This is a genomic window from Phormidium tenue FACHB-1050 (assembly GCF_014696925.1).
Taxonomy (GTDB): Bacteria; Cyanobacteriota; Cyanobacteriia; order Pseudanabaenales; family Pseudanabaenaceae; genus Pseudanabaena.
The window spans coordinates 1-57671 of the sequence record NZ_JACJQY010000018.1 but is presented as its reverse complement, the minus strand read 5'-3'; the positions used below and the strand labels follow the sequence as shown (position 1 = coordinate 57671).

The 57671-nt window shown below is 41.9% G+C and carries 58 protein-coding genes (1 of these 58 running past the window's edge); 35 read left to right on the top strand and 23 right to left on the bottom strand.

What is annotated here, in order from left to right; all coding sequences use genetic code 11:
• From H6G05_RS25370 to H6G05_RS12620, 3 genes are all read left to right on the top strand, one after another.
• Nucleotides 1-38, top strand: the 3' portion of a protein-coding gene (locus H6G05_RS25370) for a hypothetical protein (RefSeq protein WP_242025468.1). It extends 1573 nt beyond the left edge of the window; the window shows 38 of its 1611 coding nt (coding positions 1574-1611); its start codon lies off the left edge, out of view; it ends in the stop codon at nucleotides 36-38.
• 157 nt (nucleotides 39-195) lie between these two features.
• Nucleotides 196-324: a hypothetical protein gene (locus H6G05_RS25635; RefSeq protein WP_277874762.1), complete on the top strand. Its 129-nt coding sequence runs from the start codon at nucleotides 196-198 to the stop codon at nucleotides 322-324.
• A gap of 9 nt (nucleotides 325-333) precedes the next feature.
• Nucleotides 334-1647, top strand: a complete 1314-nt coding sequence (locus H6G05_RS12620; protein WP_190578513.1) for a dihydrolipoamide acetyltransferase family protein — start codon at nucleotides 334-336, stop codon at nucleotides 1645-1647.
• Between the two features lie 159 nt (nucleotides 1648-1806).
• Here the strand turns inward: H6G05_RS12620 and H6G05_RS12615 are convergent, their stop codons facing one another.
• Nucleotides 1807-1968, bottom strand: coding sequence for a hypothetical protein (locus H6G05_RS12615; RefSeq protein ID WP_190578512.1), 162 nt, complete (start codon nucleotides 1966-1968; stop codon nucleotides 1807-1809).
• Nucleotides 1969-2000: 32 nt separating this feature from the next.
• Here H6G05_RS12615 and H6G05_RS12610 point away from each other — a divergent pair, with 32 nt between their 5' ends.
• The 5 genes from H6G05_RS12610 to H6G05_RS12590 all read left to right on the top strand — a co-directional run bounded on the left by H6G05_RS12610 (nucleotide 2001) and on the right by H6G05_RS12590 (nucleotide 6649).
• A complete protein-coding gene (locus tag H6G05_RS12610; RefSeq protein ID WP_190578511.1) occupies nucleotides 2001-2360 on the top strand; it encodes a Pepco domain-containing protein in 360 nt (119 codons plus the stop codon).
• A complete protein-coding gene (locus tag H6G05_RS12605; RefSeq protein ID WP_190578510.1) occupies nucleotides 2353-4185 on the top strand; it encodes an SUMF1/EgtB/PvdO family nonheme iron enzyme in 1833 nt (610 codons plus the stop codon). Before H6G05_RS12610 ends, H6G05_RS12605 begins: the two co-directional genes overlap by 8 nt.
• 321 nt (nucleotides 4186-4506) lie before the next feature.
• Nucleotides 4507-5082: a Uma2 family endonuclease gene (locus H6G05_RS12600; RefSeq protein WP_190578509.1), complete on the top strand. Its 576-nt coding sequence runs from the start codon at nucleotides 4507-4509 to the stop codon at nucleotides 5080-5082.
• A gap of 25 nt (nucleotides 5083-5107) precedes the next feature.
• Complete coding sequence (locus tag H6G05_RS12595) at nucleotides 5108-5788, top strand: Uma2 family endonuclease (RefSeq protein ID WP_190578508.1); 681 nt, start codon at nucleotides 5108-5110, stop codon at nucleotides 5786-5788.
• 75 nt (nucleotides 5789-5863) lie between these two features.
• Nucleotides 5864-6649, top strand: coding sequence for a DUF3120 domain-containing protein (locus tag H6G05_RS12590; RefSeq protein WP_190578507.1), 786 nt, complete (start codon nucleotides 5864-5866; stop codon nucleotides 6647-6649).
• A 229-nt stretch (nucleotides 6650-6878) separates the two neighbouring features.
• Here H6G05_RS12590 and H6G05_RS12585 read toward each other — a convergent pair whose 3' ends face one another.
• A complete protein-coding gene (locus H6G05_RS12585; RefSeq protein ID WP_190578506.1) occupies nucleotides 6879-8309 on the bottom strand; it encodes an AmpG family muropeptide MFS transporter in 1431 nt (476 codons plus the stop codon).
• A 585-nt stretch (nucleotides 8310-8894) separates the two neighbouring features.
• On the opposite strand from H6G05_RS12585, the gene trxA reads away from it, so the two are divergent.
• Together trxA and pyrR are read left to right on the top strand one after the other, a co-directional pair.
• Entirely contained in the window at nucleotides 8895-9224 is a 330-nt protein-coding gene (trxA, locus tag H6G05_RS12580) for a thioredoxin (protein ID WP_190578505.1), read from the top strand.
• A gap of 346 nt (nucleotides 9225-9570) precedes the next feature.
• On the top strand, nucleotides 9571-10164 hold the full coding sequence (gene pyrR, locus H6G05_RS12575; protein ID WP_322096359.1) for a bifunctional pyr operon transcriptional regulator/uracil phosphoribosyltransferase PyrR: 594 nt from the start codon (nucleotides 9571-9573) through the stop codon (nucleotides 10162-10164).
• 103 nt (nucleotides 10165-10267) lie between these two features.
• Here the strand turns inward: pyrR and cobM are convergent, their stop codons facing one another.
• From cobM to H6G05_RS12560, 3 genes are all read right to left on the bottom strand, one after another.
• Nucleotides 10268-11026, bottom strand: coding sequence for a precorrin-4 C(11)-methyltransferase (gene cobM, locus H6G05_RS12570; protein ID WP_190578504.1), 759 nt, complete (start codon nucleotides 11024-11026; stop codon nucleotides 10268-10270).
• Between the two features lie 58 nt (nucleotides 11027-11084).
• Nucleotides 11085-12119 (bottom strand): cobalt-precorrin-5B (C(1))-methyltransferase CbiD, encoded by a 1035-nt coding sequence (gene cbiD / locus H6G05_RS12565; RefSeq protein WP_190578503.1) that lies wholly within the window; start codon nucleotides 12117-12119, stop codon nucleotides 11085-11087.
• A gap of 357 nt (nucleotides 12120-12476) precedes the next feature.
• Nucleotides 12477-13049, bottom strand: coding sequence for a hypothetical protein (locus tag H6G05_RS12560; protein WP_190578502.1), 573 nt, complete (start codon nucleotides 13047-13049; stop codon nucleotides 12477-12479).
• Nucleotides 13050-13615: 566 nt separating this feature from the next.
• On the opposite strand from H6G05_RS12560, the gene H6G05_RS12555 reads away from it, so the two are divergent.
• The 3 genes from H6G05_RS12555 to thrC all read left to right on the top strand — a co-directional run bounded on the left by H6G05_RS12555 (nucleotide 13616) and on the right by thrC (nucleotide 16205).
• On the top strand, nucleotides 13616-14458 hold the full coding sequence (locus tag H6G05_RS12555; RefSeq protein WP_190578501.1) for an Npun_R2479 family HD domain-containing metalloprotein: 843 nt from the start codon (nucleotides 13616-13618) through the stop codon (nucleotides 14456-14458).
• Nucleotides 14433-14843, top strand: a complete 411-nt coding sequence (locus H6G05_RS12550; protein ID WP_190578500.1) for a (2Fe-2S) ferredoxin domain-containing protein — start codon at nucleotides 14433-14435, stop codon at nucleotides 14841-14843. The genes H6G05_RS12555 and H6G05_RS12550 overlap by 26 nt, the downstream gene beginning before the upstream one ends.
• Before the next feature lie 261 nt (nucleotides 14844-15104).
• Entirely contained in the window at nucleotides 15105-16205 is a 1101-nt protein-coding gene (gene thrC, locus H6G05_RS12545) for a threonine synthase (protein ID WP_190578499.1), read from the top strand.
• Between the two features lie 30 nt (nucleotides 16206-16235).
• Here thrC and H6G05_RS12540 read toward each other — a convergent pair whose 3' ends face one another.
• Together H6G05_RS12540 and hisD are read right to left on the bottom strand one after the other, a co-directional pair.
• Complete coding sequence (locus H6G05_RS12540) at nucleotides 16236-16853, bottom strand: Uma2 family endonuclease (RefSeq protein ID WP_190578498.1); 618 nt, start codon at nucleotides 16851-16853, stop codon at nucleotides 16236-16238.
• Between the two features lie 5 nt (nucleotides 16854-16858).
• Entirely contained in the window at nucleotides 16859-18157 is a 1299-nt protein-coding gene (hisD, locus tag H6G05_RS12535) for a histidinol dehydrogenase (protein WP_190578497.1), read from the bottom strand.
• Nucleotides 18158-18412: 255 nt separating this feature from the next.
• Here hisD and cobD point away from each other — a divergent pair, with 255 nt between their 5' ends.
• The 11 genes from cobD to H6G05_RS12480 all read left to right on the top strand — a co-directional run bounded on the left by cobD (nucleotide 18413) and on the right by H6G05_RS12480 (nucleotide 30198).
• Nucleotides 18413-19480: a threonine-phosphate decarboxylase CobD gene (cobD, locus tag H6G05_RS12530; protein WP_190578537.1), complete on the top strand. Its 1068-nt coding sequence runs from the start codon at nucleotides 18413-18415 to the stop codon at nucleotides 19478-19480.
• Nucleotides 19481-20379: 899 nt separating this feature from the next.
• Nucleotides 20380-21450 (top strand): glycosyltransferase family 4 protein, encoded by a 1071-nt coding sequence (locus H6G05_RS12525; protein ID WP_190578496.1) that lies wholly within the window; start codon nucleotides 20380-20382, stop codon nucleotides 21448-21450.
• A 266-nt stretch (nucleotides 21451-21716) separates the two neighbouring features.
• Nucleotides 21717-23012 carry a glycosyltransferase gene (locus H6G05_RS12520; protein ID WP_190578495.1) on the top strand — a complete coding sequence of 432 codons (1296 nt, stop codon included), beginning with the start codon at nucleotides 21717-21719 and terminating at the stop codon, nucleotides 23010-23012.
• A gap of 209 nt (nucleotides 23013-23221) precedes the next feature.
• A complete protein-coding gene (locus H6G05_RS12515; protein WP_190578494.1) occupies nucleotides 23222-23887 on the top strand; it encodes a GIN domain-containing protein in 666 nt (221 codons plus the stop codon).
• A gap of 449 nt (nucleotides 23888-24336) precedes the next feature.
• Nucleotides 24337-24945 (top strand): hypothetical protein, encoded by a 609-nt coding sequence (locus H6G05_RS12510; RefSeq protein WP_199310497.1) that lies wholly within the window; start codon nucleotides 24337-24339, stop codon nucleotides 24943-24945.
• Nucleotides 24942-25322: a hypothetical protein gene (locus tag H6G05_RS12505; RefSeq protein WP_190578493.1), complete on the top strand. Its 381-nt coding sequence runs from the start codon at nucleotides 24942-24944 to the stop codon at nucleotides 25320-25322. The genes H6G05_RS12510 and H6G05_RS12505 overlap by 4 nt, the downstream gene beginning before the upstream one ends.
• Nucleotides 25323-25579: 257 nt before the next feature.
• Nucleotides 25580-27208 (top strand): type I restriction-modification system subunit M, encoded by a 1629-nt coding sequence (locus H6G05_RS12500; protein WP_190578492.1) that lies wholly within the window; start codon nucleotides 25580-25582, stop codon nucleotides 27206-27208.
• 24 nt (nucleotides 27209-27232) lie between these two features.
• The gene (locus tag H6G05_RS12495) at nucleotides 27233-28189 is read left to right on the top strand and encodes a Fic family protein (RefSeq protein ID WP_242025466.1); all 957 of its coding nucleotides are present in this window, start codon (nucleotides 27233-27235) and stop codon (nucleotides 28187-28189) included.
• A complete protein-coding gene (locus H6G05_RS25040; protein ID WP_199310495.1) occupies nucleotides 28182-28667 on the top strand; it encodes a ribbon-helix-helix domain-containing protein in 486 nt (161 codons plus the stop codon). Before H6G05_RS12495 ends, H6G05_RS25040 begins: the two co-directional genes overlap by 8 nt.
• A 25-nt stretch (nucleotides 28668-28692) precedes the next feature.
• On the top strand, nucleotides 28693-28899 hold the full coding sequence (locus H6G05_RS12485) for a hypothetical protein (RefSeq protein ID WP_190578491.1): 207 nt from the start codon (nucleotides 28693-28695) through the stop codon (nucleotides 28897-28899).
• Nucleotides 28900-28941: 42 nt separating this feature from the next.
• Nucleotides 28942-30198 (top strand): restriction endonuclease subunit S, encoded by a 1257-nt coding sequence (locus H6G05_RS12480; RefSeq protein WP_190578490.1) that lies wholly within the window; start codon nucleotides 28942-28944, stop codon nucleotides 30196-30198.
• A gap of 25 nt (nucleotides 30199-30223) precedes the next feature.
• On the opposite strand, the gene H6G05_RS12475 is transcribed toward H6G05_RS12480, so the two are convergent.
• On the bottom strand, nucleotides 30224-30580 hold the full coding sequence (locus tag H6G05_RS12475; protein WP_190578489.1) for a type II toxin-antitoxin system PemK/MazF family toxin: 357 nt from the start codon (nucleotides 30578-30580) through the stop codon (nucleotides 30224-30226).
• Nucleotides 30577-30804 carry a hypothetical protein gene (locus H6G05_RS12470; protein ID WP_190578541.1) on the bottom strand — a complete coding sequence of 76 codons (228 nt, stop codon included), beginning with the start codon at nucleotides 30802-30804 and terminating at the stop codon, nucleotides 30577-30579. The genes H6G05_RS12475 and H6G05_RS12470 overlap by 4 nt, the downstream gene beginning before the upstream one ends.
• 109 nt (nucleotides 30805-30913) lie before the next feature.
• Between H6G05_RS12470 and H6G05_RS12465 the strand changes: the two genes are divergently transcribed.
• From H6G05_RS12465 to H6G05_RS12430, 8 genes are all read left to right on the top strand, one after another.
• On the top strand, nucleotides 30914-31504 hold the full coding sequence (locus H6G05_RS12465) for a Uma2 family endonuclease (RefSeq protein ID WP_190578488.1): 591 nt from the start codon (nucleotides 30914-30916) through the stop codon (nucleotides 31502-31504).
• 108 nt (nucleotides 31505-31612) lie between these two features.
• The gene (locus tag H6G05_RS12460) at nucleotides 31613-34507 is read left to right on the top strand and encodes a type I restriction endonuclease subunit R (RefSeq protein ID WP_190578487.1); all 2895 of its coding nucleotides are present in this window, start codon (nucleotides 31613-31615) and stop codon (nucleotides 34505-34507) included.
• Between the two features lie 223 nt (nucleotides 34508-34730).
• On the top strand, nucleotides 34731-35603 hold the full coding sequence (locus H6G05_RS12455; RefSeq protein WP_190578486.1) for a DUF6920 family protein: 873 nt from the start codon (nucleotides 34731-34733) through the stop codon (nucleotides 35601-35603).
• Between the two features lie 152 nt (nucleotides 35604-35755).
• Nucleotides 35756-36034 carry a hypothetical protein gene (locus tag H6G05_RS12450; RefSeq protein WP_190578485.1) on the top strand — a complete coding sequence of 93 codons (279 nt, stop codon included), beginning with the start codon at nucleotides 35756-35758 and terminating at the stop codon, nucleotides 36032-36034.
• A gap of 59 nt (nucleotides 36035-36093) precedes the next feature.
• Nucleotides 36094-37011 carry a GGDEF domain-containing protein gene (locus H6G05_RS12445; RefSeq protein WP_190578484.1) on the top strand — a complete coding sequence of 306 codons (918 nt, stop codon included), beginning with the start codon at nucleotides 36094-36096 and terminating at the stop codon, nucleotides 37009-37011.
• A 218-nt stretch (nucleotides 37012-37229) separates the two neighbouring features.
• On the top strand, nucleotides 37230-37718 hold the full coding sequence (locus H6G05_RS12440) for a hypothetical protein (protein ID WP_190578483.1): 489 nt from the start codon (nucleotides 37230-37232) through the stop codon (nucleotides 37716-37718).
• Nucleotides 37719-37743: 25 nt separating this feature from the next.
• The gene (locus tag H6G05_RS12435; RefSeq protein ID WP_190578482.1) at nucleotides 37744-38328 is read left to right on the top strand and encodes a hypothetical protein; all 585 of its coding nucleotides are present in this window, start codon (nucleotides 37744-37746) and stop codon (nucleotides 38326-38328) included.
• Between the two features lie 69 nt (nucleotides 38329-38397).
• Complete coding sequence (locus H6G05_RS12430) at nucleotides 38398-40671, top strand: amylo-alpha-1,6-glucosidase (protein WP_190578481.1); 2274 nt, start codon at nucleotides 38398-38400, stop codon at nucleotides 40669-40671.
• 192 nt (nucleotides 40672-40863) lie between these two features.
• On the opposite strand, the gene H6G05_RS12425 is transcribed toward H6G05_RS12430, so the two are convergent.
• From H6G05_RS12425 to H6G05_RS12405, 5 genes are all read right to left on the bottom strand, one after another.
• Nucleotides 40864-41016 (bottom strand): lmo0937 family membrane protein, encoded by a 153-nt coding sequence (locus H6G05_RS12425; protein WP_190578480.1) that lies wholly within the window; start codon nucleotides 41014-41016, stop codon nucleotides 40864-40866.
• Nucleotides 41017-41047: 31 nt separating this feature from the next.
• On the bottom strand, nucleotides 41048-41443 hold the full coding sequence (locus H6G05_RS12420; RefSeq protein WP_190578479.1) for a hypothetical protein: 396 nt from the start codon (nucleotides 41441-41443) through the stop codon (nucleotides 41048-41050).
• A 257-nt stretch (nucleotides 41444-41700) separates the two neighbouring features.
• Nucleotides 41701-41883, bottom strand: coding sequence for a CsbD family protein (locus tag H6G05_RS12415; RefSeq protein WP_190578478.1), 183 nt, complete (start codon nucleotides 41881-41883; stop codon nucleotides 41701-41703).
• Between the two features lie 216 nt (nucleotides 41884-42099).
• Nucleotides 42100-42792 carry a sterol desaturase family protein gene (locus H6G05_RS12410; protein WP_242025464.1) on the bottom strand — a complete coding sequence of 231 codons (693 nt, stop codon included), beginning with the start codon at nucleotides 42790-42792 and terminating at the stop codon, nucleotides 42100-42102.
• Nucleotides 42793-43006: 214 nt separating this feature from the next.
• Entirely contained in the window at nucleotides 43007-43423 is a 417-nt protein-coding gene (locus H6G05_RS12405; RefSeq protein ID WP_190578476.1) for a YggT family protein, read from the bottom strand.
• A gap of 389 nt (nucleotides 43424-43812) precedes the next feature.
• Between H6G05_RS12405 and H6G05_RS12400 the strand changes: the two genes are divergently transcribed.
• The gene (locus H6G05_RS12400) at nucleotides 43813-45120 is read left to right on the top strand and encodes an MFS transporter (protein ID WP_190578475.1); all 1308 of its coding nucleotides are present in this window, start codon (nucleotides 43813-43815) and stop codon (nucleotides 45118-45120) included.
• 231 nt (nucleotides 45121-45351) lie between these two features.
• Here H6G05_RS12400 and H6G05_RS12395 read toward each other — a convergent pair whose 3' ends face one another.
• Entirely contained in the window at nucleotides 45352-46272 is a 921-nt protein-coding gene (locus tag H6G05_RS12395) for a GGDEF domain-containing protein (RefSeq protein ID WP_190578474.1), read from the bottom strand.
• A 1223-nt stretch (nucleotides 46273-47495) separates the two neighbouring features.
• Between H6G05_RS12395 and H6G05_RS12390 the strand changes: the two genes are divergently transcribed.
• Together H6G05_RS12390 and H6G05_RS12385 are read left to right on the top strand one after the other, a co-directional pair.
• Complete coding sequence (locus H6G05_RS12390; RefSeq protein WP_190578473.1) at nucleotides 47496-49811, top strand: NACHT domain-containing protein; 2316 nt, start codon at nucleotides 47496-47498, stop codon at nucleotides 49809-49811.
• A 314-nt stretch (nucleotides 49812-50125) separates the two neighbouring features.
• Nucleotides 50126-50566 carry a hypothetical protein gene (locus tag H6G05_RS12385; RefSeq protein WP_190578472.1) on the top strand — a complete coding sequence of 147 codons (441 nt, stop codon included), beginning with the start codon at nucleotides 50126-50128 and terminating at the stop codon, nucleotides 50564-50566.
• 63 nt (nucleotides 50567-50629) lie between these two features.
• Here the strand turns inward: H6G05_RS12385 and H6G05_RS12380 are convergent, their stop codons facing one another.
• From H6G05_RS12380 to H6G05_RS12345, 8 genes are all read right to left on the bottom strand, one after another.
• Nucleotides 50630-51157 (bottom strand): Dps family protein, encoded by a 528-nt coding sequence (locus H6G05_RS12380; RefSeq protein ID WP_190578471.1) that lies wholly within the window; start codon nucleotides 51155-51157, stop codon nucleotides 50630-50632.
• A 329-nt stretch (nucleotides 51158-51486) separates the two neighbouring features.
• Nucleotides 51487-51690: a rubredoxin gene (gene rd, locus H6G05_RS12375; RefSeq protein WP_190578470.1), complete on the bottom strand. Its 204-nt coding sequence runs from the start codon at nucleotides 51688-51690 to the stop codon at nucleotides 51487-51489.
• Between the two features lie 142 nt (nucleotides 51691-51832).
• The gene (locus tag H6G05_RS12370; protein WP_190578469.1) at nucleotides 51833-52567 is read right to left on the bottom strand and encodes a hypothetical protein; all 735 of its coding nucleotides are present in this window, start codon (nucleotides 52565-52567) and stop codon (nucleotides 51833-51835) included.
• Nucleotides 52568-52756: 189 nt separating this feature from the next.
• Nucleotides 52757-54478 (bottom strand): HAD family hydrolase, encoded by a 1722-nt coding sequence (locus tag H6G05_RS12365; RefSeq protein ID WP_190578468.1) that lies wholly within the window; start codon nucleotides 54476-54478, stop codon nucleotides 52757-52759.
• Nucleotides 54478-55884, bottom strand: coding sequence for a PRC-barrel domain-containing protein (locus tag H6G05_RS12360; RefSeq protein WP_190578467.1), 1407 nt, complete (start codon nucleotides 55882-55884; stop codon nucleotides 54478-54480). Before H6G05_RS12360 ends, H6G05_RS12365 begins: the two co-directional genes overlap by 1 nt.
• Nucleotides 55885-55915: 31 nt before the next feature.
• Complete coding sequence (locus tag H6G05_RS12355) at nucleotides 55916-56110, bottom strand: hypothetical protein (RefSeq protein WP_190578466.1); 195 nt, start codon at nucleotides 56108-56110, stop codon at nucleotides 55916-55918.
• Between the two features lie 289 nt (nucleotides 56111-56399).
• Nucleotides 56400-56885 (bottom strand): DUF1269 domain-containing protein, encoded by a 486-nt coding sequence (locus tag H6G05_RS12350; RefSeq protein ID WP_190578465.1) that lies wholly within the window; start codon nucleotides 56883-56885, stop codon nucleotides 56400-56402.
• A gap of 109 nt (nucleotides 56886-56994) precedes the next feature.
• The gene (locus tag H6G05_RS12345) at nucleotides 56995-57471 is read right to left on the bottom strand and encodes a hypothetical protein (RefSeq protein ID WP_190578464.1); all 477 of its coding nucleotides are present in this window, start codon (nucleotides 57469-57471) and stop codon (nucleotides 56995-56997) included.
• Nucleotides 57472-57671 lie beyond the last annotated feature (200 nt).

Below are 57671 nucleotides of genomic sequence, written 5' to 3'. Positions count from 1 at the left end.
CTGCTACCGCCACAATTTATCGAGAAATGAATGAATAAAAAAACATATTTTTGATGGTGCTGTGAATCCGCACCATCAAAAATCTGGCTCTTGAATTTACGGTGAAGCCATTAATTAAGTAGCTGGCATGGTTAATTACAAAGCAAAACCCGTAAAGTTGCGCCCCGCAGGGGCGTAACTTTACGGGTTTTGCTGATGTATTTTGCACAAGTACTTAATGAGAATTGCTACAAGCGATCGCAAAAACAAGTTAAGATTTATGATGGCTTAGCGACCCAGCCGTTGACAGCCGTTGACTTTGTTAGTTGTGCAATCGATTTTTAAAAATTCCCTATGATTTACGAAATTTTCATGCCCGCGCTTAGCTCCACCATGACCGAAGGCAAAATCACCTCTTGGGTGAAATCACCAGGTGACAAGGTGGAAAAAGGCGAAACTGTCGTGATTGTAGAGTCTGACAAAGCTGATATGGATGTCGAAACCTTCTACGAAGGTTATCTCGGTGTAATTCTCACTCCCGCAGGCGAATCTGCTCCTGTTGGTTCAGCGATCGCCTATGTTGCTGAAACCAAAGAAGAAATCGCAGAAGCCAAGAAAAAGGCAGCTAAGAAAAGTGATGAAGCTGCACCCAAAGAATCTGAAGAGCCACTTGCTAAGCTAGTTTCTGCGCCCACAACTGCATCCGTCGCTTCAATCCCTGATGTGGTTGTATCCTCTCCTCGCAAATCTGCACCCGCCGCACCATCAGGTCGCCAGATTGTATCGCCTAGAGCTAAGCGCATTGCTAAGGATAATGGTATTGATTTAGCTAAGGTTTCGGGTACTGGTCCCAATGGACGAGTTACTGCTGCTGACGTGGAAGCATTTTTAAGTCCTGCTTTTACACCTGCGCCTGCTCCTGTGGCTCAAGCCTCATCTGCTCCTGCAAAAGCTGTTGCCCCTGCGATCGCTAAAGCGGCTACTCCTGTTGCGCTCGGAACTGCTCAGTCCTTAACGACTTTGCAAAAGGCAGTCATCAATAACATGAATCAGAGCCTCTCAGTGCCTACATTCCGTGTGGGCTACACAATTACTACTGATGCTCTGGATGTTCTCTATAAGCAAGTTAAGTCTAAGGGTGTGACCATGACCGCACTTTTGGCTAAGGCTGTTGCCGTAACTTTGCAAAAACATCCTCTAGTAAATGCCAGCCTCAGCGATCGCGGTATCGAGTATAAGAGCAATATCAATGTTGCTGTGGCTGTGGCGATGGATGACGGTGGCTTGATTACCCCTGTGTTGCAAAATGCCGATCAAACCGATTTGTATACGCTCTCTCGCAATTGGAAAGGTTTGGTTGATCGCGCCCGTGCTAAGCAATTGCAACCCGAAGAATATAACTCTGGCACATTCACGATTTCCAACTTGGGTATGTTTGGCGTTGATCGCTTTGATGCGATTTTGCCTCCTGGTACTGGCGCAATTTTAGCGATCGGTGGTTCTCGTCCTCAGGTTGTGGCAACTAAGGATGGTGCAATCAAGGTTGCTAGTCAAATGCAAGTCAATCTCACTGCTGATCACCGTGTGATCTATGGCGCTCATGCAGCGCAGTTCTTACAAGATCTAGCCAAGTTGATTGAAACCAATCCTCAATCTTTGACCTTGTAATATTTCTGGCTGTTTATTAAAAAAACCGTTATTGTCAGAAATTATTCGCGCTTCAGATGATCTCTATGTAGGGGCAAAGCATTCCTGCAGCAACTCACAAATTTTGAGATTGTTTTAATTTGGGAATGCTTTGCCCTAAACTCGCAACGCAGGGACAATTTATTGGTGAAAGCGAAGAGGGTAGAGCTTTTGCGTTTCGAGATAATGGGTGGAAAGCATGAAATATTGGCGCAAATGCTCTACCCCTACGGGTAATTGGTGATATTTTTCTGTGGCGATCGCTTTATATGCTTTTATTTTTTGTATATTGGCATTAATCATTTTCGGTAAGCCACATTTCAGAACGTAAAACTATGACTCAAACCACTCCTAAAGGCATTTGGATTATTACAGATGAAACTATAGAGGTTGAGGAGGGTAAAGGTGGGGTAGATATTGGTGCAGACTATGGTGATTTACCGAGTGACGATCGCAGTGGTCGTAAGCGATCGCATATTAGCGCTGAAGATCTCAAGCAAAATATTGGTGAATTTATCGAGGTGGTGGAAGAGTCTTTTGATCGAGCGGAAAGCTCAAAGTCGAAGCTGCAACTGGAGGAAATCGAGCTATCTATAGAAATCAGTGGTAGTGGCAAGGTAAGCTTGTTAGGCTTCGGTGGCGATGCGTCGGCTAAGGGTGCGGTCAAACTCAAGTTCACACGAAAAGATGGCTAAGAATTGGGCGATTTGCATCGGCATAAATGAATATCACAATCTGCCATCTCTGAGTTTTGCGGTGCGAGATGCCGAAAAGATGCGGGATTGGTTTGTGGATGAGGCGGGGTTTGAGAAGGATCATGTTTATCTGTTTACCGATAACTCGCCGCCGATCGCTGATATGAGTAAGCCCTATCCGTCGCAACCAACCTACGCGACGCTGCTCCGCTTTTTGGAGAATCGCTTTAAGAAACGATTTCTAGAAGCGGGTGATAATTTATGGTTCTTTTTTAGCGGGCATGGGTTGCGTCATTCTGAACGCGATTATTTGATGCTGACAGATAGTAGTGCTAGTGAGAGGTTAGTCGAGAGGACTGCGATTCCTTTGAGTTATGTAACTGAGCGGTTGCGACTTTGTGGTGCGGACAATGTGGTGATTGTGCAGGATGCTTGTCGCGATCGCTTAAGTACAAAGGGATTAGGCATTGGTGAAGAACATCAGGCTGGGGTGATTACCTTTGCCTCTTGTAGTCCTGCGGAAAGATCCTATGAAATTGAGTCACTGCAACAGGGGGCGTTTACCTATGCGTTGTTAGAGTCTTTGCGGCTGCAAGGTGAGGGGAATTGTGCGACTGTGGAACGGCTGTACCAGAGGTTGCGCTATCGGGTTGCGGAAATCAATCAACAGTATAAAAAGCCTCGCCAGACTCCCTATGCGATCGTGGAGCCAGCAACGAAATATCATTTAATTCTGTTACCGAAACAGGCGACGCTTCGGGATATTGATGCGTTGAAAATGGATGCTCAGGAGGCTGAGCTAGAGAGAGATTTGCAGCTAGCCGAGCAAATCTGGACAAGGGTTTTAGCGGTTTCACCTGCGGATAATCAAGCTCTAAAGGCTCTAAAAAGAATTTGGGGACAGCCACCACCGCCAAATAAATCGCAATCATCGAATCAATCACCGTCACCAAGTAAATCAGCTGCATTACCGACCTTTGAGTTTGAGGTGGTAAGCGTTGATGCGAAGGGTAAGGAAGTTAAAAGGGAAAAGAGACAGGCTCAATATATTTCTGAAACCCTAGGTAAAGGTGTAACTCTAGAGATGGTGTCGATTCCTGCGGGGAGCTTTATGATGGGAGCGCCCGAAACTGAGAAGGATAGTGGATATAGCGAACGTCCGCAGCATCGAGTCAATGTTCCTGCTTTTTTTATGGGTAAGTACCAAGTCACACAGGTGCAATGGCGACAAGTGGCAGCATTACCGCAAGTAAAAACAGAACTCAATCCCGATCCTTCAGGTTTCAAAGGCGATCGCCGTCCTGTGGAGAAAGTATCGTGGCTAGAGGCTAGAGAGTTTTGTGCGCGTCTATCTAAGCATTCAGGACGCGAATACAGACTACCGAGTGAAGCAGAATGGGAATATGCCTGTCGTGCGGGAACGACAACGCCTTTTCATTTTGGCGAGACAATTACGCCTAAATTGGTTAACTATGATGGCAACAATCCTTATGGTGACGCGCCTAAAGGTGAATATAGAAAACAAACAACAGATGTCGGCTGTTTTCCAGCCAATGCCTTTGGTCTATACGATATGCATGGCAATGTGTGGGAATGGTGCGCCGATGATTGGCATGGTAATTACGAAGGAGCGCCAACCGATGCATCTATTTGGATGTATGGTATTAAGAATTATGAAGCGCCCGAAACTTTGAAGCTGCTGCGTGGTGGTTCGTGGTACGGCAATGCTCAGTATTGTCGGTCTGCGTGTCGTAGTTACGACAACGCGCGTAATCAGTGCAACTCCTACGGTTTTCGGGTTGTGTGCTCTTTTTCTTTGCGGTGATGACTCCCTTCTCTGTTCTTTTGCCTCAGCCCTTTGCACTTCTTCGTATTTCTTTACCCTTCTTTATCCCTCCTTCGCCGTCAGGCGATCAAATTTTTTTGAATTGGGGGATTTTGGGCAGAACATCTTTAAGCTTGCGCTAGTATTAAATTAATTAGCTAGGCACGAGAAGATTCAAAAAGCATAGATTAAGATCCCCGACTTTTTCTAAGCTAGCAAAGGTAATCTGCAAATTCACAAAAAAAGTCGGGGATCTCTGCATTTACAGGTTTCCTTTGATGACCTACTTAGTGAAGTCACGCATTAGCCGAAAATAAAGTCATGACGATCGCTACAGAACAAGCTAAAGCTAAAATTTGGACTGATGAAGAGTTTATGGCTCTGCCCGATCGCGGTGATCGCTATGAAATTATTGATGGGGAGTTGGTAACTTTGGGTAACTCTGGCATGGAGCATGGGAATATCGGCATATTCCTCGGCGGCTTAATCGAAATTTTTGTCAGACAACACCGTCTTGGTGTTACCTGCGACTCAAGTACTGCTTTTAAAATGAAAGGTGGTAACAAGCGATCACCTGATATTTCCTTTGTAAGCAAAGAACGTCTAACGGGGCTAAAACGTTTGCCACAAGGATTTTTTGACGGTGCGCCAGATTTAGTTGTGGAAATTATTTCCCCCGGAAATACCTTTGAAGAAATTCATACCAAGGTTGAAGAATATTTTGCAAGTGGAACGCGATTGCTATGGATCATCCATCCCGATGAAAAATTTGTACTGGTCTACCATAGCCCCCAACCCGATCGCCTACTGCGTGGTGATGACATTTTGGATGGCGAAGACGTAATTCCTAATTTCAAGGTTGCTCTCAGTGATTTATTTAGAACCCTAGATTTTTAACATCGAATTTTCGAGGTGAGTCGTCATGATTGCCATTCCTAAGCCTCTTGAAATAACAACAACTCACACTGAGCAATCTCGACCTATTGCCGAACAAAGGATCTGGCTCGAAAACATCAGTTGGCAAACCTTTGAGCAATTGCTGGAAGATATAGGCGATCGCCGCAGCACATTATTTCATTACATCAATGGAAACTTAGAAATTATGTCGCCAATGGCGCTACATGAGCGCAGCAATCGGTTTATTGATGATTTAATTCGGGTACTGTCCGATGAGCTAGAGATAGATTTATGTAAATGCGGCTCATTATTGATGCGGATTCCTGAACTCAAGATTGGCGCAGAACCCGATTCTTGCTATTACATTCAAAATGAGCCAGCAATTCGTAACCAAGCAGTAATTACGATGGGACAAGATCCGCCACCAGATCTAGTGTTAGAAGTCGATATTACTAACCCTAGCGATCGCCGTTTACCGATCTATGCACAACTTCAAGTCGCTGAAATTTGGATCTACAACGGCTATAACTTAGATTTTCTAGGCTTAGAGAATGGCGAATATCGCAAAATAGAACATAGCTTGTCTTTTCCTAACTTACCTGCGGCAGTGGTAGTAGAGTTTGTGCAGAAGCGATTTGAACTAGGCGATCGCCAAACCCTCAAGGAATTTCGGCAATGGGTAAGCGACAATCTTAAAAAAAGCTAGAGGCTAAGCTAGCTTGGTTAAAAAAGCCTGTTAGTATATTAAGTAATAAAAATTAATATAACTTTTTAAGATACTTTGTTTTTAAATCCTGACAAGGTTGAACTAGAGGAGCGCACCTTAGCACGTTCTACATCAACAGTTCAGGCTTTACCCTTAACTGCAAATGTTCCGTCTGCGTTTCCCCAATACTTATCGCAATACTTACTTTCCCTCGCTTCCTTAGTGCAGCATTGGCGAGTTTGGTTTGCGGCTCTATTTTTAGTATCCGTACCTGTCTTTTTTGAAGCTCCCCTTGTGCGCTATGCCCCTTGGTTGAGCATGATTTGTACTGTCGGTTGGCTAGCGATCGCCAAGCATCTTCAAGCAGACCCAAAAACTAAAACATGGGGCAGCTTGATCTGGGGTTTTAGCCTCACTTGGTTATGTGGCTCCCTCTATTGGGGCTGGTTACGTTGGGAGCCAGCCTATCATGTGCCTGTTGAAGCTTTGGCTCTACCTTGGGCAATCTGGGCAACTCGTCAAGATGCTTACCGAGTTGGCGGGTGGTTCTATATTGGCTCATTGTTAGGAACTGCGATTACCGATTTCTATTTCTACATCGCAAATCTTTTTCCAAATTGGAAAGCTTTGATGCAAGTTGAAGCCAATATCAGCCTTGCTCAACCAATTCTAAAAAGTGCTTTAGCTCTAGTAGAAACACCTTGGGGAATGACTTGGGCTTGTGCTTTAGCAGCATTACTCTTGATTACTGGTAATCGAGCCATGCGATCGCCCGATCTGGGTTACTGGGCTTTTGGTGGTGCAGTGCTAGGTACGATTTTTGTGGATTTGCTATTTTTTAGTGTTGCCATATTGGGATAAAAAAGGAGTCGCTAAGCGACTCCTTTTTTATCCCAATATTTTTTGCCAAATAAAAACCCAGCGTTGGTGCGCTGGGTGCAGTCAGTTTAAGGCTTCATTGATAAGTAGATTACTTGAGTAAGTTCTCTTTCCACCTCACGCGATCGGGTGAAAAAAATAAATAAAGGCGGCACTTCGTGCCGCCTTTATTTATTTGGTTTTTGATTGGAATTGTTGTAAAGCAATAACTTCAATCAATTGGTAAGGAATCTACTTTTTTAAATTCTCCATTCCAAGGTGCGAAAAATGGCAAAAATAGCATCCCTGGAAGAGCTAATACCAAGGTAAACAAGAAAAATAACGCCCAACCCTTGCCATCACTGCCAGCTAGCCAAAGGTTTTGATTAATTGCTGTCCATGAGGGCATGTTGCGCTGAATAAACTGGGCTGATTCTCCTGAAAATGGAGAAGCTAATAGATCGCGTCCAACCGCAAATAGACTCGATAGCAAGGCAAATTGAGTTGCCGAAAAACTGGGATTGCATAACACCATCAGAAATCCTAAGAAACCTGCGGTTCCTAGTCCACCACAAAAATTCTCGACATTAATCGCAGCAAGTAAAACATAATCATTTTTGCCTACTACAGAAATTGCGTAATAGCCGATATTGCTAACCGCCTGTAGGATTCCGAAAACCCATAGCGATCGATTGACCCCAATTTTGCTCAGAATAGCTCCCCCAGTCAAGGTTCCGACAATTGTAGCAACCAGTCCAATACCCTGCCGCACTGTGCCAATCGTGCCATCATCAAACAGGGTTTTTAAAAAAGGAACAGCCATTTTCCCCACCATCGCATCACTAAACCGATAGAAGATCGTGAATACGAGAATTAATAAAACTTTCCACAGCCCCAATCGTTGAAAAAACTCTTGAAAAGGCTTAACTACAGCTTCATCTAAAGTTGCAGGACGAGCATGAGCCTCTGGTGGTTCAGGGGCAAGGATCGTAGCAATTATTCCAAAGCTCATCACGATCGCTAGCAACACATAGACCCAAGCCCAGCCAAATTTACTCAGGCTTAAACCAGTAAATCCGTTATTAAATAGAAACTGTGAAAGCGGCGACTTCCAACTTAATCGAGTTGCTAAATTAAAACCCACAAAGCCTGCAAATAGCAACGCAATTCGATATCCCATTACCCAAATGCCAATCCCTGCACCCACTTCCTGAACTGCTAATACATCAGTCCGATAAGCATCGATCGCAATATCTTGAGTGGCACTGAGAAAAGCAAGCATCAACGCCGCGATCGCCAACATTGGTAAAGCAGCATTACGACTAGCCAAATCAAGCTGGTCAATTGTAAACATTTGTAAGGCGATCGCCAAAATAGCAATAATTAAACCGCCCTGTGTTAGTAAAATCCACCCCCTACGCCGCCCTAAAAAAGGTGGTACAAACCGATCAATTAATGGCGACCATAGAAATTTGAGCGAATAGGGTAGTGAAACTAAGCCCAGCCAACCGATTGTACTGAGGTCAAACTTAGCCGTAGTAAGCCATGCCCGAAATGCATCATCGGTGAGAGCATAGGGTAGCCCTGACACAAATCCTAGTGATAAAAGCGCCGCCATTTTGCGACTCTGAAAAACTCGAAAAAATTGGGCGATCGTATTCATACTTGCGGATTAGACTACAATATATATGTAAGCGGAGACGAAAGTTTCCGTTCACTCCTCACACCACATTCCGCCTGAGCTTATGAGCAGCAAAGGCGGTTTCTTATTTTTTGCCTATAAGAGGCAAATTTTGGTATCGCCTGAGCTTATACGTATTAGCAGCAAAAATATTTTCTTATTTTTTGCCTATAAAAGGCAAATTTTGGTGTCGCCTGAGCTTATACGCATTAGCAGCAAAAATATTTTCTTACTTTTTGACTATATAACCAATTTTGGTGTCGCCTGAGCTTATACGCATTAGCAGCAAAAATATTTTCTTACTTTTTGACTATATAACCAATTTTGGGGTTGGCTGCGCCGAAGGCGCAGCCAACCCCAAAATTGGTCTCATAATATTGCTTTGTAACACTTGCAAAGCTATTGCGCGTAATTAAAAATTGGCAATCGCTGCGAAGAGTTAACTCAATGGTTGAGTGTGTTGCTTAACAATTCTGGTTTTTAGCAAATATGTGATTCTAGCTGTTATACTACCTACACATAATTTTTGAAATTAAAAGTTTTTAGTATTTAGGGAGTTAGCAAAGCATGTCATCAGCGATCGCCGTCACAGATGCTAGCTTTGAGCAGGACGTACTTAAAAGTGACATCCCTGTTCTAGTAGATTTTTGGGCCCCTTGGTGTGGACCTTGCCGTATGGTTGCACCTGTAGTGGAAGAAGTTGCCACACAATATGAGGGCAAAATTAAAGTTTTCAAGCTTAATACCGATGAGAATCCTAGAGTAGCTGGACAATATGGCATTCGCAGTATTCCCACGCTCATGTTATTTAAGGGTGGTCAGCGTGTGGATGTGGTTGTCGGTGCTGTCCCTAAGACAACACTATCGACGACAATCGAAAAGCATTTAGATAGCTAAAGATTTTTCCTTCTCCAAAGCAAAAGGGGCGCTTAGCGCCCCTTTTGCTTTGGCATTAATATACTTGACGCACCAAATCTCTAAAACCCCCTCTAACTCCCCCTTCCCAAGGGGGAGAACTTAGACTTCCCCCCTTCCCAAGGGGGGACTGAGGGTGGTGAAAATTTACACGGTGTGTCAAGTATATTAACGCCTTTGTTTTGGAGAGATAATCTCAAAGCGCTATATCTCTATATCTATAGCTGCTGTCGCCAGTTTTCTTAGGAAACAAACCTAGGAGGCAAATGGCGGCGCGAAGCGCCGCCATTTGCCTCCTAGGTTTGGAGTTGTCCTAATATAAGTGTTGATAGCTATAATTACAGAACTACCAACTAATTTACTGAAACTAGTAGTGTCACAATCCAAGATTGTCGAAATTTTATCTGAGGACGAGTTACGCCGCACGATCAATCGTCTGGCTTCGCAAATTGTCGAAGCTAGCGGTGATCTCTCTAATGTGGTCTTGCTCGGTGTTTATACTCGTGGTGTGCCACTAAGTGTGGCGATCGCTAAGCAGATTCATACCCTTGAAGGGGTCTTAGTGCCTACAGGCGCATTAGATATTACTTTTTATCGGGACGATCTCGACAAGATTGGACTGCGAACACCTAGCAAAACTGAGATTCCCTTTGATCTCAATGGCAAAACGATTGTTTTAGTCGATGATGTTATTTATAGCGGAAGAACAATTGGAGCAGCCCTGAGCGCAATCCATGATTACGGTCGTCCCAAGGTTGTGAGGTTATTAGCTCTGATCGATCGCGGTCATCGTGAGTTACCCATCCATCCTGATTATGTAGGACGGACTTTGCCAACTTCTAAGGATGAGCAGGTCAAAGTATTTTTGAGCGCCGCAGGGGATGGTCGTGATGGCGTTGAGTTAATTAAACCAATCGGTTAGTAAGTAGCTCGGCATAGTTATAGCAAATAAACAAAACCCAGATAGCCAAATCGCCCGCTAAGCAGGCGATTTGGCTATCTGGGTTTTAAGTACTTACCAACCTTTAACGAAAAAGGCGCTTGTAATGCGAGCTATATAACTGCGATCGCCCTTTTGTAATCTTATTTACATGGTTTAAAGCAGGGCTAATCACAAATAGAGTTGTTCTAGTTAAATTCTCTTTTTGAGTAACTGAAGCCATATCTGCAAGAGGAACCGTCAAAATCTTTTCATCTTCCCAACCTAAGCGATAACAAATAGCTACAGTCGTATCGGCTGGATAATGTTCCATTAATTTAGCTTGAGCGTTCTCCACATGATGAGCACTGAGATAGAGACATAGAGAGGCTTGGTGCGATGCAAGGCTTGATAGTTCTTCGCGTTCAGGAACTTGAGTCCGTCCACTAATGCGCGTGAGAATAATCGTCTGTACGAGTTCAGGAACCGTTAGTTCTACCTGTAAACGTGCCGCAGCTAATTGGAAGGCACTTACCCCCGGAATTATCTCAAAGGGAATTTCCGCTTCACTGAGGGCGATCATTTGCTCCTGAATTGCACCGTACAAACTAGGATCACCATCATGTAGACGAACTACTAATTTTTGCGATCGCACCCTATCGATCATAATTTCCAAAATCTCTTCTAGGGATTTGCTTGCGGTTGGAATAATCTCCGCATCGGTGCGGCAAAATTGCAGCATTGAGTCAGGAATAAGGGAATTGGCATAAACGACCACATCGGCTTTGGTAAGTAGATTTCGCCCCTTAACTGTAATCAGCTCAGGATCTCCTGGCCCCGCACCGACAATATAAACTGGTTGCATTACAAAACCCTAAGATAAGTGTTTGTTTCCCGCCTTCGGCGGGAAACAAACACTTATCTTAAACAACTAACTGCCCTAAGCGATCGCACAATATTGTTTTAATCTCAATCTGGCGATCCGTATATTTCTGAATATAGGCTGTGGCACGTTGCGTAATTTGAGCGGTGAGATATTGGAATATTTGGCGATCGCAGTCATGCTCAACTAATAATTTATGCACAGCTTCGGCAGTGGGTAGACTTTCTATTTCTTGAATGAGGGCAAATGGTAACTGCTCATGCACGGCGGCGCGAACTAAGATATCAATTCGGGCATCAGCTAAGTGACTAGAAGTATTAAAAATTCCACCAGCAAGTTTTAATAATTTGCCATGATAGCCAACGAGAGTAAGCTCAGTTACCCCTAAGAGAGCCGCTTCCACTAACATTGCACCTACCCAATTGGCTGTCTGCACTAATTGTGAAGGTTGAAATCCTAAATTTTGAGCAACTTGATAGCCATTAGCACCGATATAAAAAGCTATCTGATGAGAATTGACCGCTTTAGCTTGTAAATCTGCACGAAATTCTGCTAGTTTATCTTCTACGGAGAGCGGCTTTGATATTGCAGAAGTTCCTAGTAATGATAGACCTTCTAAAATGCCAAAAGCGGCATTGGAGGTACGTTTAGCTAAATTTCTACCTTCTGGTAATATAAATCTAATTCTTGCTGTTAGATGATTGGGAATTAACTGCAAGAGATTCACTTCTGCTAAGTTTCTCGCTAATTGATAGATAGCTGGCTCTCCACTAGCGGTTCTTCCCAAACCCTCTCCAGCTTCTAAAATTATGCGTTCTGCACCTAAAGATTCTAACTTTACCCATGCCCAGACAGGTGTTCCTGCGGTCAGATCAAGGTTATCCCCTGGATTGCTAATGGCGATCGCAATGGCTATATTCTCATCAATAATTGCACTTTGAGAAATTTCTATGATCCCTAAACCAGATTCCAATAGATTAAGTTCGATAGAAGCTGAGTCTTTTTTGAGTATGGCAAGGATGGCGGCTTTAGCAGCAGCGATCGCAAATACAGGCAGAGTATAACCAGATTTCATAAGTGCAATTATACCAAAACACTAAATGGCTACGCCATTTAGTGTTTTTAAAACCCTGACTGGGTTTGGTTTTTAATTTATATAGCTGTCGTCATTCTTTTTAGGACATAAAACCCAAATAGTGTGAGGCGGCGCAAAGCGCCGCCTCACACTATTTGGGTTTTGATTTGTCCTGATACAGGTGGCTATAGCTATAAAAGTGTTGCCACACTTGCAAAATAAATTACAAAACCCGTAACGTTGCTCCCCGCAGGGGAGCAACGTTACGGGTTTTGGTTTGTAATTAACTACTTAGCGCTCAAAAAAAGAGAGACAGCACCTAGCACTGTCTCTCTTTTTTGCAGTTAACTTAAAAAATTAAGACTTAATCTTATCCTTGTGTTGAGGACAAGAAATAACCACACTAGCGCCAACAACAAAACCTGTATACTCTTTCAACTTCGTGAGTTTATCTGCGGGCATGGAACTACCTTGCTTGTCAAATTCCTTTTCGAGAGCATCAATTAGAGTGGGGAAAGGCACGCCTTGATCCAAAGCCTTGCAGGTTTCTGTTTCGACTAACCCGATGTATTTAATGCCATTAGTTGCATCATACATTTCCTTGTATTCAGCATTTTCTTTGACTAAAGCATCAATATCTTTAGTCTTACCAGAGGAAGGTGCGTCTGATGTGGTTGATGCGTCAGCCTTTGGTGATGCATCGGCTTTAGGAGACGCATCGGCTTTAGGAGACGCATCGGCTTTGGGTGATGCGTCGGCTTTTGGGGACGCATCGGCTTTTGGAGATTCGGAGGGGCTGGTGGTAGGAGAAGCTGAAGCTGCCACTGACGGCGAAGGAGATGTTGTTGTAGCACTAGGCTGCTGACATGAAGCTACTGCCAATGCGATGGATACAGGCAGTAACAAACGACCAGCAAAGTGTTTAAGCATATTTAATATTTAGGATTAAGATTCATCAGTCCAATAATACTACCTTAACCATATTGCACATATAGTACTTTTTGCTTCAACTTAAAATCCTTAAACCTAAAAAGTAAAATGGCAAAGCCAAGCATAGTCATCCAGCAATTCTAATTATAAAAATCGGTTTTTTGAAAGCCCGCCGTTGGCGGGCTTTCAAAAAACCGATTTTGGTGTTTCCAGCGCCGAAGGCGCTGGAAACACCAAAATCGGTTTCATAATCAGAATTGCTGATAGTCATCTCATATTTAGATTTAGATTTTGCTTGTTCTTACAACACTTTGCGCTCACACGCCAACCAAGAGATTTTTGGAAAGTATTGCAAAGTAACACTTTCCAAAAATCTCTTGATGGATCATTTCAAACCCCAAAATACAAGTAGCGGCGCTACTTGTATTTTGGGGTTTATGTCCCAAGGAAACCTTTGGTTGCTATGGGTGTAACTTCTAAGAATTTTATTGATGATCGCACCAAAAAGAAGAGTTGGGCTTATCATTTAGATTAGATTTTGGCTTTACATAGGTACATAAAGATTTATGTTTAATGCAACTGAACTCCTAATAGGTAACTTTGTTGATCAACTAAAGCTAGGATATCGCCGTACCTATGGTGGCTATCTACATGATTATGAAGATATCATAGGCTGGGCTGGCAACATGGCTCTGGAAAATATCGCCAATAGCGATGCGCTCTACCATAATGTCGAACATACGATCTTAGTAACCTTAGTGGGGCAAGAAATTTTACGCGGTAAACATATTCGTGAAGGACGAGTCTCGCCTGAGGATTGGTTGCATTACATCATTTCTCTTGTTTGTCATGATATTGGCTATGTCAAAGGTGTTTGCCTTCAGGATGGTAATGGTAAGTTTGCTACGGGAATTGGTGATGCGATGGTGGAGTTACCCGCAGGAGCCTCGGATGCAGGGCTAACGCCATATCATGTCGATCGCGCTAAACTATTTGTAAATCAGCGCTTTGCCAATCACTCTTTGATTAAAGCTGAGAAAATTTGCCGCAATATTGAACTAACGCGATTTCCTGTACCTAAAACTGGTGACCATCAAGATACAACGCATTTTGCAGGACTAGTACGCTCCGCTGATTTGATTGGACAACTGAGTGATCCGCGTTATCTCAAGAAAATAGGTGCTTTATTCTATGAATTTGAAGAAACTGGTGTAAATGCAGCCCTTGGATATGCCCACCCAGGGGATTTACGCCGAAACTATCCTAAGTTCTATTGGACAAGCGTATACCCATTTGTCAAAGATGCTTTGTACTATTTGTCGCTGACACAGCAAGGGCAAGAGATTGTGGCTCATCTCTATTCCAATGTGTTTGTAGTTGAACATGAAAAGCCAGAATATCAGCCATAAACAAAGGGAGGACGTGAAGTATCCTCAAACCCCAGATAAATTTTGGGAAGTGGCGCTCCGCGCCGCTTCCCAAAATTTATCTGTATTACTAAAAGCCTCAATAGGCTGTACTTACACTGTGGTTAAGAAAAAAAAGAATAGAGCATCTAGTATTTTGATCTGTCAAAAATCGGACTGTTGGCTACAGGGCGGTAAAGAGGTATATCAGCGTTTGGAGCAGGAATTGCGCGATCGCGGCTGGAGCGATCGCATCCAAATTCAAAAAACAGGATGTCAAAAGCTATGTCACCAAGCGCCTAATTTAATGATTATGCCTAATAAAGATCGTCATAGGTATGTCAAGCCATCTCAGGTTGAAAGCATACTAAATCGTTATTTTAGCTGACCAAACTGAATAGTTTCAGTTTTCCATTACAAACCGAAACCCGTAAGGTTGCGCCTCGCAGGGGCGCAACCTTACGGGTTTCGGTAATTTATTCGGTATAAGTACTTATGCCCTGTATATTTTGGCGATTGCTTTAACTATTTGCAGTAATATATAAGCTTATACTCGTTTGCCAGTACAACTCAAACCCAGTCTGGATTTTGAAATTGGTATCAGGCTAAACTAGGTTTGATAGTTTATAAGCATTTTATATAAGAAAGCGTGATTGATACTCGTCTCGATCTTTACCCTGCCTCTACAGCTCCTAATGGTTGGCCCGGACTGATATGTCGCTATGCGGATTATTTGCCAGTTACTGACCAAACGCCGATCGTAACTTTGCATGAAGGCAATACACCGCTAATTCCCGCGCTCGCTCTCAGTGAGAGACTAGGGCGTAATATCAAAGTCCTGCTCAAGTACGATGGACTCAACCCCACTGGCAGCTTTAAGGATCGCGGTATGACGATGGCGATTTCTAAAGCTAAGGAAGCTGGCTCGGCGGCGGTAATCTGCGCGAGTACAGGTAACACCTCGGCAGCAGCAGCAGCCTATGCGAAACGGGGTGGACTCAAAGCTTTTGTATTAATTCCCGATGGCAAGATTGCGCTCGGTAAGTTAAGCCAAGCTTTAATCTATGGTGCTGAAGTCATTGCGATCGATGGCAACTTTGACCAAGCTCTCGAAATTGTGCGGGAAATGTCTGAGAAATTCCCGATTACTCTAGTTAATTCTGTCAATCCCTATCGTCTGGAAGGTCAAAAAACTGCCGCCTTTGAATTAGTCGAAGCGATCGGCGATGCTCCAGATTGGCTCTGTATTCCCATGGGTAACGCGGGTAATATTACCGCCTACTGGATGGGCTTCTCGCAATACTATGCGTCTGGCAAGGCAAAGAAATTACCCCGCATGATGGGATTTCAAGCCGCAGGTTCTGCGCCTCTAGTCACAGGGCAAGTTTTTGACAAACCTGAAACAATCGCTACTGCCATCAGAATTGGCAATCCTGCGAACTGGGCGAAAGCGCTCAAGGTTCGCGAAGAAAGTGGTGGCGCTTTCCATAGTGTCACAGATGTCGAAATTCTCTCAGCTTACAAGTTCCTCGCTGGAGAAGAGGGCGTTTTCTGTGAGCCTGCTAGTGCGGCTTCGGTAGCGGGACTACTAAAAGTCAGCGATCAGATTCCCTCTGGTGCAACGATTGTCTGTGTACTCACAGGCAATGGTATTAAAGACCCTGATACCGCGATCGCTTGTGCCGAGTCCAAGTTACATAAAGGCATCGCTCCAGACATTACCAGCGTCGCAAAGGTAATGGGCTTTTAAAAAAAGAACCTCCCAACGGGAGGTTCTTTTTTATTGCAATGTTTTGAGAACTGTTGATATGTCACCATTTAAGATAGCTGATACATTGAGCCGTAAGCCTTCAAATTCCCGACTATGAATAATTCCTGCGGCATTGGGAGCTAATTCCACATATTGACCATTCTCTAAAACAAACCAATCAATTTGTTGATCCAATGTCCGCCAAACAATGTATTCTTTTACCCCATTACGTTCATAGGCGCGTTTTTTAGCGTGCAAATCATAGGAAACAGTACTCGCGGCAATTTCGACAATTAATTCGGGTGAGCCTGTAATATAGCCATCCTCATCAACTTGAGCATTACCACCTAGCCGAAATAAGACTGCATCTGGTTGCGGTTCATTATCAGCATCCAGTCGGACTGTTGGCTCAATGCCAACTTCTAAGTCAGTCCTCATGGACTGGTAGGTAATTAGCCAACCAATGATTTGACTATGAGGTTTAGCATGGGGGGTAAAACGTAAGGGAGATGCCACGTATACAAGTCCTTCGATGAGTTCCGCTTTTTTAATGTTTGAGGATGTATAACGCCGCTCAAATTCAACGCGATTCAGGCGATCGCCGTTTTCCAGAATTGTTAATGTTGGTAGGGAATTGGCTATAACCATAGCTATTACAGATCTTGTAGACGTAATCTGACTGAATCACCGTGTGAGGGCAAGCCTTCGGCTTCGGTTAATAAAGCGATCGCTCCTGACACTTCTTTTAAGGCTTCGGGGCTGTACTGAATCAAACTGGAATGTTTAAGGAAAGTCTCGACACCCAGCGCCGAGGAATAACGCGCTCCGCCACAGGTAGGTAAAGTATGATTTGGACCTGCTAAATAATCCCCCACGGCTTCAGGTGTAGAATGTCCGATAAAAATAGCTCCCGCATGACGGATTTGATCGACTAATTGCCAAGGTTCTTCGACTTCAAGTTCTAGATGTTCGGGAGCAAATTGATTTGAGAGTTCGGCGGCAGTTTTCAGACTATCGACAACGACAATTAAGCCATAGTGGGCGATCGCCTTTTCGGTCATCATCCGACGGGGATGATTTTCCAGCATCCGATTGACTTCTTCACAGACACGATTAGCAAGGCGCGAATCATTGGTGAGCAGGATCGAAGCTGCCATCTGATCATGCTCTGCTTGAGCAAGCATATCTGCGGCGACATAGGTGGGGTTAGCACTCGCATCCGCAATGATTAAAACTTCTGATGGCCCCGCGATCGAGTCGATACCAACCCGCCCAAACACTTGTTTTTTCGCAAGGGTGACATAGATGTTGCCTGGCCCTGTGATTACATCAACTTTAGGAATAGTTTCCGTTCCATAGGCTAATGCAGCGATCGCTTGCGCTCCACCCACACGATAAATTTCTTCTACACCTGCCACTTGAGCAGCTACTAAAATCGCAGGATTGATTGTGCGTTCTTGCCCTGGGGGCGTAACCATTACAATCTTCTTTACCCCTGCGACTCTTGCAGGTACAGCATTCATCAAAACAGTACTTGGATAGGCGGCTTTCCCCCCAGGGATATAAATACCAGCCGAGTCAACAGGTGTGTAACGTTTGCCCAACACGACATCTTTATCGCCAAAATGTACCCAGCTTTTTGGCACACGCATTTTATGAAATTCTTCGATACGCTGATGCGCTAATTCGATCGCTTTGAGCAGTCCGCCTTTGACTTGCTGATAAGCAGCATCAAGTTCCGATCCACTGACGCGCAGTTCCGCCGCTGTAAAGTCCTGACCATCAAACTCAGAGGTATAGTGCAGAAGGGCTGTATCACCTTTGCGTCTGACCGTTTGAATGATCTCGGTGACAGTGGCTTCCTTGTGGATCATCTGATCATCATAGATGCGATCGCAAATCCGCTTGATTTCGGATTCTGCTTCAGTTCTCTGGGTGACAATTCGTAGCATAGATTGTGACGTAAGAAGCGATGATTAATCCTAGCTTAACCTGTATTCCCGTAAGTTGTGTGACCGAACATTTAAAAACCAGAAAGTGAGTAACGGTACTTCGCGCTGCTACTCACTTTCTGGGTTGGCGACAGCTATAGTTGGCGCTCCTGAGCAATAATGAAAATCTTGCAAGAGCAAGCATTTAAAGTAAGTAATGTACCTGAACTAAAATCTAAACAAAAAACTATGCAATCGTCTGATTACTTACGCCCAATACTACGCCCAATACATGGAGGAAATCGTCAATGGGCGGCGAGTATGGCTGATATATCACCAGAGCAAATCTTAGATTTTTCGGCAAGTATAAACCCTCTTGGTGTACCTAAATCAGCGATTGCCGCGATTCAGTCCCATTTAGCTGATTTGAGCCATTATCCTGACCCTGAATATACATTACTCAGAGAAGCTTTAGGCAAGTTTCATCAATTGTCATCAGAGTGGATTTTAGCTGGTAACGGTGTGGCGGAGCTATTAACTTGGGTAGGACGTGATCTTTCACAGTTATCTTCAACGGTTCTGTTTACACCTGCTTTTACTGACTACTACCGCGCTCTAAAAACCTTTGATTGTGAAGTGGAAAGATATCCATTTCTATTTGGAAATCAAGAAGTAAATTTTAATGAGGAACTACCAGAAATCTCTGATTCTCATGCCAAAGGAATCTTAATCAATAATCCCCATAATCCGACAGGCTATTTATTTACGAGAGAAAGTATTTTACCTTATTTAGAGAGGTTTGCTTTGGTAGTGATTGATGAAGCGTTTATGGATTTTCTCACGCCAGATCAGCAACAAAGTCTAATCGATTTAGTTCCATCTCATCCTAATTTAGTGATTTTGCGATCGCTGACTAAGTTCTACAGCTTGCCAGCATTGAGACTTGGCTATGCGATCGCCCATCCCGACCGTTTGCAACGTTGGCAAGCATGGCGCGATCCTTGGTGTGTCAATAGTTTAGCAGCCGCCGCAGGTATTGCCGTATTAGAAGATATAGAATTTCAGCAACAAACATGGGATTGGTTAAAAAGTGCTAAATCGCAACTATTGAAAGGCTTGTCACAAATATCAGGTTTAAATCCCTTACCAAATTCTGCAAATTATCTATTAGTCAAAACAGAAATTGCAGGTTCTATTTTGCAAAAAGAACTATTACAAAGAGATAAGATTCTCATTCGTGATTGTCTGAGTTTCCCAGAATTAGGCGATCGCTATTTCCGAGTAGCTGTACGTCTAGAACGCGAAAATCAGCGCTTGATAAAAGCGTTGTCAGGATTGATGTAGGACTTTACAAGATTAGGCTCTAGTCAGCTAATGTGGTATGGGTTCTAAAACGTCTATTTTAAGCCAATAAAAAAGACACAAATATATCGATTACGATTTAGCTAACCAATAAATTGGAGAATCGCGTAGACCAGACGGATTTGGCTGATCAAATTTCTTGAGTGCGATCGCCTTTTCTAAACACAAACTGCGATCGCGATCGTCCAACGTTATTTTTTCTCAATAGCCGAACAACTAAACTATACCAAAGCACAAAATGACGTAGCCATTTTGTGCTTTTAAAAACCTTACTGGGTTTGGTTTTTAATCCCCAAAAGTGTGGCAACACTTTTGGGGATTGGTATTATACCAAAATACAATTTTGTGTATTTAAAGACTTTACTGGGTTTGGTTTTTAATTCATAAAAGTGTTGCAACACTTTCGTGAATTGGTGTTATTGGGTGGGAAGGTAGTATCTCTTGTAAAGTTATAGCTGTCGCCATTCTTGTTAGGACATAAAACCCAAATAGTGTGAGGCGGCGCTTCGCGCCGCCTCACACTATTTGGGTTTTGATATCAAATTGCATCGCCTCTAATTTATCAAACACACTATACTCGTCTATAGCATTCGTAAATCATTTGTAGATTTTTGGGTTTGTGGAAGCGTACCCCGAAGGGGTACGCTTCCACAAACCATTTAGGATTGCTATAATTAAGCGATTTTTATCAAATTATTTGTAAAGATTAAATTTTTATTGTTGTACTTAAGGAAATTCTTATACAAATCAAATTATTCATAAATCTCGTTATACACGATATCAAACAGTGCTCATTTATAGTCTTCTTTAGTAAGATAACAACTTTAAAAAACAGCCGTGATAATCGCTTGTATTTTAAGGTTATAGATAGGAGATTCATAATGAGAATTGCCCAAGTTGCCCCACTATGGGAACAGGTTCCTCCCCCCGCCTATGGCGGTACTGAACTTGTGGTCAGCCTACTCACCGAAGAATTAGTCAAGCGTGGTCATGATGTCACTCTATTTGCTTCAGGAGATTCTACAACTTCAGCCAAATTAGAATCAGTACATCCTAGAGCCTTACGCTTGGATAATAGCGTTAAAGATCCCAATATCTATGACATGTTAAATATGAGCCGTGTATACGAAAATGCTGCTCAATTTGACATAATTCATTCCCATGTTGGTTGTGTAGCATTACCCTATACCAACTTAGTAAAAACGCCTACAGTTCATACTCTCCACGGCATTTTTACACCTGACAATCAGAAGCTATTTAGCCATGTGCGAAATCAACCATTCATTAGTATTTCCAACTCACAAAGGGATGCAAGTTTAGGCTTAAACTATGTATCCACAGTTTATAACGGCATTGCTCCTGATACTTATAACTTTCATACCCAACCCGAAAATCCACCATATCTGGCTTTTTTGGGTCGCATGTCTCCTGAAAAGGGAACTCACCTAGCCATTGAAATTGCAAAACGTTCTGGATGGCATCTCAAGATGGCTGGAAAAGTTGATGCTGTGGATGTGGAATACTTTGAAAGTCAAATCCTTCCCCATATTGATGGTGAACAAATCGAATTCCTTGGTGAAGCAAATCACCATCAAAAAAGTATTCTCATGGGGGGGGCTGTAGCTACGCTCTTCCCAATTACGTGGAAAGAACCTTTTGGACTGGTGATGATTGAATCAATGGTCACAGGAACGCCTGTGATTGCCTTGAGTTTAGGCTCTGCACCTGAGGTGATTGCTCACGGAGTTAGTGGATTTCTCTGTAAGTCTGTTGCTGAATGTGTAGATGCGATCGCAATTGTTGATCAGCTAGATCGGCGTGCTTGTCGGGATCATGTTCTGATGAATTTCACGGCGAAACGCATGGCAGATGGCTATGAAGCCGTATATCAGAAGATTTTGGCAGAGAAATATTCTCGAAACGGGCAGAGGCGCGATTTGGTAATGCAATAGCTCTCACTTTCCAGCCCCATCGCTTATTGGGAGAAGGAAATTTTTTTCATCTTCTGCGGAAGCTACGGCATACACACAAGTTATCAGCTACAGCGTGGGTTACTAATGCTCCCCCTCAATCCCCCTTAAAAAGGGGGAAGAAGAAAATTCTCCCCCCTTTTTAAGGGGGGATGGGGGGGATCTAAAACCTACAGATTGTGTGTAAACGGTAGGAGAGAGAGGCTAAGGGAGAGGGTTCTGAATATTATTACAAGGAGAAGAACACTATGTTGAGTTTGAATAGACAGGCGATCGCCCTCATTTCTGATCATGCGGACCCTGCGGCTGAGATCGGATTAGAGGAGGCTGGTGGACAAAATGTATATGTGCGTCATGTGGGCGAAACCCTTGCGGCTTTGGGTTGGCATGTAGATATGTTTACTCGCAAAGTCCATGCTGACGATGATGAGATTGTGCAGCATTCGCCCCATTGCCGAACGATCCGACTCAAAGCAGGTGCAGAAACATATATTCCTAGAGATAGATTGTTTGAACATATGCCAGAGTTTGTGAGTTCATTCCAATCTTTTCAAAGGACTCAAGGTCTAAATTATCCATTAATTCATACTAATTATTGGCTATCTGCATGGGCGGGACTGGAGTTACAGAAAACCAGTAATATTCAGTTGGTGCATACTTATCATTCTCTGGGAGCGGTGAAGTATCAGTCTTTGGTGGAAATCCCTCAAGTTGCGAATACTCGTCTGCGGATTGAGCGAGAGATTTTAGAGCGGGCTAATTGTGTGGTGGCGACCAGTCCTCAAGAGCAAGAAACTTTGCGATCGCTTGTTTCAACCCGTGGGCAAATTGAAATAATTCCCTGCGGAACCGATACTGATAACTTTCGGTTAACCTCTAAGGCTCATGCGCGGACACATTTGAAATTAGGTACTCATGAAAAGGTGATTCTTTATGTGGGTAGATTTGACGAACGAAAGGGTATTGAGACTTTAGTAAGAGCTTGTGCCCTGCTAAAGGAGAAGAATATCCCCAACCTGAAGCTGATCATTGTCGGTGGAAGTTCTGCAAATATGCCTGATGGAGATGAGAGAAAAAGGATTGAAAACATCGTCAATGACTTAGGCTTGAAGGACAACACTCTCTTTGCGGGTAGGATTGGGCATGATATTTTGCCGATGTACTATACTGCGTCTGATGTGTGTGTAATTCCTAGTCATTACGAACCCTTTGGATTAGTAGCGATCGAGGCTATGGCTTGTGGCGTACCTGTGGTTGCTTCTAATGTCGGTGGACTAAAGTTTACGATTATTCCTGAAGAAACTGGACTTTTAGTTGAGCCGAAAGATACTGAAGCTTTTGCTAGCAGCATTTACCGCATTCTATTTGATGATTTATGGGTCAGGAAAATGCGTAAACAAGCATCTGCCAATGTGAATCAACGATTTAGTTGGGCTGGAGTAACGATTCAGTTGAGCGAACTCTATCGTCATGTGCTAGCGCGATCAATTATGCATGAGCAAGCTTGGAGTTACAAGATGCCAAATACTACTAGATCGGCGTAGGCTTGCCAATTTACATGTTTCTCCTATTCCCTCTCTGGGCGTAGGAGAGCAATTTTCAATTCCAAATCTTAGGGTTTACGCAAAAACGACTTGAATTCTACATTTTGTCGTAGTGGTAATTCCTGAACTGCCTTTACATTTCGTTCTTTGGCGTAAGCCCTAATTCTAAACAAATCAAAGAGAAATCACGATGAAAACCGAGTGATTTAATGAGAAGTAAATTAATATCCCATTTGGTTCTATTTTTAGCAACTTTAAGTCTGTTTACCGCCTGCTCTTTAAATTGGAATGGGATTAGAGGATCGGGAATCATTAAAACTGAATCCAGAGAAGTTACGACATTTTCATCAATTATCTTTAAATCTGTGGGCAAACTCAAGATCCAGCAGACTGGCAAAGAATCTCTCACAATTATCGCTGAGGATAATATCCTACCAATCCTAGAAAGTCGTGTCTCTGGTCAAACTCTATACATCAATAACATTAACTCTTCCAGTATCGATCCGACTCAGCCCATTGAGTTCTTGGTGGAGATCAAAAGCTTGGAGAGACTAGATATCAATGGAGTCGGTAGTATTGAAGTGAAGGATATTCAAGGTAAACATTTATCGGTTTCGCTGGATGGAGTGGGTAGTATAGCGATCGCGGGAAATGTGGATGTATTGGATCTTTCTCTCTCTGGGGTCGGCAGCTTTAATGGTGAAGATTTGAAGGTAAAACAAGCTAAAGTTCGCAATAAAGGTGTAGGTAGCGCGGTAGTCAATGTGAGTGAGCAATTAGACGCATCTATCTTAGGGCTAGGCTCAATAGAATATATTGGTTCTCCTCAAGTTACGGAATCTGTGAAAGGCTTAGGAGAAATCAAGAAACGTTAGACTTAAGAACAATTAAAAAAAAGTAAAACAATGAAAAAAATGGCTTTGTTGCATGATTAAATCCTTACGTACTAAGGGCTTGAGGCTATAAATCCGCATAAAAATACCGTTTTTTCTAGATCCAAACCGCTGAAATCTTTGTGGGGATTGGCTTATTTGTGCAACAACGCCGTTTTCAGGAATAATTTTAACTGCTAGTTTTACAACTCTTTATAAATACACAAACAACTTATTCCTTTGTGTATTAAGTCATGCTTGGTTTAATGGATGTATTGGATTAGCTCTATATGTCGGCAATAATGGAACCTTACTGCTAGATTTGGATTGGAAAGTAATTGTAGTTTTTTCCCTTGAGCTAATAGTCTCTATCTGTTTAGGAATTGCCTATAGCCGTAAGAACCCCCTTATATTAAACAATAATTTCAAACCCAGAAAAAGAACTTCACTTAATGACAATCATGAATAACAGCTACCCAGAGAACCATTCACCATTAAAATTCTTTCTACTTGTTTTTGGACTTTCTATCCCTTTATGGATAATTGAAACAAGAATTGATGTAAAAGGATTACCGTTAGATATTCCTATAACAGACATTTTAGCTGCATTCACACCAACGATTGCTGCTAGCATTCTCGTTTATAAAGAAGAAGGACTTATTGGTGTTAAAAAACTGTTTAAAAGGATTTTAGATTTCCCAAGAATCACCCAAAAGATATGGTACGGGTGTGCAGTATCTCTGCCATGTTTAGTATATGTGTTGATATACATCATCATTTATCTCTTAGGATTACCGCTTCCATTTAACTTTCATATTCCTTTTCTTTCTATCCCTTTTCTCTTTTGTTTGTTCTTTCTTGGAGCTGCTGCCGAAGAAACTGGCTATATGGGTTATGCGATCGATACTATACAAGAAAGGTTTAGTGCTTTATCCGCAGGTATCCTTATCGGTGCTGTTTTATTAGCCATTACAACGATCGCCATAACTTGGCTATGGGGAACAGAAACTCTGAGTGAATATCGTTTTTTAGAACAATCCGCATCGAAAGGTGTGGCATGAAGAACTCGAAGCGTATAGGAGAGCTGCTAGGTCCAACCCTGATGGTAATGGTTGCTTCGGAGTTTCCGCTTATTCAACCGCATCTCTACGACGAACAGATCCCGCCAGTCGTCTACCTCTCTGGAGTTCTCATGTTTGTCGCGGGTTTGGCAATTGTGCGATCGCATAACCTATGGCAACGTAACTGGACTCTGTTGATTACAATCTGTGGCTGGTTCTTGCTGGCTCTCGGACTGTTCCGAATGTTCGCCGCTAGTTTCTACCAACAGACAACTGGCAACACAAGTTCACTCTTTTTTATAATTGTCGAATGTATCCTATTTGCAATTGGTTCTTTGATAACGTGGAAGTCATATGCCCGTGCCGCAAAATCATAAGCAGGCATTTTAACCCTTTACGATCGCCTAAAAATCACGACTCATGGGAATAGCGATCGCCTTTAGAAGATAGATTGTTGGTGCGATCGCTTAGAAATCAAGACTTACAATAATAGCGATCGCATTTCCAAGTTAGACCACTTCACTACCTTAAACCTTGATGACCTGATTTCAAGGTTTAGGCGCTGGTTAGAGGCTATACTCTAATCTGACAATATTTTTTGGCTGTATTAGCGATCGCCTAGTACAAAGGATCAATGACGAACGGACAAAACGGAATAAACGGACAAAAGAAAAAATTAGAAACTCAACTCTGGAATATTGCCGACTCACTGCGGGGCAAGATGAATGCCGATGAGTTTCGGGATTATTGTTTGGGGTTTATTTTTTATAAGTATCTGTCGGAGCGTCAGTATCTTTTTGCTAATGGTATTTTGGCGGAGGATAAGATTGATTTTTTGGGGCTTGATGAGTCCTCAGCAGAGGGGCAGGAATATTTAGAGGCTATTAAAGAGGAGTCGATCGCGGGGTTAGGTTATTTTCTGAAACCGTCGGAGTTGTTTGGGGCTTTGGCGAAACGATCGCTGGGGAATAAGCAGACGGAGGAGATTGATAAGCTGACGGATGAGGATTTTGAAAAGAGTTCGGTGTTTATTCTGGACGATCTAACTCAGGTGCTGAATAACATCGAGCGATCGACGATGGGGAAGGAGAGTGAGGAGGATTTCGATCATTTGTTTGAGGATTTGGATCTGACTTCGACGAAGTTGGGACGGACTCCGAAAGCTAAGAATGCGCTAATTGCGAAGATTTTGGTGCATTTGAATAAGATTGATTTTCGGTTGGATGACAGCGAAAGTGATGTGTTGGGCGATGCCTACGAGTATTTGATTGGGCAGTTTGCCAGTGGTGCGGGGAAAAAGGCGGGGGAGTTTTATACGCCACAACAGGTTTCTAAGGTGTTGGCGAAAATTGTGACGACGGGAAAACGGCGGCTAAAGTCAGTATATGATCCGACTTGTGGATCGGGTTCGTTGCTGTTGCGGGTGGCGCGGGAGGTGGATGAGGTTGGCGATTATTACGGACAGGAGATGAACCGCACGACCTATAACCTTGCCAGAATGAATATGATTTTGCATGGGGTGCATTATCGAAATTTTGATTTGCGACAGGAGGATACGCTGGAGCGTCCACAGCATGAGGGTATGCGGTTTGAGGCTGTCGTTGCGAATCCACCGTTTTCGGCACATTGGAGTGCGAATAAGCTGTTTGAGTCGGACGATCGCTTTAGTCAGTATGGGCGGTTAGCACCGAGTTCTAAGGCGGATTTTGCGTTTGTGCAGCATATGCTCCATCATTTGGATGAGAATGGAACGATGGCGGTGGTATTGCCGCATGGGGTTTTATTTCGGGGTGCGGCGGAGGGGGAGATTCGCAAGTATTTGATCAATGAGCGCAATTGGTTGGATGCGGTGATTGGGTTGCCTGCGAATATTTTTTATGGAACGAGTATTCCCACTTGTGTGTTGGTGTTTAAGAAGTGTCGGGAGCATCCGCAGGATATTTTGTTTGTTGATGCGAGTGCCTATTTTGAGAAGGCGAAGAATCAGAATTTTTTGCGGGATGATGATGTGGATAAGATTGTGGCGACTTATCGAGAACGTTTACAGGAAGAAAAATATAGTTATCGTGCGCCGTTGTCGGAGGTTGCAGAAAATGATTTTAATTTGAATATTCCGCGTTATGTGGATACGTTTGAGGAGGAGGAGGAGATTGATTTGGCGGCGATCGCCTTGGAGTTGCGATCAATGGATCGGGAGATGGCGGACAATGATCGCGTGATTCGCGGGTTTTGTGAGGAGTTGGGGATTGATGCGCCGCTATAATTTAGGGAATAGGTAATAGGGAATATGAATACTCAGTTGTGGGTTTCTTCTTCTCATCTGTACGATGATTTTATGCTGCGGGTCATTGGTTTGAGTCATCAAGCAAATTTTTCATTAAGTGGTTCAATTAAGGATTATTTGACTATGAATTATCGGCTTAAGTTAGAGCAAATCGATAAGCTAAAGGCTTGGTTAGATGGCTTCAGACCGTTGGAACCGATGATCGTCGCTGAACTCAAAAAGCTCTATGATGTGCGCTTTACTTATAACTCGAATGCGATCGAGGGTAATACGTTAACTCAGAGTGAAACAGAATTAGTTTTAACGAAGGGAATTACGATTGGGGGCAAAACCCTTGATGAACATTTAGAGGTGATCGGGCATAAGGATGCGATCGATTATGTTGAAGGATTAGCCCAAAGAGATACGGAAATTAATGAATGGGAAATTAGGCAAATTCACAATTTGATTCTCCGCAAAATCAACCCTGATGAGGCGGGGCGTTATCGCACTCTGGATGTGATGGCGGCTGGTACAAATTATCGTTATCCTCCTCATTATTTACTATCTCAGTTAATGGGAGATTTTATGATCTGGCTAAATTCGGAAGCTGCTTTAAGTCTCCATCCGCTTGAATATGCGGCGATCGCGCATTATCGGTTTGTCTCTATTCATCCTTTTCGCGATGGGAATGGTCGAACGGCTAGATTATTAATGAATTTGCTGTTAATTCGGGCGGGCTATCCGATTGTGGTGATTGATAACCAAATCCGCAATGATTATATTAATGCTTTGGCGTATGGGCAGCAAAACCAAGATGATTTAAGCCAGCTTTATGATTTAGTTTTTGATGCGGCGATTAGTTCTCTTGTGGAGGTTTTAAGGTTGTTGGTGACTGCTGGTAGTAGTAGGGGGAAGGGAGAGAGTTTTTATGGGGAGATTATTGGTTTTTTGGGTGATGGGGGAATAGGTAATGGGTAATATAATAAAGGCATTCCCTATTCCCTGTTACTCATTACCTAAAATCAACGCTTATAGTAACTTTGCAAATCAACTTAGGATGATCACAACGATGAACATAACTTTAACGCCCGATCAAGAAAACCTTGTGCAGTCTAAAATTTCAACTGGTAAATATCGATCTATGCAGGAAGTTATTGAAATTGCGCTGCTTTTATTTGATGAATATGAACAAGCAGAAAGTGAGTGGAGTCTTTCTGTTAGGGAAAAGATTCAAGCTGCGATCACTATATCGGAGCAAGTGCCGTCTGTTGATGGGGAAAGTTTTGTTTCGGGTGGGTCACAAATGAAGTCTCAATCTAACATGGCAGTTCATCCGATTAATCAATTGGCGGGAAAAGTAGAGGCTTTTAGAAAGGTTAATGCTGTGGCTTGGCAACAGCAAGTTAGGAGTGAGTGGGATAAAACTAAATCAGATTTTACTTTGATTGAGCAGTAAGAAATTTTGAAAGGAGTTTTAATTTATGAACACGATGATCCAATTTACCGCTAAGGTGGTGCAAGGTAAAATTGTTATTCCTGATGAGTATATGAGTGTGGTTGGCAATGATGTAATTGAAGTAACTATCAAACCTAGGTCGTCTCGACTGATGGATCGTCTTGCTGAAAAACCTTTAACAGCAGTTGGCTGGCGTGATTTGTCAAGGGATGAGATTCATGAACGATTCTAGCTTAACTATTATCAATCCGTTTTTAAAAGTGGGGAATAGGTAATGGGTAATTGGTTGAAGAAAAATGTGCCTGTGTTGAGATTTCCTGAGTTTAAAAAAAGTTGGCAGCCGAAGACTTTGGAAGAATTAGCTGATTGGAGTTCTGGCGGGACACCATCTAAAGACAATCCAGACTATTGGGGTGGTGATATTTCTTGGATCAGTGCATCATCAATGTATTTCAATATACTTTCTGATTCTGAACAAAAAATAACAGAACTTGGCTTAAAAAATGGTTCAAGACTAGCTACTAAAGATTCAATTTTAATACTTGTACGTGGAAGTATTCTTTATAATCGTATTCCTATGGGAATAACAGGTAGAGATTTGGCGTTTAATCAAGATGTTAAAGCTTTAGAAATTCACGATAAAAGAGAATTATTTTTCCTATTTTACTGGTTAAAAGCAAACGAAAACCTTCTAAAATCTCTAGTTTCTGGGACAGGTATTGGAGCTGGCAAATTAGATACTTCTCAATTAAAAGCACTAATTGTTTTCAAACCACTTATCGCTGAACAGGAAAAGATAGCGAGTTTTTTGGGGGCAGTAGATACCCGCCTCACCCAACTGCGCCGCAAGCACGAACTCCTGCAAACCTATAAAAGGGGCGTAATGCAGAAAATCTTTTCTCAACAAATTCGATTTAGGTGCGACGACGGGCAGCCCTTCCATAATTGGGAAAAGAAAAAGCTAGGTGATATGGCTATAAATGGCTTTTCCAATGGCGTTTTTAATGATCCTAGTAAAGTAGGTTGGGGATATAGATTAATTAATGTAAAAGATATATATACTAGCCGTTCTATTAATGTTGATTCGTTGACTATGTTAAATCTAGAAGAGGAAGAATTCAGAAAAAATCAGGCTGAATATGGAGATATATTTTTTACTCGATCATCTCTCGTGAAGGAAGGAATTGCTCACTCTAATATTTTATTGAGTCAAGATCAAGATATTACTTATGATGGACATTTAATTAGATTTCGATTTAATCACGAATTCTATCTACCCCAATTCTTAGGATTAGCATTAAAATCCGCTAAAGTTCGACAACAATTAGTTGCCCGTGGTAAAACTGGAACTATGACGACAATAGGGCAAGAAGACATTGCGTCTGTTCAGGCTCTTATTCCCTGTAAACAAGAACAAGAAAAAATAGCTGGTTTTTTGACGGCGATTGATCAAAAGATTGAAGCGATCGCCAAACAAATCGAATTAACCGAACAATTCAAAAAAGGCTTGTTGCAAAAAATGTTTGTATAGTGCCTGTAGTCGTTGCTGCTTATAGTTAACCAAAGCCAAATACTTGCTTAATTGCCCCATCAACCCTAGCCAAATCTTCCCCACTCAACTGCCCCCTTACCCTCACTAACCTTTGCCGATGGTCGATCGGACGAGTCTGTAAACAATCCGCAATTGATCGTTTCGTTAATCCATTCATTGCCGATGGCTCTAAATCAATATTCGTCGATATACGCGTCTTTTTCTCATTCCATTCAGTAATCGGCACAACCTGAATCACAGGCACACGCGCATTGTAAACATCATTTGTCACAATAATACAAGGTCGAACCTTCCCAGTTTCAGAACCTCTAGTCGGTTCCAAATCAATATCAATAATCTGTCCGCGCCGCAAACTATTCATTCTGGCCAGCCAGCGATCGCGCTATCCGTCAAAGCTTGCAAATCCGCATCCTCAGCATAAACCTCTGCATATAGATCCGCCGACATCTCCAACGAATATAATTCCTGTTGCAATTTCCCCAGCGCCACCCGAATCAATTCATCCTGATTCTGAAAACCATACTGCCAAGATTGCTGCACAAACGTCCACAACGACTCATCCAAATTAAACTGCGCTTGCACCATAAAACACCTCTCCCAAGCCTATTATTCTTTAGTCTAGCAAAGGTTTGCTGCAAAAATGTTTGTGTAAACCGTTAAAATAGTAGCAAAATCAGCCAACGAGTGATTTTCCATGATTGCAGCCCAAGAAAACTCCCCGCAAATGACCCCAGAAGAATACTTTGCTTGGGAAGAAAAGCAACTAGAAAAGCACGAACTGATTAACGGTCAAGTTTACGCCATGAGCGGCGGTAGCGTTAATCATGGTCGCCTTGCCATCAGACTTACTGCCATGTTTGATAGTCACTTAGAAAATAGCAGTTGCATAGCAGGCAATTCTGACATCAAGATTAATATTGTTGCAACCAAAAACTATACCTACCCCGATGCCAGCGTCACCTGCGACGATCGCGACAAAAACACCCCAAATCATTTCACCTATCCCTGCCTCATCGTTGAAGTTCTATCTCCTAGCACTGAGACATACGACAGAAGCGGCAAATTTAGACTGTACCGCAAAAATCCAAACTTACAAGATTATTTATTAGTGAGTTCTACTAGCATTGAAATGGATTTGTATCACAAAAACGAAGCAGGAGATTGGTTAATTATCAACTACCAAGAAGGCGACACCATCGAACTTAAAAGCATCAATCTAAGCTTTCCCATTGAACAAATCTATCGCAACCTCGACCTTACCGAAGTAATAGGGAATAGGGAATAGGATAAAAGCATTACCCATTACCTGAAAAACGAATAGGGAATAGGGAATAGGGAATAAAAGCATTACCCATTACCCATTACCTGAAAGCATTACCCATTACCTAAAACCATGACCCAATCAGAACAAGAACTAGAACAAAACCTCATTGAACGCCTAACGGGACTCGGCTACGAACCCGTCACCATCCGCAACGCCGAAGATTTGCGAAATAACCTCAAAACCCAACTCGAAAAACATAATAAAACCCAACTCAGTCCCGAAGAATTTAAGCGAGTCCTCAACCACCTCGACAAAGGCAACATCTTTGATCGCGCCGAACGACTCCGCGACAAAATGGAACTGATCCGCGATGACGGCACAGCCACTTATTTAGAATTTTTAAATATCGAACATTGGTGTCAAAATCAATACCAAGTCACCAACCAAGTCGCCCAACAAGGCAACTACAAAAATCGCTACGACGTAACTTTATTAATCAACGGGCTTCCCCTCGTCCAAATCGAACTCAAACGCCGAGGACTCGATCTCAAAGAAGCCTTCAACCAAATCAACCGCTACCAACGCCACTCATACGGCGCAGACTTTGGACTATTTCAATATGTGCAAATTTTCGTCATCTCCAACGGCGTAAATACTCGCTACTACGCCAACAACCGCAAACAAGAATACAAACAAACCTTCTACTGGGCAGATGTAGAAAACAACCTCATCACCCAACTCGACGACTTCGCCACCGCCTTTCTGGAGAAATGCCACCTCTCCAAAATGATCTGCAAATACATCGTCCTGCACCAATCCGACAAAGTGCTGATGGTGCTGCGTCCCTACCAATATTACGCCGTCGAAGCGATCATTGAGCGCGTCAAAAATACCGACAAAAACGGCTACATCTGGCACACCACAGGCTCAGGCAAAACCCTCACCAGCTTCAAGGCAGCCCAAATCCTCACCGCACTCCCAAAAGTTCACAAAGTCTTATTTGTGGTCGATCGCGCTGACCTCGATTACCAAACCAGTAAAGAATTCAACCACTTCAGCCCCGATTGCGTAGATACCACCGACAACACCAAAGAACTCGTCAATCAGATGACAGGCGACAGCACTCTGATTGTCACCACCATCCAAAAGCTCAATAATGCCATCCGTAACCCGCGCCATGAATCCGTCATGTCACTACTACGAGATCAGCGTATCGTCTTCATTTTCGATGAATGCCATCGCTCCCAATTTGGCGAAACCCACAAAAATATTGTCAAATTCTTCCCCAACGCCCAAATGTTCGGCTTCACTGGTACACCCATCTTCGCTGAGAAGAATGTCTATATTAAAGACGGTGTAAAACTATGCACAGCCACCTTATTTACCGAATGCTTGCATAGGTATGTGATCACTAATGCGATCGCCGATGAAAACGTGCTTAAATTCTCCGTTGAATATTGGGGGAAAATCAAACGCAAAGACGGCAGCCTCATCACTGAACCCAAACTCGATCGAGAATTTTTTGAAAACCCTGATCGCATTTCCCTAATCGTTGATTGGATCATCGCCAACCATAACCGCAAAACCCACAGTAAAAAATTCTCTGCGATCCTTTGCGTCAGTAATATTGATAGCCTACTGACCTATTACGAAGCCTTTAAAAACAAACAAAAACAGGGTTTACATGACTTGCGAATCGTGACGATCTTCACCCCCAGTATTAACGAAGAGGACGACGACGCAAACGGCTTGATTGGTGAACCAGATTTCGATTTAAAAACTGATTTAAAAGTCAATTCCCACAGTCGCGACAAACTCACCGAATTTATCACCGATTACAACGCCCTTTATCAAACTCAACATTCCGCCAGAGACAGCAAAGCCTTCTACACTTACTACAAAGACATCTCTAAACGGATGAAAGACCGCGATCGGGAAAACGCTCAAGATAGCGATCGCGCCGATATTTTGTTAGTCGTAAATATGTTTCTCACGGGCTTTGATGTCAAAAAGCTCAATACGCTTTATGTCGATAAAAATCTCCAGTATCACGGACTGATTCAAGCCTATTCCCGCACCAACCGCATTTTGGGCGAACTCAAATCCCAAGGCAATATCGTCTGCTTCCGTAACCTCAAAGACAACACAGATCAAGCCGTCGCCCTCTTTTCCGATCCTAACGCCAATGAAGAGATCTTTATCGAACCCTACGAGCATTACATCGAAGAGTTTAACAAAGGCGTGCAGGAATTAAGAGCGATCGCCTCTATCCCCAACGATGTCAATAAACTCATCAGCGAAGACGACCAAGTTAAATTTGTCAAAGCCTTTCGTAATCTCATCCGTCTCCTTAACGTCAGTAAATCCTTCACCGAGTTTGATTTTACTGCCCTCAACATGGACGAACAGACCTTTGACGACTATAAGAGCAAATATCTCGACATCCACGACCGCACGCGATCGCGCAAAGAGGAAGAAGATAAATCCCTCATTGAAGAAGTTGATTTTGAACTAGAACTCATACAGCGCGATGAAATCAACGTCTCGTATATTCTCAAACTCCTAGCCGAACTCCGTCAAAACACCAAAACCACTGAAGAAGACTATCAAAAGAGAAAAGAGGCTATTCTCGAACTCGTTGGGCAAGAAGTCCAGTTACGCAGCAAACGCGATCTCATTGAAAAATTCATTGATGAGCGAATGCCCACAATTAAACCAGAAGATGCGATCGCCACCGTATTTCAGAACTTCTGGAATCAAGAACGTATGGTTGCGATTCAGCAACTCTGCTCTAAGGAAAATTTAAAACCTGAAGCCGTCAACCAAATGATCGCCGACTACAAATTTACTGGCAAAGAACCGTTACGCGATACAGTTCTAAACGCCTGTAACGAAAAGCCCAAACTATTAGAGCGCAAAAAAATCTTTGATCGCGTTGTATCGCAATTCCTCGACATTATCAACAAATTCGATGACGCTCTTGGCGCATTTGAAGAGGAAGAGAATAATAGCGATCGCCTTTAGGAGATAGATTGTTGGTGCGATCGCTTAGAAATCAAGACTTAACAATAATAGCGATCACCATAACTTAGCTATTACATTTTGTAGCGTATTCAATCAACTCATTCACGAAATCAAGCGATCGCCTGACATAGTTAAAATATCTACATAAAAAATGATGCTTATTCAAACATGGCGATTTGTAATCCTCATATTAGCTGGATTTAGCTTAAGCGTAGGTTTGTTTATGAGTTACTCGTTGAAATCACCACCAATAGTCATTATCATCGTAATGATCTTAGCTTTGTTGGCGATCATTACGATGTACGGGCGCGATCGCTGGCAATCTAGGACTGATAAACTACGGGTCAAATTAGCAAATGGACAACAATCAATTGAGCCTAAAACCTATGACTCCAAAGAGATTGTAGACTTACCAGAGCCTGTACAGCGATTTTTTAAGGCTGTGCTTCAGGATGGACAAGCGATCATAGCAAAAGTTGAACTCTCTCAGCACGGACAGTTTCATATGAATGAAACAGAGGTTAAATGGCATAAGTTTACTGCTACGCAACTTGTCACTACTCAAAGCCTAGGTTTTGATTGGGATGCAAAAATCAAGATGATTCCATTCATAAATGTATTTGTCCATGATACCTATCTACGAGGAGAGGGAAATCTACAAGCATCGATACTGGGTCTTTTCACGGTTGCCAAAATGCACAATACGCCTGAATTAAATCAAGGCGAATTATTACGGTTCCTTGCGGAATCAGTTTGGTATCCGACATCATTGCTGCCTAGTCAGGGTGTAATCTGGGAAGCGATCGATCAGCATTCTAGCCGAGCCACTTTGACCGATGGAAAGACAACTGCCTCGGTTGTATTTCAGTTTGATGCAGAAGGATTAATTACCAGTATGCGTGCTGAAGAGCGTTGTCATAGCGTAGTTGGTGATAAATTGACCTTTATGCCTTGGGTCGGTAATTTTCGAGAATATGAAGTCCATCATGGAATGCGGATTCCCTTAGAAGGGGAAGTAGGTTGGGAGCATCTAGAAGGACTGAGACTCTATTTTAAAGGAACGATTACAAAGATTAATTATGAGTTTGCGCTGTAATAAATCAAGTTAGGACTTACGCAAAAATGCCTTGAAACTCGCATTTTATAGTAGGGGCAATTCATGAATTGCCCCTACATTTCATCCTCTTGCATTAGTCATAAAAGTATTAAAAAAATCAAGTCTAAAAAAATCAGTCATGTACTAAAACTATGGAAAATGTATTAATTGATAAAATACTTCGCGATCGCGCAGGTGAAGGTGAAATTGTTCTTGTCCAGATGCCGAACTTGCCGATCATTGTCTGGAGTGTAGCTAGTTTGTTAAAGCTATTTTTTACAACAGGAAAAATTTCTATCGGATTAGAAGTAATCGCTTTTGGAGCTTTATTTACTTGGGCTTGGGAAGAACTATTTCAAGGCGTTAATTACTTTCGGAGAGCCTTAGGACTTATTGTCCTTGCCAGTATGATCCTGTCGAAAATTCAGTAGCTATTTCAGTAACTATAGTTGCGATCGCGTCATTAATTTTATTAGTGTGGAAAAGTATTATGGAAAATGAAAGTAAAGATAGTTCAACTACATCCGATGATTCAGCAGGTAGCAAAACACTTCTTCTTAAAAAGGTACTCGATCAAAACGAAGAAATCAAAGAAAATGTAGAGGAATCTGCGGATCAACTTAGTTCAGTCAATGCAGTCCTCAAAAATGATGATAAAGTTATTCCCCCCTTTCCCACCATCGAAGAGGTAATTACTCAAAACGAAGAAGCTGAGAAAAAGGTTGCCGAAGCTGCGGAAGATCTCGAACAGGTTAATACCCAACTGACCCAACAAGTCGCTGAAAGAACTGATATCGAATTTGAACTAAAGCAAACAAAGCAAGAGCTATCTGAGGTGCGTACTGATTTATCGAAATCTCAAGCAAAAGAGAAAGATGCAGTACATATGGCACTTCATGATTCCCTAACAGGGCTTCCAAACCGTTTGTTGTTAGAGCAACGTCTTGAGCATGGATTGATTCAATCAAAACGACATGGTTGGAAACTTGCGCTGATGTTCATCGATTTAAATAAATTTAAGAACATTAATGATTCTTATGGTCATGATATTGGAGATAAAGTGTTGTTCGCTGTAGCAAAACGGTTACAAGATTTTGTGCGCGGTGAAGATATCGTGAGTCGATGGGGAGGTGATGAATTTATCTGTATCCTGTTAGACGTTAAGCTAGAAGATGCAGTAATTAAGCTTGCCAAAAGGATGGCTGCTCGAATTGCTGAAGAATATGATTTTGAAGGAACTAAGGTTTCTCTAAGTGCCACGATTGGGATTGCCATATGTCCTAGGGATGGAGAAACGGCTGACATCCTTTTTAAACAGGTGGATAGAGCTATGTATAGATCGAAAGGAACCGATCAGAGCGTTATGCTGTTTAGCGAATCTATTTTGGATATTCCTCCTATTGAATAGATGCTTTCCTCTTTTAAAACAATAAGCAAATAAACCAAGAACTCAAGTTCTTGGCTAAAAGCTCAAGTCCACTGAAGTGGACTACAGACTAGTTTAAATTAACCCGTTTCAACGGGTTTTCAAGGTAGAAAATGGTTACGCCATTTTCTACCTTGGTATTAGTCCGTACTTGAATGCATTGCTACTGCGTAAGTCCTAACTTCTATAGGTAACACTCCATGAAAAAAGTATCTTTCTTTGATCGCCGTTTATTTTTATTAGGAATATCCTTATGGCTCTATATCATGGGACTTGTGTTCCCTTCTCTTGCTTTTGAGATCATCAACTATAAGACAATTCATTCAGGTATCATAGTTGATATGAGAGGAATTGAAGTAACTGCTTGGGGCATACTTGGATTATTATTTCTCCAAATACCTGCGATCGGCTGGCTTGCCAATCCACTTTATTGGTTCTCCTGTGTATCTTTTGTAAAGAAGAAATACCAGCTTTCTAAATTCACCGCCCTTGCTGCAATTGTTGTTGGTTTTATCGGAACAATATCCGCATATTGGTTTGCTTTGCCAAATGGGAGTAGTCCTGATAGTCAAATTTTATTAACTAAATTATTAATTGGTTTTTGGTTATGGCTTGCTGCTCCTGCATTTCTAATGATTGTTGATTTTATCTATTTGCAATATAGGAGTCGTGCCAATGTTCATGAATAAAAAAAGGAGAAGTAGAAGACTAAATTTGGATAAATTGCCAATTTTGTTAGTAGCAATTATTTTTTCTTTACTTGTTTTTGAGGATAAGGCGATCGCGCAAGCTGCGGATGTCCCCAAACCTAATCTTAGCGGTGACTTTAGCAGTATATTTTTACAAGGAAATCGTGGCTTTTATGCTGTCCCAAAGTGGCTAGTAATTGAGTCCGTAGAATCAGAAAGAAATGGTGGAACTATAAATTGTCGGTACAGCCCAAATGGAGAGATCCGATCCCGCATTCCAAGAGGCTCTATTCTTACGGCTGTTTTTAACAAAACTGCAAAAGGGAGAGTTCCCAATCCCCATACTGATGCTGATGATGCGATCATTTTAGACAGTAGTGGCTTTCCTTGGTTGCGGGTAATCGGCACAAGAGAGGAGTTAGCATATCCTGTAAAGCCCCTGACTTTCGATGACTTAGGAGTGTGTTATGTGAGGGCGAATTTAAAATATATTGCTCCAATTAATCCTGATGCAATCAATTTTTACTATCAAAAAGTATCTCGTTCTTATTGTGCTAGTAAGCCTTTGTATTGCTTACCTAGCATCTCTCATTGGTTATCACTAAGATAATCGAATCGTACCGTCCACTACATGGGCGGTAAGTAATCCTCAATTAATTAACACAATATCAATAATAAAATGCCCGACACCACTCCCCTAGCAATCACTGAATCTGCAACAATTGAAGTCGGAGGAAGGACATATATTCCTATTGATAGAAGTTTGATTTCTCCTTGGATTTGTGTCATTGGTGAACATCCGATCGCTACCTTGACCTTAAAAGATGACGATTTATTCTTGATTACGGATACCTTAGGCAATATCTCTGACCTTAGCTGTCGCCTTGGTGGTATCGAAGACAGTATGGGATTGTTTTGCCGTGACACTAGATTTCTCAGTCGCTTAGAGTTACAAATTAATGGGCGATCGCCTATTTCCTTTAGTAGTACGGCGCGTAAAGGCTTTGCAATGACAGTTTTATGTGCAAACCCCGAAATTGAGAATGGCAAGGGTGGTCAAATTAAGACTGAAACCATTGATATTCATCGGGAAATTGTGATTAAAGGTGGTTTTTTTGAGCAGACACAAGTAACAAACTACAATACTCATCCCGTAAGCTTTACGCTCAGTTTGAGCTTAGATGCTGATTTTCTAGACTTGTTTGAAGTGCGGGGGGCTAAGCGCGAAAAAAGGGGCAATTTTCTCCGCTATCTACCCAATCAAGATCAGAAATCTGCGGAAATATTACCCAAAGAAATTGTGCTTGCCTATGAAGGAATTGATGGTTCTTTGATGGAATCACGAATTCAATTTGACTATTTTCAGCCCCAAGAAATTCAGGGCTATACTGCCATCTGGCATTTAGACTTAGCCGCCCATGAATCGCGAACAATCGGCTATCGGATTCATTTGTTTACAAATAATTGTCCGACCTCGATAGTCAGTGTCCCTGAAACCTTTACACAGGCAAAAACTGAGGAGTTATTAGAGGAGAAACTCTGGACTGAGCAAATTACTAAAATTCAGACGGATAATAAATCCCTGAATCATGTGATCGATCGCGCTGTGCAGGATGTTTATTTGCTCAGACAGACATCGGAAAAGCATAACTTCCTCTCAGCAGGAGTGCCTTGGTTTTCGACTTTATTTGGTAGAGACTCGATCATTTCTGCTTCGCAAACCTTGGTTTTAGATCCCACGATCGCTCGTGATACGCTTTCTCTCTTGGCTTACTTTCAAGGCAAAGTCGATAACGAATGGCAAGATGAACAAAAGGGGAAAATCCTCCATGAAATCAGGCTAGGAGAGATGGCTCGTTGTGGGGAAGTTCCCCATACTCCCTATTACGGAACTGTGGATGCAACTCCTCTCTGGTTAATGCTCTATGCTGAATATTATGCATGGACTGCGGATCAGCCCACCTTAGAGAATCTATGGCCGAACGCGCTCTCGGCGATGGCGTGGATCGATCGCAACTGTCAAGAAACGGGCTATCTCCGTTATCATCGTTCTTCGGACAAAGGTTTGCTCAATCAGGGCTGGAAAGACTCGGAAAATTGCATCGTCAATAGTAAAGGAGAAATTGCTGAGGGAGCGATCGCTTTATGTGAAGTGCAGGGCTATGTCTACGCCGCCAAAATCCGCATGAGTGAGTTAGCCGAAAAAAGACATTTGTTCGATCTGGCGGAACTTTGGCGTTCGCAGGCGAAGGATTTAAAATCACGATTCAATCAAGATTTTTGGATGCCTGATCAAGACTATTGCGCGATCGCTTTAGATGGAGCAGGTAAGCAGGTGGATAGTGTTGCTTCTAATGCTGGGCATTGCTTGAATTTAGGTATTTTTGATTATGAAAAAGCGATTAGTGTAGCCGCCCGTTTAAATGCTCCTGATATGTTTAATGGTTGGGGAATTCGGACTTTGAGCAGTCTTTCACCTGCCTACAATCCGATGGGATATCACATTGGTTCCGTTTGGCCCCATGATAATAGTCTGATCGCGATCGGGATGCGATCGCATAGTCTTGTCAAACAGTCATTGCGAATCGCGCAAGGCTTAATCGATATGACGATTTCTCAGCCCTATCACCGTCCGCCTGAGCTATTGTGTGGCTACGCGCATGATGGTTTTAGTTTTCCTGTGCAGTATCCTGTCGCCTGTTCACCACAAGCTTGGTCAACGGGAAGCATTTTCCAATTAATTGGAATCATGATTAATTTTGTTCCCGATGCGCCTAATAATCAACTGAGGATTCTCGATCCATGTTTACTTAATTCTATTAATCGCCTATCGATTCAAAACTTGCGAATTGGGCAAACATTACTCGATCTAGAGTTTGAGCGTTCTGGTGATACTACCGCCTGTCGTGTCAATAAAAAACGCGGCAATGTCCGCGTCATTATTGAGGCATAAATAGAAGTGTGGCGCTTTGCGCCACACTTCTATTTATTAGGAAATGTAGTAGGGGCAATTCATGAATTGCCCCTACTAGAGCAATGCAAGAGATAGCTAGGACAAATCAAAACCCAAAAGATGAGGGGCGGCGCTTCGCGCCGCCCCTCATCTTTTGGGTTTTATGTCCTAAGCAAAACTTACATTGCTATATTATGCACTTCGTCCTACAAATAGGTTGTAGACAATGCCGATCACGGCAAGAACTAAAAGTATGTGGATTAAGCCGCTACCAATGTTAATTGAGAAACCTAATATCCACAAAATAATGAGTACACCAACACCAGTCCAGATTAGATTTAGCATGTATTTCTCGTTGATTTAAAATATCAAGTGGTTAAACTTGCTGTAAGATTTTTGCCGAAATTTGTCGCTCTGAGAGCTGTTCAGATGTTTCAATACTGATGATGCGATCGCCCATTTTATTCATTTCAAGGCGCTCTCTCAGTTTATCCTTGGCAGTATTTGACCCAAATATCAAGATAGAGTTAGCATCACGAACACTTGCAATGATTTCATCATAGTAAGTGTTTAGTTGTTCCTGAAAAATGCTTTGGATAAGATGTTCTTCTGGCTTTTGAAGCGATCGAGAACTACTTTTAAAAGATGAATTTATAAATGGTCGATGGCATTTCTCAGATTCTGGTACTACTTTTTTGATCTCTTCCCTTGTCTCCATAACGGATACAATTATCGCTTTTCTATAGTCAATCCATAACCCTGCTTTGCTCATCTAAGTATCGCCCTTGATTTATGGTTTTCTTCAAGTCAGATAGAAGTCTGTAGAGGTTTAAAGGGCTTCGCTTACAAAAGTGTGATGACAAGTTGTAAGCGAAAAACTAAATCCAGTAAGTCTGCTTAAAGCACAAAATGAACTAACCATTTTGTGCTTTAAGCAGACTTTGACAACTTAAAATATTAGTAATTCAAAGAAGTCATGAGAGCAGCTTTTGCAGAGGCAATTTGTGAATTGCCTCTGCAATAAAAATATTAGTCAATCGCTTTTTTGACATTATCTTTAACATCTTCAGCGGCATGACGAACTTTTGCCTCAGCTTGTTTTGACTTGCCTTCCAATTGATCCTTGGTATCACCAGTTAGATCGCCTACAGATTCTTGGATTTTGCCTTCGACGTTTTTGGCAGTTGCCTTAGCTCTATTTTCCAAACTCATGATGTATGCTCCTAATTAAACTTGAGAACTGTTGTTCAAAGTTGCATCCACAACTCTGAACTTATGTCATTACTATGACAAACAGATATTTGAGTTTTTGAATGAATTGATTAAATTGATTGAATAAGATACAAATCATAATCTTTGGACTTAAGCAAAAAAAGCAAAGTAAGGGCAATTCATGAATTGCCCTTACTTTGCTTTTTTGCTGGTTTGCTATATATGTTCAACTTCCCCCGTTCGCTGCTCATTCAACTTCTTTACAAATTTGGGATCTTCAGTTTTGAGTAACTTATCCCAGAATGTGAAGTAAAGCCCGTAGTGTAGATTGTACTTGAGATGATGAAGAGAATGGTGCTCAGGACCAATAAACCACTTACCTAGCCAATGGTGGGGAAAGGACAGAGGGAGTCGATCAGTTCCTAAATGGTTTAATACTGCCCAAATTGTCATCGTAGTTAGTACGGCGATCAAGGTGATGAAATGTAATGGCAGGATAAAAACAATCGTGATCAAAAAGAGTGAACTAACGATCGCCTCTAGTGGATCAAAGGCAAATGAAGTCCAAGGTGTCGGATAGCGCGATCGATGGTGTCCTTGGTGTGCCCATGAAAACAGTGATGGATGATGAAACAGTTGATGTGTAAAGTAAAAATAGGTATCCTGAAGAATCAAAACTAGGACATAACTCACACCTAAATACCAAAGCCCATACTGGTGTGGATCGCTATATATGCGTGTAAGCCCCCAATTATAAGCTGACAAGATAAAGGCTGAGGCGATCGCAAATACTACCGTCGACAGCACCGAAAGTTTAATATCACTTTTAATTAATTCCCAAGAAGGATTCTGGCGTAGATTTTTTTCTAATAATGGTTGACGAGATGGTGAATAAAAGAATAAGTACATCCCCCCCGCCACTAGAAAATATCTGATAAGGATAATCCCAAAAAGTGCCATAACATAGAAACCAAATGAGTGATCTAGCAATTTAGTCTCCTTGTATTATCCCTTTACAGCCTTTTGAGGCTTTGAGTAGTACAGAGAAGTTTTTGGAAGCGGCACTCCACAACGCTTCCAAAAACTTCTCTGGATTTAATTAAGCGCAAAGCGCTGTAGTTGATTATACTCTGTTATAAAAAATGAACCTTACTAGAGACACCAAAAGATAACTCAAGAGTGCATAGGCAATAATTGCAATCACAATATTCACATCAAAGATATTTGCACCTCCTTCGGAAGTGGGACTAATAAACAAAGTGGAAAATGGAGCAATAAATGGTGCGGATAGATTATTGATTAGTCGGGCAAATTCATTTTGGGGATTTGCTCCAAATAGGCGTAGTACAAATCTTAGTACGAGCAATATTTCTAAGATTCCTCCTAGCCAGTAAATACTATTAATTATCCAGAAATAGGTGTTACTTCGCTGAGCAGATCCTAACCGCGATTCTTCTTGTCGCAGTCGAAAAGTTTCTTCATCCTGTCGTAAGTCTTTCCGCCGCTCTATATTATTTTCATCACGCTGATTGACGTTCATTTTTAGCCTGTTAATTTTTGAGTATAAATAGTGTGTTATAGCTAGATATGCACTTTCACACAATATTGGTTGAGATCGTGTTTGATTAGTGTATAAGTTGTGTGATTTGTTCTATTTGCCTACAAATATTTACAATAAAAATAATAGAATTCGGCAACTTATATTGCCATATAGTGTTTATCATTCTAGTGAAGTACGGGTTTGTTTCCTCGCCGAAGGTGGGGAAATAAACCTTTATAACTCGCTTGCTTGAAAAGCAATATATAGCGCTCCTAAATGAGTTGTAAGATTTTGAGTGTTGTGAGATTGCACGCACTCTCACAACCTATTTAGGATTGCTATAGTAAGCGCATTATTGTTGTGAATTACATAAAATATATAGGTTTATTTTGATTGTTGAAACCTATGCTGTAGAAACAAAAAAACTTAAGATATCCGTTCGTAATAGTTTACGGGCATCGAGTATTGATGGTAGTTTATCAACAGTTTTTAGTAATATTACTGGCGGCGTTTTATTGAGTAGCTTTTTAATAGATTTAGGTGCAAGTCCATTTGAGATTGGTACTGTATCTTCTCTACCGATGTTAGCTAATCTCTTACAGCCTTTAGGAGCCTTATTATCTAATCGTTCGCGTAGTCGTCATGACTATGGGATCTGGACTTTTTTACCCGCAAGGTTGATTTGGTTAGTTCTACTGATTGGTATTATTCTCAGGGGGACAAATACTCATCATTCTCAAAACTTAGTCTATTTGACATTAACCTTAGTGATCACTTCCAATATTTTAGCGGCGATGGGCAGCGCCTCTTGGATGAGTTGGTTAGCAGCCCTAGTTCCTAAGAAATTACGAGGTCGATACTATAGTGTGCGAAGTATTGTGAGTAATGTGACAGGATTACTCTGTTTGCCGATCGCTAGTTTGATAGTTTCCAATTGGCAGGGCGGAAGCATTAGTGGTTATGGGCTGGTGCTGAGTGTGGGTATTTTGGCAGGGGTGGCGAGTTTGACTTGTCAACACTTTATGATCGATATTAATCCCCAAGAATATCAAGCTAAAAAAGCCACAGAACAAGAACATAGTCCCATAGATATCTTTAAGAATCTCATCTCTCCCTTTCGAGATCGCAACCTGATTATTTTTCTGTTGTATGTTGCGCTTTGGGGATTTGCGGTGAATCTTAGTACTCCCTTTTTTAATCTCTACATGTTAGATAATCTGAGAGTTGATATTACTTGGGTAACTCTATTTAGTAGCCTATCCAGTGGCGCAAATATGTTGATGCTATTGGTATGGGGAAGGTTAAGCGATCGCTTTGGCAATCGTCCTTTATTAATATTTGTGGGTATGGCGATCGCGATTACGCCGCTATTTTGGTTGCTGACTGGGATGTCCGCAGTGCAAGATAAATTATGGCTATATCTGAGTATTTTTCATCTCTTTTTAGGAGGGACTTGGGCAGCGATTGATTTAGGAAGTAACAATATCCAGATTGGCATCGCACCTATCCAACATCATGCTGCTTTCTTTGCGATGGTCTCTGCGATCGCAGGTGTCAGCAGTGCCTTAGGCACGACATTAGGCGGGGCTTTAGCTCAATATGCTCATTACGAAGGCTTTGTAGTTGTGTTTGTTCTTTCTGCAATTCTCCGTTTAGTTGCAGTTATCCCTTTACTATTTGTCCATGAGAATGCTTGAGATGGCGTGAGTCTAGGGCTTGCCCTGTGGCGCAGCCACTACAAGATCTAAAAATTTGCAGGTAGGGGCAATCCCCCCGTGGTTGCCCTGTTATGCTTCTAAGCCCCTCACCCCTAGCCCCTCTCCCAAAGGGCGAGGGGAAAAAGATTTTCTGGATTTTGCTCCCCCTCTCCTCTCTGGGAGAGGGGGCTGGGGTGTGAGGGCAATCTTTATTCCACGTAACATCAGCAATTAAAGAGGCTCTAAAATAGATTCATCAAATAGCATAATTCTTTGATCTGTCCCTTTTGATCTATACATAGCTCGATCCACTTGTCTAAATAGGATCTCAGCCGTTTCTCCATCTTTAGGACATATCGCAATTCCAATCGTGGCACTTATAGAAACCACAGTGCCATCTAAATCACATTCTTGAGAAATCTCCTCAACCATCTTAGTGGCAAAGTTAACCGCATCAGATTCGTGTTTTATATTCATAAGGAGACATATAAATTCATCACCTCCCCAGCGACTGACCATATCTTCACCTCGCACAGCATCTTGTAAACGCCTTGCGACAGTGATCAGCAGCTTATCGCCAATATCATGACCATAGGAATCATTGATGTTCTTAAATTTGTCTAGGTCGATGAACATCACCGCTAGTTTCTGACCATATCTTCTGGATTGGGCTAATCCATGATCAAGACGTTGTTCTAACAGCAAGCGGTTTGGTAGTCCCGTTAGTGGGTCATGCAGGGCGATATATAGTGCATCTTTCTCTTTTAATTGGGATTTTGATAAATCCGCCCGTATATTTACTAGCTCACTCTTTGTCTGTTTTAATTCAGATTCGATATCAATTCTTTCTGCAACCTGCTTAGCTAGTTCAGTGTTAACTTGATGTAGATCTCCTACAGCTTTGTTTATCCTCCGTTCAGCTTCTTCATTCTGAGCGATCGCTTGTTCGATAGTTGGATAGGGGAAATAAATTTTTTTGTCCTGCTTAAAAATGGCATTTACTGAACTTATTTGATCAACAACTTTTTTGACATTTTCTTTAATTTCTTCACTTTGATCAAGAATTTGATCAAGAACAAGTTTAAGGGGGATTTCTTCAATACTTTCTGAATGTTCTAATGTCTTTATTTCTACGGGGATTTCGTTATCCATATGGTTCTTCCTACTGATGAAAGGTTATGGCTTTTGAGTGACATTCAGCGAGAGTGTGTTTGGGAAGTCTTGAATCTAGTATAAACTTCAATTTTACCAGCCTCTAACTCTTCCTTAAAACTCATTTAAGAAACCATTTAAGAATTGTCTAGATCCCCCCCAGCCCCCCTTAAAAAGGGGGGAGGATTTTCTTCTTCCCCCTTTTTAAGGGGGATTGAGGGGGATCTCTTGGAGCTTTTGACCGCAGAAAGTAATTCTTAAATGATTTCTTAAAAGCTCTAAGAGATTTAAACTTCCATGTACATACAATGCTTTGTCTACGTTTGAGGGTTAGATCCCCCCCAGCCCCCCTTAAAAAGGGGGGAGAATTAATTTTCTTCTTCCCCCTTTTTAAGGGGGATTGATGGAGATCATTAGTAACTCACGATATAGCTGACAACTTGTGTGTATACAGTATTCCATACAAGGGTGAGGTAGAAGGTGGTAAGACTGATCAAAATAGGCTCTGATTGTAGCTAGTTAATATTTTGATATAGCAATCCTGTTTCATTTGTGAGAAGGGCAAGGGGCTTAAGTCCCTTGTTATTAAGATTCTGTTTCCCACAACTCGTTTTAGGATTGCTATATTTTAATTTTCACATTTTGATAGTGGAAATAATGTATAAAAAATTGATTGATTTGTATAAGATGTTTTAGAACGTTTTAATTCGTTACAAAAAACTAGAGTAATTAGTACAAAAATTGAAAAATCAATCTAGTATTAAGTTAGAACTTGAATCTGACTTATACAAATTGGTGGAAATACAAGCTGCATGACAGCATTAGAGCTTATATCGAAGAAAGCAAAGTATGGGATAATTTATGGATTGATCCTATATTGAGATGTAAGATTTAAACTTTTTGTGTGTACTTGGAAATTGTTGAAATATAAACTTCTGGATGTTGTAATCTCTAAGGAAATATCCCTTAATCCAGTTTGGAAAAGGTTTTTAGTGAGAATTCTGATTAATAAAAAAATAAAAAATGACGCTCTACAGGGATTTGGATTGGGGATTTAGCAAAATATAAATAAATTATTATGCTAAAAAATATTTGTAGTGTTACTGATATATTTTGATTGACTTAATTACAAATATATACTTTAGGAGTCTAAAACTTCTGATTTTTATTTGATTGATTAAGATAATCCGGGATGTACAAAACATATACGAGCTAATTACCCTATGGCAAAAAGATCGCTACAGGCATCACCAGCAGGGGTAAAAAAGGCTAAGATGCAATTTGCTCTCAAAGGCTGGACACAAGAATATCTTGCTAATGAAGTTGGTATCAAAACTAGACAACCGATTTGGCGATTTTTTGGTGGTCAACCGATCGAACGTTATACATTCTTTGAACTTTGTATAAGGTTGGATTTAGATTGGCGAGAGATTGCTCTTGACCCACCTCTCGAATATATTGATCGGAATGAAGATGGAAGTATTAACTTGGCTGAATTAGGGATAGATGCCCTCGTGCAAACAGTGCGATCGCAACGACGGGAAAAAATCAAGCACCAATGTGGCATTTTGAAGTTATTGGATGTTAATCGTCCGATTAACATCGAACAGATTTACATTGATGTCAATATTTTAGAACAGATAGCTAGTCAGCAATGGCTAGAAATCGCTGCAATTAATAGTCTCGATCCCACAGATATTGATCGCTTTGGCTTGGGCAAAATTGTCGAAAGCCAAACTTCGGGGAGGCAGGCAGTTGCCAAGTATAACAAGCTCAGAGTTTTGGGCAAACCAGGTTCTGGTAAATCGACCTTCCTTAAGCATCTTGCCTTTGAATGCAATCGGGAAGAATCAGATGCGAGTCAGGTTCCTATTTTTATTAAACTTCGAGATTTTGCAGAAAGCCATAGAGAACAACGCCAAGTTGATTTCTTGGAATTCATCCATCAGGAATTTATAACTTCAGATATTTCGCAACTGTCAGTGATCAAGAAGTTACTACAGGCAGGCCGAGTTTTACTTTTGCTCGATGGCATGGATGAAGTCTTTCAGGAAGAAGAGAACATAATAATCAACGAAGTTCGACGATTTTCTGACAAATATCATAAAAATCAATTTGTTGCCACCTGCCGCACTGCTTCTCAAAAGTTAGCTTTGCAAGGTTTTACGGATGTGGAAATCGCTCCATTTACCCAAAAGCAAATTTCTGATTTTTCGCAAAAATGGTTTGTCGCCTTTAATCAAGATTTTGAGGAGGGAGTTGCCAATGCACAACTATTTATAGAAAAGCTGGAACTGGCCGAAAATTGGCGGTTTCGGCGGATGATTACGACTCCCTTATTTCTGCATCTGGCCTGTTCTATATTTCATCGTCAAGGCAAGTTTCCCCTCAAGCAAGCCGAGTTTTATAAACAAGGAATGGATCTACTTCTCGGTAAATGGGATAAGGCTCAGGGTATTGAGCGGGATCAAGTATATCAAGGATTTTTGTTGCCACAAAAGCTGAAGCTGTTGAGTCAAATTGCCTCGGCAACCTTTGAGCAAGGTCAATACTTCTTTGAGCAAAGGATTGTTGAGCAATATATCAGTGACTATCTGGAAAGCCTTCCCGATTCAAGCAATGATCCTGAGGAAATTCAGGCGGCAAGCGAAGAGGTCTTAAGATCGATCGAGTCTCAACATGGACTGTTAGCAGAGAGAGCGCGAGGGATCTTCTCCTTCTCTTATCTCGCCTTACAGGAATATTTCACGGCTCGTAAGATCGTCGCTAATCATAATCTGCAAGCTCTAGGGCAGTCTCTACAGGGACTGGTAAACCATATTACTGATCCCCATTGGCGAGAAATCTTTTTGCTGACGGCGAGTATGCTCCGTAGTGCGGATGGTTTGGTGGAGTTGATGAAGCAACAAATTGATGCGCTTGTTTCTGAAGATCCCCATCTGCAAAATTTTTTAGGTTGGGCAAGCCAAAAATCTGAATCTAATCCATTAGAAGCGAAATCTGCTAAGGGTCGAGCCTTTTATCTAGCACTAACCCGTGCGCCTAAACTTGCGCCTGACTTAGCACTAGCTGCTACTTTGGATCAAGGTGAATTTTTAGATGCGGCTCTGGATGAACTATTACGCGAATGTGTCCTTGAAAATAGTAAAGATTTTGCCTATGTCCATGCTTGTGGTGATGCTCTGAGCAATATTTTAGGGATTGTCGTGGATATTGGATTTCATAAATCACTACAGCAACTCAGCGATCAACTCCCAAATGACAATCATACGAAGGAAAGCTTTGAAAATTGGTGCAAAAACAATTATGCAGCATGGGTAATCAAGCTACAGGAGGAGATCGCTTCCCATCGCAACATCGGTAAGAAGTGGGAATTTAGTATTCCTCAAGAGCAAGCTTTGCAACATTATTACGATGCTAATCAACTGCTGCTTGATTGTCTCAATAGTAATTGCGAAGTTACTAGCAGTATTCGCGAAGAAATAGAAGCAACCTTGTTGCTACCGCAACAAGAACTCGAAAAGCGCGAATGGGAATAGTCAAAAGATTGAGATTGCCGCATAGCGGCAATCTCAATCTTTTTTGAGGTTGACACACCGCGAAAATTTTACCTGATGAATCTCTTGCTGATAGCAAAGCAGGGCAACCACGGGGGGATTGCCCCTACCCCAAAAATTTAGATTGCTGTAGGGGCTGCACCACAGGGCAAGCCCCAAACCTTGGCTATAGAACGAATTCATTTCGTGTAACATCAGTTATTACACTTTGCAACAAGATCAATCAACTTCGCGATTTCATTTATCAAGTCAATCATGATTCTTACAAGGTAGTTACAGCACCTTTTAATAAGAATATGACTACATTAACAGACCAAGCATCTGTGTATCCTGACGCAATAAATAAAGCCTACGATCGCACAGGTGCAGGTGAAAGTTCGGTAAATAACTGTGCGATCGATCCAGAGATGACCTACACACAAGAAAAATCTTCTCTATCGGAGTTAACCAATAGAGTAACTGTGATTGAGATCTGTGCCACCGAAGAAGAAGCTAAACAAGCGGTATCGGAAATAGAGCAACAAGGTTTGCTCAGCTCTCATATTTCTATTATTGCCAAAGACTACCAAGAGCCTCAAAGCACCTTGAATTGGGTAAATATTAATGCAGAAGGTGGTTTAGAAGTCACCTTAACTAGGTTGGGAATTAGTAAACCTGCCATAGCCATGTTTGTTGAAGCAATTGACAACGGTAAGTTTTTAATGATTGAATCTGGCAGCGATCGCGCATCTAGTTAGGTACAGTAAAAAACCGTAGAGTTGCGCCCCTGTGGGGCGCAACTCTACGGTTTTTTGTGTTTATTAGCGTAAGTCCTTACTATCTGGTTTTGACCCATTGGATTTTAGGGATTCACCTTCCATAAAAGACCGAAGCATCCATGCAATCTCTTCATGCTGCTCCATCAGTCCAGTCAAAAAGTCAGCAGTTCCATCGTCCTTAAATTTGTCACAACACTTATCAACATCTCCACGCAAGTTACGCACAACTTTTTCGTGATCTTCTAGTAAGTTTGCTACCATCCCTGTCGCGGTCGGAATCTTACCAGCATGTTCTTTGAGAGAACAGATTTTCAAAAATCCTGCCATCGTACCAACAGGGTAGCCGCCAAGCATTCTAATCCGTTCAGCGATCGCATCGACATTGATCGTTAGAGCTTCATAATGAGCTTGCCATAGTTTATGTAAGGTCATAAATTGAGGACCAACGACATCCCAGTGATATTTCTTAGTTTTGACGAGTAGCAAGTAGCTGTCAGCCAAATCATTGTTAAGGAGGTCAATCACTCCTTGGCGTTGAGTTTCAGTTAGCCCAATATTAATCTTCTGCATAATTATTTCCTTGAATTAATGAATGGTGTTGGTTAAAGACTCTAAGAGATCCCTCTGAATTCTCTTTCTAAGACTATTGTGTACACACAAGTTTCTCTGTCTACGTTTGAGGGTTTAGATCCCCCCCAGCCCCCCTTTTTAAGGGGGGAGAATTTTCTTCTTCCCCCTTAAAAAGGGGGATTGAGGGGGATCATTAGTAACTCACGCTAAAGCTGATAACTTGTGTGGACACAGTTGCCTTCTTATACCAATTCACAAAAGTGTGGCTACACTTTTGTGAATTGGTATTGAGATCTAGAGAAAGCTAGAGCAATTCTGTAAATGAAAGATTAGGATGTGACTGGTTCCATTAAGGGGACATCAGTTGCGGGTGCATCTTCTGGCTCAAAGTCAGACTTAGGAGTTCCACAACTTGGACAAACCCAATCATCGGGCAAAGATCCAAAGGGAATGCCAGGCTCAATACCTGAGAGTGGATCGCCGATCGCAGGATCGTAGACATATCCACAGGTTTTACAAATATACTTTTCCATTGTTGACTCCAAGTTCTTAAATATAAAAATGTTTCGAGAAGCTCATAAAGTGCGGTGTTTTGCGCCGCACTTTAATTAAGGACAGGCGATCGCACCTTTGTAGAGATGGAAGCTGATATCATATTTCACTGCTCACAAAATTTTAAAAGTTATATCCAATCCCAACCAAAATACCCAAATCGGTAGTACGTAAAAAAGCCAAATTAGCCGCTACATTGATCGTAAATCTAGAGGATAGAGGGATATCTAGCCCAGCGGTAAGCATGGGACCAACACTACTATTGGAACCAGTATTAATCGCAATACCACCACCAAGATAGGGAGAGAATTGCAAATCTCCTAAGGACTGTTGAGGTGCAAGATCATAGGTTACAGGTAGTAAGATAGTGGCAAAGTCTCTAAGTATCAGCACACTAGGGCGGACTGATATAACTTCAGTCAAACCAAGTTTGCTGATAATCGCAAAACTTGTTCCGCCTAAATCACTTCCACCAGTTACACCGAAGTTAGCTCCAACTCCTAAATAACTTGGTCCCGATCGCGTAGATCTAAAGATAAGGTTACCGTTGCTATCAGTGGGAGGCACGATCTGAGAAATGGTGATCGCTGAACCTTTGAGGCTAGTTGCCTTACCTTGGGAATTCTCAGTTAAAGTTGCGACTGTTGGTATTTTGTCTTCTGATAATTGAATGGAATTTTCAACTTGCTCTAATTTTATTGAGGGTGTTATAGGTTTAGCGACTTCGTTCTTTTTGACTGCGATCGCGCAATCTTTTACCCATCCACAATTAGAATTATTAATTGTCTCTGCTTTTGCTACAGATACAAGGTTGCTAAACATCAATAGAGTGAGACTAGATAGAAGATAAATTTTCATCGACTGTTCCTTTATGAATTATTGGTATATTCTCCAATCTGACAGAGCTATGTTTGACTTCATGAATGAGTTGATTGAATCTAAATAAGCTTAATAGCAGCTTAATGATTGGGAAGTATCTAAAAGCCAAGAAGCCTGTGCTTTTAGATACCAAAACACAAAAAGGCGTAGCCATTTTGTGTTTTGGTATTAAGCAGGTAAGGTGTAGCGTTTCTCAATAGCTGATTTAATGCGATCGCGACTATCAGTAGGTGAGAGATTTCCATCAGTTTCGATCTCACTGACTTCCACCGCCAAGGCTTTATCCTTAATCGAATTTCGGAGCCACTTTGAGTAATCTTGTGAATGTAAATGATATAACCAAGTGCGATCGTCAACTCCTGCGGCAAGTTGGTTAAACATGATCAGGTTCTGGGCTTTGAGATTTAACTTGTCATCTTCGCCTCTAAAAAAGAAACAGCGATCGTTGCCCAAATTCCCTTCAGCATAATTCCGCATATGCCGTTGACGTTCTTGCACAGGCAGGATTACTTTAAATTGAAATGGCTGTTCTTCAGTCTTAAGAAACCAAGCAACTGCCGATCCTGAAGCCAGTTCTGTAGGAAGAGGCTCATTAGGTAGCTGATGTCCTACAGTGTTGCAAAATTCTGTAAATGTCTGCATGGGTGACTTGACAGCAATCACCGTGTCAATCAGCGACAAAGCCGAAGTTGCCACATGCTCAGGATGAACGGTTACCATCAAAATGCCATTAACAGATTGAGGCAAAGTCACCGCCGCATTCCACGATGAAGGAAACATATGATGCACTTCATCAATGACGATCCAATGGGGTCGCCCAGTCCGCACCCGCATTTCTAATAGAGAAGGTAGTAATTGAGCAAGGAATAATGGGCGATCGTCGATTTTCACTCCCATTAAATTGACGATTAGGTTTTGTTCGGGCTTACTTAAAACCGTTAACACTTCTGCGGAACTAGGAACCTGTTGAGCATTGCCCACGATGACGGTTTTATCAAAACTTTGATAGTCGCCTTCAGGATCAATGATGCAGACTTGATAGCTCTTATCAATAAATCGCTCGATTAATCCTGTGGCTAAGGTGGATTTGCCACCACCAGAGATTCCCGCCAACAAAATATTGTGGTTAAGTGGCTGAATATAGGTTGCGCGATCGCTATCAAGTGTACCCAATAAGATACGGTGACGATCTGGCAAAATCGAAGATTCTCGAAGATCGTCGGCTAGGTCTAGGGTCAATAATCGCTCAATTAATTCAACTACACCATCTCCTCGACTCGATTCCGTTACCCAATCCACTTCACTCTTAACCGATGGTAAGGCATTAGCGACGGCAACAGAAAACTCACATAGTTTTAGAAAAGCCAGATCATTCTCTGCATCACCGACGGCAACTGTATTACGGACAGATAAGCCCATTTTGTCGAGAGCCATACTCAATCCCGAAGCCTTGTTGACTCCTGCGGGTAAGACCATTACTGCACCTTTGTTAAAGATTACCTGTAGATCTAATCCCAGTTCTCTAATGGCGGTCAGCACTTCAGTTTCGTTAGGTTCCCATGTTGCCACAATCACTTTGCCAATCGAAAGGGGATCGATATTACGCGATCGCAACGCATTGACAAATTTTTCAGGGGGTAAGCTGCCGAGTAGTAATTCTTCACGAGTGGAGGGAAAGTAGATTACGGCTCCATTTTCAGCCACCACACAATCGAATAGACTAGTTTCAGGAAAGACTGCTATCAGATCTTCAAGCTGTCTTCCTGTTACTAAGATCAGCTTGCGTCCTGATTTTTGCAAACGTTTGAGTGCATCAAGAGTTACATCTGATACCTGCCCATCCTTAGCTAAGGTTCCATCGTAATCTGTGGCTAGTATTAAATAATGCATTAATTTAAAGCGGCTTTGCCAGATTCAGGAGCGCGTAAATCATCTAGAGATAGGTTGGGAGTCTCTGCATAAACTGAGTCAAGCAAGACTTCTAAGACATCAGCATCACGGGAAATAGCGATCGCCTGATGCGTGATCAATTCGCCAACATTGAGAATCACCTCATCATTGCGATCGAGAATAACGCGAGTTACAGGACGACCCAAAGCGCCTTTAATCCTTCTTTCTTCAATCGCGTGAGTGCCATGATCCTGCAAATTGCTTGCAGTTTCTTTCACCTGTTCCCATAGACCCTTGGCTCCATCCTTAACCTGTTGTCCGACATTAGAGCCAGTAACTCTCAACGCATCACCCGTAGTTAAACCAACCGCTTCTAAGAGAGCTTGTTCTTGATGATGAGCTTTGGCTCTTTCGATTACCCTTGGAGTCACAATTTGACCTTCTACAGCCACAACTGAGCCTTCAGGTGTAAAAATCATCCTATTCACGCGCCGACCTTGGGACTGCTCAATGCCAATATTTGCGCCCACGCCTGTAACAGCACCTGACAATCTTTCACCTAGTCTATCTGTCACCCGTCCTCCCGTTGCATGATAGAGATCGTTGGTCAGATTCAGGTTCCGAGCAGCCAAGATATGGGATGAACTCACTACCTGTCCTTCACGAATTAAGGTTATACCATCGGTAGTTCCCACAGTTTTTTGAGCAACTTTGCCTAGTACAAAAGTTTCTTGTTCTTCTGGATCAACAACTGCATTAGTAAAGCTAGTCCCTGCAAATGTTGTTGCTTCTTGAAACTTCTCACCAGTAAATTGCGCTGCTTCTTGAGCTTTTTCTCCAGTAAACTGCGCCATTTCCTGCACTTTGCCACTTGCAGTTTGCATCGCTCCTCTAATTCCACCCACTTGCTCTTCCATCAAGTCAGCAGTCTCCGAAGGCACAAAGGCAATATCTTCTCCAATCTTCAAGGTGTCAGGAGCAGGTACAAAAGAGCGTCCAGAATAAGCATCGGCAAAGATACCCCCCGAAACTTCGTACCCTTCGATCACCCCACTGGTATCGTCAAAATAAAGGTCAACCATTGTTCCCAAATCACGACCATCAAGGGTCATAATTCTTGTGCCTTTCAAGATATTATCTCTTTCTAAAATACTTTGTATTTCAGGAAACTGGGTAGCCGAATCGATCGCATCTCTAGAGGCAACAATTACGGCATCAGCACCGATCGCCTGCACATTGGTTAGGGGTAGTACCAACGCATTACTAAACCAACCACCTTCATCCACAAGGAAACCCAATAATTGATTATTCTCTTGGTCAAAAATTAAGTCTACAATTGTTCTAAATTCTTCCCCAGAGTCATAAGCAACTATAGGTTTACCGATCATCCCTTTACCATTACGCATGTCATTCTCCTAAATTTGGTGAAAGTCAACCTTAATTGACTGCTTTGTTATTAGTTTTTACAGGTTGGCTAGTAGAGTTACTTCTTACTTCAGTCTCTTTGCCAAAATTAGGAACAAGATCAATTACTCCAAAGTATTCTAATGCAACGACTCCAGCCGCAGCTATCAGCATAGCGAAGCCAGTATATAAAGCCGAATTACTTTTCTTTCCTACAAGTCTAGGCATATATTTCCTCGCAAGTTTATAGTCACTTAGAGAAATTCAAAGCTTCTCTATGTCCATACCATTGCAGAAGAGTGTTTAGTCTCTTGAGTGATTTGCTTGAATTGATTTACTATGCAACAAAGTGTTACAAATGTTGCTTCTACTTCTACCTACAGCGCTTTGCGCTGAATTAAAACCCAGAAAGATTTTTGAAAGCATTGCTTCACAACGCTTTCAAAAATCTTTCTGGGTTCAATAGGCTGTAAGAAGCAATAATGCAGCGTGAAGCGCTGCATTATTAGTATTGTCTCTAAGATTTTGTGAGCACAGCTTGGAGCTTTGCTTCATCTTCATTAGATAGAGAAGTCTTCAGAACTTTGCCATTAAATCTGCTGAGATCTTCCAATACTTTGTCAGGAGTGGCTCTTCTCACCAATACAAAAATAGCAGAGGTGTTAGGTTCAATGGCGCTGCCCACTTCGCGGATGAAGTTGTCATCAATCCCAATATCTGAGAATGCTCCTGAGATCCCGCCTGCGATCGCGCCAACAGCCCAACCCAAAAGAGGATTAAAAAAGATGAAACCAAATAGTAAACCCCAAAAACCTCCACTTAAGGCTCCAGCAGTGGTAAGTTCTTGAGTCTGTTTGATTTTTACTTTGCCATCTTTATCTCTAATCACGACAGCGGCATCTTCTAAATCAATTAGATGCTCTTTTTGCAACTTTCGGAGTTCCAGTAAAACTGCGTCAGCAGTGAATTCATCTTTAAAGCCAACAGCAATTAGACTACTCATTCATTTCTCCAGTTTATATTTTCTTGATACATAATCACTTATCAGTTAAAGATGTGCGCGGCGGAGCCGCGCACATCTTTAACTGGTAAGAAATAAGTCCTAATCTTATTTAAGATTTAACTTTGTTTTTGATTGCTTTAGCGGTATCAGTAGCTTTATCAGTCAGGGTGTTCAGAACATCTCCTGCTTTGTCTTTTACAAAGCTTGCTGCATCGCCAGCTTTGTAAAAGGTGTTATCTTTAGCAGAACTCATCTTGTCACCAGCTTTATACAGAGCCTTTTCTACTTGCTTGACAACAGGTGGTGTATCTTCATTAGAACTTCGCTTCATTTTGTTGAAATCAGAAGTCCCTTGAATCTCATTTAGCCCTTGATTCGATCCATCATCAGACGTATATTCTTGATTAGTATCGTAGGTACTACCCTTTAATGCATCTTCAGCTTTTTTCTGAATGTTGGGCATAGTCAGGTTGTCAATGATTTGATTGTCCTGAGATGCGATCGCAGGAGTGACATTAGCAAAAGCGATTAAGCCACAGACAAAGACTATAATCATAAATCGCTTCAGAAATTGAGCAACTTTCATAGAATTTCCTCCTAATTTAGTTAATAATTGGAAATTGTTTCCTACAAACATAATTGCAAGTTACTGTTTGATTTCTTGAATAAGTTGATTGATTACGAACTAAGTACAGGACAAAAATTTAATGGAGTTGAAGAAAGCCTCGGAATTGAGATGAAGGTCAAAGATGAAGTGACGCAGGAAATCAAAACCACGACGAAAAA

Bases quoted from the DNA above. Each gene is read 5' to 3' on its own strand.
- H6G05_RS25635 (WP_277874762.1), top strand. From the start codon at position 196: ATGTATTTTGCACAAGTACTTAATGAGAATTGCTACAAGCGATCGCAA.
- H6G05_RS12620 (WP_190578513.1), top strand. From the start codon at position 334: ATGATTTACGAAATTTTCATGCCCGCGCTTAGCTCCACCATGACCGAA.
- H6G05_RS12615 (WP_190578512.1), bottom strand. From the start codon at position 1,968: ATGATTAATGCCAATATACAAAAAATAAAAGCATATAAAGCGATCGCC.
- H6G05_RS12610 (WP_190578511.1), top strand. From the start codon at position 2,001: ATGACTCAAACCACTCCTAAAGGCATTTGGATTATTACAGATGAAACT.
- H6G05_RS12605 (WP_190578510.1), top strand. From the start codon at position 2,353: ATGGCTAAGAATTGGGCGATTTGCATCGGCATAAATGAATATCACAAT.
- H6G05_RS12600 (WP_190578509.1), top strand. From the start codon at position 4,507: ATGACGATCGCTACAGAACAAGCTAAAGCTAAAATTTGGACTGATGAA.
- H6G05_RS12595 (WP_190578508.1), top strand. From the start codon at position 5,108: ATGATTGCCATTCCTAAGCCTCTTGAAATAACAACAACTCACACTGAG.
- H6G05_RS12585 (WP_190578506.1), bottom strand. From the start codon at position 8,309: ATGAATACGATCGCCCAATTTTTTCGAGTTTTTCAGAGTCGCAAAATG.
- trxA (WP_190578505.1), top strand. From the start codon at position 8,895: ATGTCATCAGCGATCGCCGTCACAGATGCTAGCTTTGAGCAGGACGTA.
- cobM (WP_190578504.1), bottom strand. From the start codon at position 11,026: ATGCAACCAGTTTATATTGTCGGTGCGGGGCCAGGAGATCCTGAGCTG.
- cbiD (WP_190578503.1), bottom strand. From the start codon at position 12,119: ATGAAATCTGGTTATACTCTGCCTGTATTTGCGATCGCTGCTGCTAAA.
- H6G05_RS12560 (WP_190578502.1), bottom strand. From the start codon at position 13,049: ATGCTTAAACACTTTGCTGGTCGTTTGTTACTGCCTGTATCCATCGCA.
- H6G05_RS12555 (WP_190578501.1), top strand. From the start codon at position 13,616: ATGTTTAATGCAACTGAACTCCTAATAGGTAACTTTGTTGATCAACTA.
- H6G05_RS12550 (WP_190578500.1), top strand. From the start codon at position 14,433: ATGAAAAGCCAGAATATCAGCCATAAACAAAGGGAGGACGTGAAGTAT.
- H6G05_RS12540 (WP_190578498.1), bottom strand. From the start codon at position 16,853: ATGGTTATAGCCAATTCCCTACCAACATTAACAATTCTGGAAAACGGC.
- hisD (WP_190578497.1), bottom strand. From the start codon at position 18,157: ATGCTACGAATTGTCACCCAGAGAACTGAAGCAGAATCCGAAATCAAG.
- H6G05_RS12525 (WP_190578496.1), top strand. From the start codon at position 20,380: ATGAGAATTGCCCAAGTTGCCCCACTATGGGAACAGGTTCCTCCCCCC.
- H6G05_RS12520 (WP_190578495.1), top strand. From the start codon at position 21,717: ATGTTGAGTTTGAATAGACAGGCGATCGCCCTCATTTCTGATCATGCG.
- H6G05_RS12515 (WP_190578494.1), top strand. From the start codon at position 23,222: ATGAGAAGTAAATTAATATCCCATTTGGTTCTATTTTTAGCAACTTTA.
- H6G05_RS12510 (WP_199310497.1), top strand. From the start codon at position 24,337: ATGACAATCATGAATAACAGCTACCCAGAGAACCATTCACCATTAAAA.
- H6G05_RS12505 (WP_190578493.1), top strand. From the start codon at position 24,942: ATGAAGAACTCGAAGCGTATAGGAGAGCTGCTAGGTCCAACCCTGATG.
- H6G05_RS12500 (WP_190578492.1), top strand. From the start codon at position 25,580: ATGACGAACGGACAAAACGGAATAAACGGACAAAAGAAAAAATTAGAA.
- H6G05_RS12495 (WP_242025466.1), top strand. From the start codon at position 27,233: ATGAATACTCAGTTGTGGGTTTCTTCTTCTCATCTGTACGATGATTTT.
- H6G05_RS25040 (WP_199310495.1), top strand. From the start codon at position 28,182: ATGGGTAATATAATAAAGGCATTCCCTATTCCCTGTTACTCATTACCT.
- H6G05_RS12485 (WP_190578491.1), top strand. From the start codon at position 28,693: ATGAACACGATGATCCAATTTACCGCTAAGGTGGTGCAAGGTAAAATT.
- H6G05_RS12480 (WP_190578490.1), top strand. From the start codon at position 28,942: ATGGGTAATTGGTTGAAGAAAAATGTGCCTGTGTTGAGATTTCCTGAG.
- H6G05_RS12475 (WP_190578489.1), bottom strand. From the start codon at position 30,580: ATGAATAGTTTGCGGCGCGGACAGATTATTGATATTGATTTGGAACCG.
- H6G05_RS12470 (WP_190578541.1), bottom strand. From the start codon at position 30,804: ATGGTGCAAGCGCAGTTTAATTTGGATGAGTCGTTGTGGACGTTTGTG.
- H6G05_RS12465 (WP_190578488.1), top strand. From the start codon at position 30,914: ATGATTGCAGCCCAAGAAAACTCCCCGCAAATGACCCCAGAAGAATAC.
- H6G05_RS12460 (WP_190578487.1), top strand. From the start codon at position 31,613: ATGACCCAATCAGAACAAGAACTAGAACAAAACCTCATTGAACGCCTA.
- H6G05_RS12455 (WP_190578486.1), top strand. From the start codon at position 34,731: ATGAGTTACTCGTTGAAATCACCACCAATAGTCATTATCATCGTAATG.
- H6G05_RS12450 (WP_190578485.1), top strand. From the start codon at position 35,756: ATGGAAAATGTATTAATTGATAAAATACTTCGCGATCGCGCAGGTGAA.
- H6G05_RS12445 (WP_190578484.1), top strand. From the start codon at position 36,094: ATGGAAAATGAAAGTAAAGATAGTTCAACTACATCCGATGATTCAGCA.
- H6G05_RS12440 (WP_190578483.1), top strand. From the start codon at position 37,230: ATGAAAAAAGTATCTTTCTTTGATCGCCGTTTATTTTTATTAGGAATA.
- H6G05_RS12430 (WP_190578481.1), top strand. From the start codon at position 38,398: ATGCCCGACACCACTCCCCTAGCAATCACTGAATCTGCAACAATTGAA.
- H6G05_RS12425 (WP_190578480.1), bottom strand. From the start codon at position 41,016: ATGCTAAATCTAATCTGGACTGGTGTTGGTGTACTCATTATTTTGTGG.
- H6G05_RS12420 (WP_190578479.1), bottom strand. From the start codon at position 41,443: ATGAGCAAAGCAGGGTTATGGATTGACTATAGAAAAGCGATAATTGTA.
- H6G05_RS12415 (WP_190578478.1), bottom strand. From the start codon at position 41,883: ATGAGTTTGGAAAATAGAGCTAAGGCAACTGCCAAAAACGTCGAAGGC.
- H6G05_RS12410 (WP_242025464.1), bottom strand. From the start codon at position 42,792: ATGTACTTATTCTTTTATTCACCATCTCGTCAACCATTATTAGAAAAA.
- H6G05_RS12405 (WP_190578476.1), bottom strand. From the start codon at position 43,423: ATGAACGTCAATCAGCGTGATGAAAATAATATAGAGCGGCGGAAAGAC.
- H6G05_RS12395 (WP_190578474.1), bottom strand. From the start codon at position 46,272: ATGGATAACGAAATCCCCGTAGAAATAAAGACATTAGAACATTCAGAA.
- H6G05_RS12390 (WP_190578473.1), top strand. From the start codon at position 47,496: ATGGCAAAAAGATCGCTACAGGCATCACCAGCAGGGGTAAAAAAGGCT.
- H6G05_RS12385 (WP_190578472.1), top strand. From the start codon at position 50,126: ATGACTACATTAACAGACCAAGCATCTGTGTATCCTGACGCAATAAAT.
- H6G05_RS12380 (WP_190578471.1), bottom strand. From the start codon at position 51,157: ATGCAGAAGATTAATATTGGGCTAACTGAAACTCAACGCCAAGGAGTG.
- rd (WP_190578470.1), bottom strand. From the start codon at position 51,690: ATGGAAAAGTATATTTGTAAAACCTGTGGATATGTCTACGATCCTGCG.
- H6G05_RS12370 (WP_190578469.1), bottom strand. From the start codon at position 52,567: ATGAAAATTTATCTTCTATCTAGTCTCACTCTATTGATGTTTAGCAAC.
- H6G05_RS12365 (WP_190578468.1), bottom strand. From the start codon at position 54,478: ATGCATTATTTAATACTAGCCACAGATTACGATGGAACCTTAGCTAAG.
- H6G05_RS12360 (WP_190578467.1), bottom strand. From the start codon at position 55,884: ATGCGTAATGGTAAAGGGATGATCGGTAAACCTATAGTTGCTTATGAC.
- H6G05_RS12355 (WP_190578466.1), bottom strand. From the start codon at position 56,110: ATGCCTAGACTTGTAGGAAAGAAAAGTAATTCGGCTTTATATACTGGC.
- H6G05_RS12350 (WP_190578465.1), bottom strand. From the start codon at position 56,885: ATGAGTAGTCTAATTGCTGTTGGCTTTAAAGATGAATTCACTGCTGAC.
- H6G05_RS12345 (WP_190578464.1), bottom strand. From the start codon at position 57,471: ATGAAAGTTGCTCAATTTCTGAAGCGATTTATGATTATAGTCTTTGTC.